Raw genomic sequence first — 57,671 nt, forward strand, 5'->3', positions numbered from 1 at the left:
CAACCCCAATGTGCACACCATGGCCGGCGCGCTCTACCCGCCCGCCCTGCTCTCCGCGCTCCGCACCCGGGCCCTCTTCACCGCGAGCACCCTCGACCAGATGCCCAAGCACGTCTCCAGCGGACTGCTTTTCGGCGACCCGAACGCCATCCCGGTGCCCGACCTCGACCGCACCGACCATCTGCTGCTCCTCGGTGCCAACCCGCTCGAATCCAACGGCAGCCTCTGCACCGCCCCCGACTTCCCGGGCAAGCTCAAGGCGCTCCGCAAACGCGGCGCCACCCTCACCGTCGTCGACCCGCGCCGCACCCGCACCGCCCGCCTCGCCGACCGGCATGTCGCCATCCGCCCCGGCGCCGACGCACTCCTCCTGGCCGCGCTCACCCATGTCCTCTTCGAGGAGAAGCTCACCGACCCCGGCACGCTCGCCGGCCATCTCGAGGGGCTCGACGAAGTATCCGAAGCCGTCAGGGAGTTCACGCCGGAGGCGGTCGCCGAGGCGTGCGACGTGGACGCGGTGACCATCCGTACGATCGCCCGGGAACTGGCCGCCGCCCCCACCGCCGCCGTCTACGGGCGCATCGGCAGCTGCACCGTCGAGCACGGCACCCTCGCCAGCTGGCTCGTCGACGTCCTCAACATCCTCACCGGCAACCTCGACCGCCCCGGCGGTGCCCTCTTCCCGCTCTCGGCCACCGCCCGTGCCCCGCGCCCCGCCGCCCCCGGCAAGGGCTTCACGCTCGGACGCTGGGCGAGCCGGGTCTCCGGACACCCCGAGGCCAAGGGCGAACTGCCCATCGCCGCCCTCGCCGAGGAGATCGAGACCCCGGGGGAGGGCCGGATCCGCGCCCTGATCGTCCTCGCCGCCAACCCCGTGCTCTCCGCCCCCGACGGCGACCGTCTGGACCGCGCCCTGAGCGGGCTCGACTTCATGATCAGCGTCGACCCGTACCTCAACGAGACCTCGCGCCACGCACATGTGGTGCTGCCCCCGCCCCCGCCCTCGCAGAGCGCCCACTTCGACTTCGCGTTCAACACCCTCGCCGTACGCAACCAGGTCCGCTACACCCGCCCCGCCGTCCCGCTCGCCGACGGTCTGCTCGGTGAGAGCGAGATCCTCGCCCGGCTCGTCCTCGCCGTCTCCGGGATGCACGGAGCCGACCCGTCCGCCGTGGATGCCATGATCATCGACCGGGTGCTGGCCAGGACCGTCGGCGACCCGCACTCGCCCGTCCACGGGCGCACCCCCGCCGAGCTCGCCGCCGCGCTCACCGGACGCACCGGACCGGAGCGGCGCCTCGATCTGATGCTCCGCCTCGGCCCCTACGGCGAAGGCTTCGGCGCCGACCCCGAGGGCCTCACCCTGGACCGGCTGCTCACCCACCCGCACGGCATCGACCTCGGCCCGCTCCGACCCCGCGTCCCGGAGGTCCTGGCCACCCGCAGCGGACGCATCGAACTCCTTCCCGCGCCGATCGCCGCCGATCTGCCCAGGCTCCGCAGCGCCCTGGCGACGAAACGCGGGGCCGACTCGCTCGTCCTCGTCGGCCGCCGCCATCTGCGCTCCAACAACAGCTGGATGCACAACGTCGCCGCGCTGCGCGGCGGCTCGAACGTCTGCACCCTGCAGATGCACCCCGAGGACGCGGCCCGGCTCGGACTGGCGGACGGCGCCTCCGCCACGGTCACGGCGGACGGTGGTGCGCTGACCGCGCCCGTGGAGATCACGGAGAGCGTGCGGACCGGAGTGGTGAGCCTCCCGCACGGCTGGGGGCACGACCGCCCCGGCACCCGGATGTCCGTCGCGGCAACCGCCCCCGGCGTCAACGTCAATCAGCTTCTCGACGGCACCCTGCTCGACCGGCTGTCCGGCACCGCCGTGCTCAACGGCATCCCCGTCTCGGTGGCACCAAGCCATTGACCTGGGGTTTTGCTCGTATTGCTCGCATGTCAACGTCTTGTTAAGGCTGCGAGTCGCGCCCTAACGTCATCCGCACCGCCGACTCCGGTGGGAGTTCAAGGGTGAACGATAGGTATCCCACATGCTGACAATCCTCGGCTTTGCCATGATTGCGACCTTCCTGGTCCTGATCATGATGAAGAAGATGTCGCCGATCGCGGCGCTCGTCCTGATCCCCGCACTTTTCTGTGTCGCCGTCGGACAGGGCGCCAAGCTCGGTGACTATGTGATCGACGGCGTGGGCAACCTCGCGCCGACCGCCGCGATGCTGATGTTCGCCATCGTCTACTTCGGTGTGATGATCGACGTCGGCCTCTTCGACCCGATCGTCCGCGGCATTCTCCGCTTCTGCAAGGCCGACCCGATGCGGATCGTCGTCGGTACGGCGCTGCTCGCCGCGATCGTCTCGCTGGACGGCGACGGCTCCACCACCTTCATGATCACCGTCTCGGCGCTGTATCCGCTCTACAAGCGCCTCAAGATGAGCCTGGTGGTGATGACCGGTGTCGCCGCCACGGCCAACGGCGTCATGAACACCCTGCCCTGGGGCGGCCCCACCGCCCGCGCCGCCACCGCCCTGAAGCTGGACGCGGGCGACATCTTCGTCCCGATGATTCCGGCCCTCGGCGTCGGACTGCTCGCGGTCATCCTCCTGGCCGTCGTCCTCGGCCGGCGCGAGCGCAAGCGGCTGGGCACCCTCACCCTCGACGAGGCCATCGTCCAGGAGCCCGAGACGGTTCTCGTCGGTGCAGGCACCGGCGCCGGTGCGGGCGGCGGCAGCGACCGTACCCGCAAGAACTCCGGCGGAGCCGGTACGGGCACGGACGCGGAGCACACGGCGGCAGTGGCGCACGACGGCGACGTGGACGACGAGGGCTTCAAGGGCCTCGACCCGAACCGCGCCACCCTGCGGCCCAAGCTCTACTGGTTCAACGCCGGTCTCACCGTCGCCCTCCTCACCGCGATGATCATGGAACTGATGCCGATCCCGGTGCTCTTCCTGCTCGGCGCGGCCCTCGCCCTCACCGTCAACTTCCCCCACATGCCCGACCAGCGGGCCCGCATCGCGGCCCACGCCGACAACGTCCTCAACGTCTCCGGCATGGTCTTCGCCGCCGCCGTCTTCACCGGTGTGCTCTCCGGCACCGGCATGGTCAAGCACATGGCGGACTGGCTCGTCGGCGCGATCCCGGACGGCATGGGCCCGCACATGGCGATCGTCACCGGCATCCTGAGCATCCCGCTCACGTACTTCATGTCCAACGACGGCTTCTACTTCGGCGTCCTCCCCGTGCTCGCCGAAGCCGGCGCCGCCCACGGCGTCTCCCCGCTGGAGATCGCCCGCGCCTCCCTGATCGGTCAGCCGCTCCACATGTCGTCCCCGCTGGTCCCCGCCGTCTACGTCCTCGTCGGCATGGCGAAGGTCGAGTTCGGCGACCACACCAGGTTCACCGTCAAGTGGGCCGCGCTCACCTCACTGGTGGTGCTCTGCGCCGGTCTCCTCTTCGGGATCATCTGACCCATGGACCATACGGAAGGGCCCGGCAGGAGCTGGCTGCTGCGCCTCGTCATCGCCTTCGGCTTCGCGCAGGGGGCGGTGTCGATGGCGCGGCCCGCCGTCTCCTACCGGGCTCTTTCGCTCGGTGCGGACGAACGCGCCATCGGCGTGATCACCGGGGTGTACGCGCTCCTCCCGCTCTTCGCCGCCGTCCCGCTGGGGCGACGGACGGACCACGGCCGGTGCGCACCCCTGTTGCCCCTGGGCGTCGTCCTGATCGCCGGCGGCTGCGCCCTCAGCGGTACGGCGGGCTCCCTCCCGGCGATGGCGGCCTGGAGCGGCGTCATGGGACTCGGCCATCTCTGCTTCGTGATCGGCGCCCAGTCGATCGTCGCGCGTCAGTCCGCGCCCGCCGAACAGGACCGCAATTTCGGCCACTTCACCATCGGCGCCTCCCTCGGTCAGCTCATCGGGCCGATCGCCGCCGGGTACGTGATCTCCGAGCGTGACGGCCTCCTGGGCCGTACGAGCGCACTCGCGCTGGTCGTCTCCGCGGCCGTCGCCACCGCGTCGTTCGTCTCGCTCTGGCGCATCGAACACCGCACCGCCCCGGGCGTCCGAGCCCAGGCGCCCGCCGCGAAGGTACCGGTCGGCCGCATCCTGCGCACCCGGGGCGTCCCGGCGGGCATCTTCATCAGCCTCGCCGTGCTCTCCGCCACGGACATCCTCACCGCGTATCTGCCGGTCATCGGCGAGCACCGCGCCATCGCCCCGGCCACCATCGGTCTGCTGCTCAGCCTGCGCGCCGCCGCCACCATCGCCTGCCGCCTGGTCATGACGCCGATGCTTCGCGTCCTCGGCCGCACGGCACTGCTCACCACGACCTGCCTGCTGGCCGGACTGCTCTGCGCGGGCATTGCCCTGCCGGTCCCCGTCTGGGCGTTGGCCACGATGCTCGCCGTGCTCGGCTTCTGCCTGGGAGTCGGCCAGCCGCTGTCGATGACCACCGTCGTCCGGGCCGCCCCGCCGGAGGCCCGCTCCACCGCCCTCGCCCTCAGGCTGACCGGCAACCGCCTCGGCCAGGTCGCCGCCCCCGCGTCCGCCGGTCTGATCGCCGGGGTGGCGGGCACCGCCGCGCCGTTCGTGATGCTGGGCGTGCTCCTGCTGGTGGCGGCGGGACTGGGGGTACGGGGCGGGCGCGCCCCCGGGCCCGCCGCCGACACGGCCCCTGCCCGGCCTGAACAGCCCTCGGTGAACCGGAACCTCACCTGACACTTCCGGCTCGCAGGCCCTCTTGCGCCTCACCTCCGCGCGAGTCATTCCCACCACCCGGGGCAGTGGGCCGATTCCAGCCCACTGCGGCGCTCGCGGACGCCGGATCTGCCCCCTGCCGAAGGAGATCCAGGGGCTCGACGTCTGAGCCGTACCGCTCCAGGGCCTTGCCATCGGGAAGGCCCTGGAGCGGTACGTTGACCTCAAGCCGGGTCGAGGTCGTACGTTCCTTCCATGAGCATGGAAGCCACCGCGTGGACGCAGCTCCACAACGTCATGAACGCGCAGCAGGACCGACGCCCCTTCGACCGAGCCACTCTGCGGCGCATCGCCGCGTTCGCCCGACCGCACCGGCGGCGGGTCGCCCTGTTCCTGCTGCTGAGTGTCGCCACGGCACTGCTCGCGGTCGCCACCCCCGTCCTCGCCGGCCGCGTCGTGAACGCGATCGTGACCGGCAAGGAGGAGGGGACCGTCACGCGGCTGGCCGTGCTCATCGCCGTGATCGCCGTCGCGGAGGCGGGACTCGGGCTGGTCGGCCGCTGGCTCTCGGCCACCCTCGGCGAAGGGCTGATCCTCGACCTGCGCACCGCGGTCTTCGACCACGTCCAGCGCATGCCGATCGCGTTCTTCACCCGCACCCGCACCGGCGCGCTCGTCAGCCGTCTCAACAACGACGTCATCGGCGCCCAGCGCGCCTTCAGCAACACCCTGTCCGGCGTCGTCAGCAATGTCGTCACGCTGCTGCTCACCCTCGGGGTCATGCTCAGCATTTCCTGGCAGATCACCGCACTCGCGCTGGTGCTGCTGCCCGTGTTCGTGCTGCCCGCACGCCGGATGGGCACACGGATGGCGAGACTCCAGCGCGAAGCCGCCGCCCACAATGCGGCGATGGGCACCCGGATGACCGAGCGCTTCTCCGCACCCGGCGCCACGCTCATCAAGCTCTTCGGGCGGCCCGCCGACGAGTCCGCCGAATTCGCCGCCAGGGCGGGCAGGGTGCGCGACATCGGTGTCCGTACGGCCATGGCCCAGTCCGCGTTCATCACGGCACTCACCCTCGTATCGGCGCTGGCACTCGCCCTGGTCTACGGGCTCGGCGGGTTCTACGCGCTGCGCGGGCAGCTGGACGCGGGCGCCGTCGTCGCCCTGGCCCTGCTGCTGACCCGGCTGTACGCGCCGCTCACCGCACTCGCCGGGGCGCGCGTCGAGGTGATGAGCGCGCTCGTCAGTTTCGAGCGGGTCTTCGAGGTCCTCGACCTCAAGCCGCTGATCGGGGAGAAGCCCGATGCGCGGACGGTCCCGGAGGGCCCGGTGTCCGTGGAGTTCGACGCCGTGCGCTTCGGCTACCCCTCCGCCGACAAGGTCTCCCTCGCCTCGCTGGAGGACGTCGCCACCCTGGACACCCGCGGCGGCGACGAGGTGCTGCGCGGGGTCTCGTTCCGCGCCGAACCGGGCCAGACGGTGGCCCTCGTCGGATCGTCCGGCGCGGGCAAGTCGACCATCGCACAGCTGCTGCCCCGGCTGTACGACACGGACGAGGGCGCCGTACGCATCGGTGGCATCGACGTACGCGACCTGTCGGCCGACACCCTGCGTGACACACTCGGCATGGTCACCCAGGACGGCCACCTCTTCCACGAGTCGGTCCGCGCCAACCTTCTCCTCGCCCGCCCCGAAGCCACCGAGGAGGACCTCTGGGACGCCCTGCGCCGCTCGCGACTGGACGGACTGGTCGCCTCGCTGCCCGACGGACTGGACACCGTCGTCGGTGAACGCGGCTACCGGCTCTCCGGCGGCGAGCGCCAACGGCTGACCATCGCCCGGCTGCTGCTGGCCCGCCAGCGCGTCGTCATCCTCGACGAGGCCACCGCCCACCTGGACAACACATCCGAAGCGGCCGTCCAGGAAGCCCTCGTGGAGGCGCTCGAAGGACGCACCGCGGTGGTGATCGCCCACCGGCTCTCCACCGTACGGGCGGCGGACCTCATCCTCGTCGTGGAGAGCGGCCGGATCGTGGAACGCGGCACCCACCAGGAGCTGCTGGCGGCCGGCGGCCGGTACGAGGAGCTGTACCGCACCCAGTTCGAGCGCCCCGGCGCCGAGCCCGCCGGTCTGGGCTGACCACCGCTGAGTCAGCCGGTCGTCCAGTCCGTCCCACGGGCCTGCTCCACCGCGAACGTCCCTGCCGGGTAGGGGAGTTCGGCTGCCAGTGCCGCTGCCCGGTCGAACTCCTCGCGCGCCTCCCGTTCGCGGCCCAGCGCCGCGAGCGCCGCCGCATGTACCGTACGCGCCTCGGTCAACGACAGCCGCTCGCCGACCTCCTCGGCGCGTACGGTCTCCGCGGCCGCCAGCCGCACCGCCCGCTCCGGCTGTCCCGCCAGCAGCTCCGCCCAGGACAGCAGCGCGGCCGAGCCGGGGCCGCTCCCGCCGGTCAGCAGAGCGAGGGCCTCCTGCGGGCGGCCCTCGCGGACCAGGAGCTCCGCCTGCGCCGCCCGTACCTCGTGCACCGCCTGCCGGTCGCCCTGCGCCTCGGCCACCTCCCCGGCACGGGTCAGCAGCTCCGCCGCGCCCGACTCGCCGGCGCCCATCCGGACCCGGGCCAGCGCGGCCAGGGCGTACGGGGTGCACCACGTGGCTTGCTCGCCGGTCTCCCGCACCGCCGCCTCCGCTTGTTCCCGCGCCTCGCCGAACTCCCGCAGCAACAGATGTAGTTCGGCGAGGTTCGCCCGCTCGAAGGCGACTGCCGTCGGATCCCCGGTGTGCTCGGCGAGCCGCAGCGCCCGCCGCCCGGAGGCGACCGCCTCGGCGAGCCGGCCCGACCGCCGGGCATGCTCGCGCAGTACGGAGAGGACGGTGGCCAGCAACTCCTGGTCGCCGTAGGCCTCGGCGTGCGGCAGTGCCAGATCGGCCGCCGGACGGGCCTGTGCGAACCGGCCCGCGAGCCCGAGCGAGGTCGCCTGCATCCCGAGGGCGCGGGCCAGCAGCCCCCGGCGTTCGCTGCCCGGTATGGCGTCCGCGGCTTCCTGCGCGGTACAGGCCGCGGCGTGTGCCGACTCGTACCGGCCGGTCACGAACCGCAGCACCGCCGCCGCCAGATGGTGGGTCGCGGCGGCCAGCGGCGGGGTGTGCGGACCGGGTGGATAGGCACGCAGCAGATCCTCGCCCTCGTCGGTCCCGCGGTACTTCACCAGCACCTCGGTCAGCCGTGCGGCGGCCAGCACCTGTCCGTCCTCGTCGCCGCGCCGCACCATGTCGTCGAGTGCCTCGCGCAGAACCGCCGCCGCCTCCTGGTAGCGGGCCATCCGGCGCAGCACGGCGCCGCGGTCGATCCTCGCCTGCGCCGCATCGGCGGCCAGCGCGTCGAGCCGGGCGGTCAGTTCGGCGTAGTAGCGGTCCGCGGTGTCGTTGGCGCACAGGGCTGCCGCCCGCTCGGCCGCCTGCCGCAGATAGTGGGTGGCCCGGGGGTCGTCGGCGCGGGTGAGATGTGAGGCGAGGGTGTCGACGGCGTCCGGCCTGCGCCGCAGCACCGCCTCCGCGTAGGCCGAGTGCAGCTGTCGGCGGCGGGCCGCGGACAGCCCGTCGTAGCAGGTGAGCCGGACCAGTGGGTGCCGGAAGGCGAGACCGGGCAGCGGCCGCCCGCCGACCACCACGGTCCGTTCCGTCATCACCGACGCCGCGACCGCCGCGTCCACGGCATCCGTCGCCTCGGCGGACGACAGCGGCGGATGCAGCCCGTGCTCGGCGACGTCGAGAACCTCGGACAGTGCGGCGCCGCCGCCCGCCACGGATACCGCCTCCACGACCCGCCGCACCGCGGGTCCCAGCCGTGCCAGCCGCGCCGCCACGAGCTGACGCACGCCCTCCGGGGCGCTGAGCGCGGCGGGGTCCGCCCCTTCGTGGGCGGTGCGGGCCAGTTCCAGGGCGAAGAGCGGATTGCCGAGTGACAGCTCCCAGACCCGGTCCACATCGGCCCTGGCCCCCGCGTCCCGGGCGACCGCCAGGCACGCGTCACGGCCCAGTCGCCCCAACTCCATGGAACGGGCCAGACCTTGGCGTACCAGGGTGTCCAGCACGGTGCGCCGGGGATCTGCCGCGGTCAGCTCCTCCGCCCGGTACGTCACGGCGAACCGCCAGTCGGTGCGCGTGGCCACCGCGCGCCGGGCCAGATGGCTGAGCAACTGGTACGTACCCGTGTCGGCGGCGTGCAGGTCGTCCAGCACGAGCAGCACGGGCGCGGTCGCCGCCAGATCGCCCAGCAGTCCGGCCGCCGCCCGGAACAACCGGTCGCGCTCCTCCTCCGGGCTGCGTTCCGTGCCCATCCCGATCTGGCCCAACGAGGGCAGCAGTGAAGCGAGTTCCGGGTACTCGCCACCGATTCTGGCCCGGTCGGCGGGTGGCCGGTCGGCGATCCAGGCATCCAGCGCCTCGACGAAGGCGCCGTAGGGCGTGTGGCCCTCCGCGTCGTGGCCCGCGCCCCACAGCACGGTGGTCCCGGCCTCGGCCGCCCGCCGGGCCGCCTCCGCCGTGAGATGGGTCTTGCCGACGCCCGCCTCGCCGCCGACCAGGTGTACCGGCGGGCCGTCCGTGGCGAGCAGCAGCTCCAGGTCGGCCTCCCGGCCACGCAACGGGGCCGCGGGCGGTGTGCGGAGAGCTGCGGGCAGGACCGGGGCCGCCGCCGCGCCCACCACCGTGGCTGCCGAGTCGAGGGCCAGGAGGTGGAGTTGCTCCGTCGCCGGGCTCGGGCGCACTCCCAGCTCGGCGTCGAGCGCCTCACGGCACAGGTGGTACTGGCGCACCGCCTGCCGGCGCAGCCCCTGCCGCAGATATGTGTCGATGAGGACCCGATGGGCCCGCTCCTGGGCGGGCGCCGACGCCAGGACCCGCTGCGCGGCATCCGTGGCCGGTTCCGTCTCGCCGTCCGCGAGATACGCCTCCGCAAGGGCCAGCTGCACCCGCTCGCACAGTTCGGAGAGACGCTCGCGCCGGGTCTCGGCCCAGGGTGCGTAGCGGTCCTCGGGCAGCAGCTCACCGGTGAATGCCGCGACTGCGGCGGCCAGTTCGGCCGTGCTGCCACTGACGAGCGCGCGCTCGGCCAGGGCCTCGGCGTGGTCCGCGTCGATCCACACCGTCCGGGGGTCCAGCGACAGGAGAGCGCCCTCGCCGGTCAGATACGAGGACGCGGCGCGCGGGACGAGCTCGGGCTCGATGGCGCGGCGCGCCGCGTGCAGTGCGACCCGAAGGCTGCCGAGCGCGGACTGAGGATCGGCGTCCGGCCAGCAGATCTCCATCGCCTGCTCGCGGTGGAGGCGGTGTCCCGGGGAAACGGCGAGGAGTTTCACGAGGGCGCGCGCGCTCGGCCGGGGCCAGCGCTCGGCAAGTGGCGCGCCTCCGTCGCGTTCTATCCGGAACCCGCCGAAAAGGTGTACACGCAGCAACGGGGGTATGTGCGGGGAGTGCTCGCCGTGGTCGGCGGTGCGCGCTGCGTTCATCAGGCAGTCACTGTAACCGCCGTTCCCGGGCAGCCCGAAGACCCCCGCGCCACCGTGCGCGGGGGTCTCCGAGGCCGGAATCTCCGGGGCCCCGGGTCAGGACCGGCTGATCGAGTCCACCGTCAGTCCGTGCAGCTGGTCGTTCTGCTGGAGATAGCGCCCGCCCGCGAGTTCGATCGTACGGTCGTACCCGGTCTGGTCCGCGCCGAGGCCGATGATCTCGTCGACGCCGTCACCGTCGAGGTCCGCCACCACGGTGTTCTGGACCGCGTACTTGTTGATCCTGGCCAGGTGGTCCGGGTAGTTGTGGCCCGCGGTGAGAACCGCCGGGTCCCAGAGGTAGATCGCGGCCTCCGTGCCGCCCACGATGAGCCGCCTGCCGCCGGGGCCCGTTCCGAACCCGGCCTGGTGCAGCGTCGGCAGGGTGTACATGCTGTACTCCTTGTCGCCGCCCGCGTAGGTGCGCAGCGCGGCCGTGCTGGCCAGGACCGCTCCCTCCTCGCCCGTGAACCAGTTGCCGGTGGTCCAGGCCCCGCCGCCGGTCGCGGTGTGCACGATCTTCCCGGTCCGCGCATCACGGAACTCGATCAGTGTGGTCCAGAAGCTGCCCTCCCTGACGATCCAGGAGTGCACGACCGCGTGCCCGTCCGCGTAGGGGATCCCGGGGTCGGCGAAGACGCCGTGGTGCAGTTCCGCGGCGTAGATCCTGGTGTCGGGGTCGCCGGTCCACTTCGGATCGGCGGTCCAGAGCACCTTGCCGGACTTCCCGTCCAGCGCCATGCCGTCGACGACCGACGTGGCGGCGTCGAGGGACCCGACCGTGCTGTACGAGGCGAAGACCCGGCCCTCGGCCACCGCCAGGTCGGAGAAGACCACTCCCGCGCCTTCGGGGGCGTACGACCAGAGCTGCTTCCCGTTGCCCCGGTACGCGCGGACCGCGTCCGTCGGCACGAGCACCTCGTCGGCGCCGTCGTGGTTCACATCGGCGACGGCCACCGACCGGACGAACTGCCCCTTGCCGTCAATGGTCCGCAGGATCCGGCCCGTGTGCGCGTCGACGATCACGGTCGCGGAGTCCGCCGCGACGACCAGCTCGTCCCGCTCGCCGTCGCCGTCCGTGTCGGCCGGCACGATCTCGCCGTGCACCGCCCCAGGCAGGGTGGTCTTCCACCGCACCTCGGGCTTGCCCGCCACCATCGACGGACCGTCGTACGCCCACAGGCCGTGCGACTGGCCGCCCGTCACGACGTCCTGCCTCCTGTCGCCGTTCACGTCCACGGCAACTGCGGAGGTCAGATCGCCCTGGAGCGGGGTGAGCGACGTCTGGCGGCCGCCGTTCAGCCGGTAGCTGCGGACGTTCTGCTCGTTGTCGACCGTCCGTACCCGCCACTCGTTGTCCACGCGGTACGGCTGGGCGTAGATCGGAGAGGCGACGGGGCCGCCCTGCTTCTCCCAGGCGACCTCACCGTCACGCCCGTCGATGGCCGCGAGCCTGCCGTAACGCGTACCACCCGGGTTGGCGGCCGCATCCTTGTCCTGCATCGTGATGTACGAGGCGAGCACCTGCCCGTCGACGATCTTCAGACCCAGTGCGGAGTCGCCGTCCTTGGAATTGGACTCGTCCCGCTTGACGGTCCGCGACCACAGCTCGGACGCGTCCCCGCCGTCCAGCGCGCGCACGGTCGAGGCGTTGACCCAGAGATACTCGTCGAGCGTGTCCTCGCTGACCGCGTACTCCGGCTTGGAGTCGCCCTTCAGGTTGCCCACCTGCAGGCCGAGCGCGAGGGCGTTGACCCGGGTGTCGAGGGTGGTGCGAGCCCCCGTCGCCGGGTCGTACGCGGCGAGCTGGTACTGCACACCGTCGCGGTAGTCCGCCTGCTCGACGGCGACGAGCCGCTTCCGCGCGGAGTCGTACGCCAGCTGTCGTGAGTAGAGCGCCCCGTCGCTCTGCCACTTCACCGTGCCGTCGGCGGTGTCCAGGACCAGGGTGTGGCCCTCGGCGGCCGTCGTCGCGGTCTTGCGCCTGTTCCAGGAGACGGCGAGCAGCCCGCCGTCGAGCGCTCCGGTCGAGCCCCAGCGCCCGTCGCGCTGCCCGGTCTCGTAGGTCCATGCGTCGGTCGGCGTCAGCTTTCCGTCGGCGTAGGAGAAGCGGAAGCCCTGCAGCGTCGCCCTGGCATCCTTGGGTGCGTTGAGGTTGGTGGACGGCTGGTCGCCGACGACGAGCGTGTCGCCGACCAGGGTGACCTGCTGCGCGTCCGCGAAGATCCTGGTCCAGACCGTCTTGCCGGTCTTTCCGTCGAGGACGGTCACGAACGTGCCCGTGGAGAGCGTCGATCCGGGCGCGGTGAACGGCCGGTACGGCGAATTGCCCACGTCCGCGGTGAAGACGACGTCCGCCACGCCGTCGCCGGTGAGGTCGCCCGTCGTGTAGCCGCGGTCGGAGAAGTCGGCGGCCGGGGCGACGGCGTTGTAGCCCATGGTGATCCGGGCCGGGTAGGGCTCCACCTGCCAGGGGCGTGCGGGCCGGACCTGCCAGTCGGCGTACAGCGAGGCGTTGTCCCGCTTCCACACCGTCGTGCCGTCGTCCGTCAGGCGGGTGACGGTGCCCGCGCTGTGCACGGCGAGGTAGTCCCCGTGACCGCCCGCCAGCTGTGTGGTGTCGGCCTGTCCCCGGTAGGTCTCCAGGTCCGAGCTCGCTTCGAGGGACAGGTTCCCGTCGGCCGATGTGTCGTCCGTGCCCTGCGGACTCTGCGACGACCGGGAGGAGTCGGGTGTGGACTGCGGCGTGATCTGCTGCTCGCCGGCGAACGAGTCGCCCTGGAGCCGCTTCTCCAGCCGGTCGGCCTGTGCGTCGGTGAGGACGCGCGGTCCGGCGCCGCCGTCGCTGTCGGCATGTGCGGCGGGCGTGGCGGTCAGCGCCAGCCCGGCCGCGATCAGGGCGGAGGCGAGCCGGACGGCGCGCCGTGAAGTGGAGGTCATGACGTCGCCTTCGAGGAGATTCGGACGGCGGACTTGTCGGTGAGGACCGACTCGTTGAAGGAGTACTGCAGGGCGTCCGTACCGGCCTGGTTCTCGATGCCGATCGTCGCCTTCGCTCCCGTCTCGAGGGAGGCGGTGCCGATGGACTGGTACTGCAGGGTGATCGCACCGGTCGCCTCGTCGAAGAGGGCCTCGAAGGTGACGCGCTGCGAGGTGTCGGAGGCGAACGCGACGTTCTCCCAGACGATGGCGAATGTGCGCGCGCCGGCCGTACCGTTGGTCGCCGTCTTCACGCTCGCCCTGGCGTCGACCGTCAGGTCGTCCCAGAAGGCGGCGACGATGCCGTTCGGCTTGGTGGCGCCGGGCAGCGCCGTGTTGGTGTAGTCGCCGAGGCGCGGCTCCAGGAAGTTGACCAGGCCGTTGGTGGTGATACCGGCGCTGGTGTACTTCACGCCGTAGAAGGTGACGGGGAAGGGCAGCGACACCGTCCTGGCGTTCTCGTCACCGGAAAGCGCGACCTTGGTCCTGCCGCTGACCCAGTTGTACGTCGCAGGTGCGCAGCTGTTGCCCGCCGCGTCCGTACGGTTGGGCAGTGCGGCCTTCACCGTCTCGTCGCCGTCCACGGCGACCGTCGTCGTCAGGACGCCGTTGCAGAGCACCGGAGCGGCGGGCGTCGCGGTCAGGGAGAACGAGCCCTCGGCGACCGACGGGAAGCGGAAGGCGCCGTCGGAGTCACTGGTGACGGCTGCGAGCGGTGCGTCCGTGAAGCGCACCGTGGCCCCCTTCAGCGGCTTGCCGGTGACATCCAGCACCGTGCCGGAGACGGCGTGCGCCGGTACGGCGTCCAGCGCGAGGTTCTTGGTGACCTTCTCGCCGGTGGTGACGACGAAGCCGTCCTCGGTGGCGGACGCGTATCCGTATCCGCTCACGGCCAGGGTGTACGTGCCGGCGGTGAGGTTCAGCTTGTACGTGCCGTCGGCCGCGGTCGTCACGGAGCGCTTGGCGGTGCCCGCCTGCGCCTTGACCGTGACACCGGAGACCGGCCTGCCGGTCGCCCGGTCGGTGACCGTTCCGGTCACGGTGGCCGCGCTGCGCGGGGCCGCGTCCACGGAGGCGAGGATGTCGAGCTTGCCCTCGCCCCAGACGTTGTTCATGTCGGCCGTGCCACCGCAGTGCGTGTCGTCGACATCGACCGCGCCGTCGTTCAGGATCGCCCGGGTCTCGTCGATCCTCCCGATCAGCGAGGGCGCGGCGGACCACAACAGGGCCGCGGCGCCCGCGACATGGGGTGTCGCCATCGACGTACCGTTGAGGGCCTTGTACGTGCTCCCCGGCCAGGTGGACCGGACGTTCACGCCGGGCGCCGAGATGTTCGGCTTGGCGGAGCCGTCGACCAGCGACGGGCCGAAGCCGGAGAAGTCCGCGATCCTCCCGTTCACGTCGTACGCGCCGACGCCGTAGGACGGGGCCTGCGACCCCGGGGCGTGGGCGGTCGAACAGGTCGTGCCGTCACCGTCGTTGCCCGCGGCGAACGCCTCGAAGATCCCGGCCGCGTTCCACGCCTCGACGATGTCCTGGTAGAAGGTCGTGTCACCGCCGCCCCAGGAATTGTTGACGATGTCCGGTGCCATTTCGGGCTTCGGGTTCTGCCCGTTGTGGTCGGTCGGCGCCAGGATCCACTGACCGGCGGCGAGCAGCGAGGAGTCCGAGCAGCTTCTGGACTCGCACCCCTTGGCGGCGATCCACGTGGCGCCGGGTGCGACGCCGACACCACCGGCGCCGACCATCGTGCCCATGGTGTGGGTGCCGTGACCGTTGTTGTCGCAGGGGACGCCGCCGGTGCACTGGCCGGTCGGGTCGTACCAGTTGTAGTCGTGGCTGAACGTGCCGTCGCCCAGGTTGCCCCGGTAGTTGCCGACCAGCGCCGGATGGTCGTACTGCACACCCGAGTCGACGTTGGCGATGACGATGCCCTCGCCCCGGTCGTCGTAGTGGGACCAGACCTGGTCCGCCTTGATGTCCTTGACGCCCCATTCGGCGGCGGCGGGGTCCGCGTCGGCCGCGGCGTCCGTCACCGAGTTCTGCTCGATCCTGTCGAGGTGGTAGGTGCGTTCCTTGCGGATGCTCTTCACATCGGAGCGCTCGGCCAGCGCCGTGACGAGCTTCTCGTCGCCGGTCACCTTGAGCGCGTTGGCGATCCAGTACGACTGGTACCCGACCCGCTTCCTGTCGAGGAACGTCCGCAGGGGCGCCTGGCTGGACTCGGCCTTCTCGCGCAGCGCGGTGAAGGCGGACCTGGCCTTGTCCGCGTGGGTGCGCCTGCCCTCGGCGGCCGACAGGTCGGCCCGGGGCTTCAGTACGACGAAGAAGGTCGACTCCTTGCCGTGCTCGACGGTGTCGAGGACGGCTGAGTCGACCTTCGCGGTGACCGGACCCGCGTCGGCGGGCGGTTGCGCGAACGCGGGAGCGGGGCCGGTCAGTACGGCTGCGGCCGTCAGCGCGGCCGCAGCCCACGCGGCGGTTCTGCGCCGCGGGGATCGGGGCAGATGCATCGGAGTGCTCCTCCATGGCTGGTACGGGGGAGCCCGCCGCGCCCCTGCTGTCAGGGGGAAGCACGGGAGGGGCGGGCTGATCCGGGACGCTAGGAGGAGGCCGTTACTGACGAATTACTGAACCGTGTGACGAGGGGGTGTCCGGTGGACCGGGGGCGGACGGGTCGCGGCCCCCGGCCCTGGTCCGCCGGACACCCCCCGACCCCGGGCGAATTGCCGGGCCGCACGTGACGGGCGTCTCTGGCGCCACAAAACTACCGCCGCTAGTTTGGGGTGCGGACGACATCGCCCGTACGCCTGCCCGGGAGGAAATGCCATGAAGGCCCACGACGGTATGTACATCGGCGGGGAGTGGCGCCCCGCAGCGGGCGCGGACACGATCGCGGTCGTGAACCCGGCGGACGAGCAGGTCATCGCCCATGTCCCGGCGGGAACGGCCGAGGACGTCGACGCCGCGGTACGGGCCGCCCGCGCCGCGTTCCCCGGCTGGGCCGCCACCCCACCGGCCCGGCGTGCCGCCCGGATCGCCGCCCTGCGTGACGTCCTGGTGGCCCGTCAGGACGAGATCGCGGCCACGGTCACCGCGGAACTGGGCGCGCCGCTCCAGCTGTCGCAGACGGTGCACGCGGGCGTGCCGATCCTGGTCGCCGGGTCCTACGCCGAACTGGCCGCCTCGTACGCCTTCGAGGAGCAGCACGGAAACTCCACCGTGCTGCTGGAGCCCGTCGGCGTCGTCGGGGCGATCACCCCGTGGAACTACCCGCTGCACCAGATCGTCGCCAAGGTGGCTCCCGCACTCGCCGCGGGCTGCACGATCGTCCTCAAGCCCGCCGAGGACACCCCGCTGACCGCGCAGCTCTTCGCCGAGGCCACCGAGGAGGCCGGCCTGCCCGCCGGTGTCTTCAACCTGGTCACCGGTCTCGGCCCGGTCGCCGGACAGGCCCTCGCCGAGCACGAGGACGTCGACCTGGTCTCCTTCACCGGCTCCACCGCCGTCGGGAAGCAGATCGGTGCCACCGCGGGCGGCGCGGTCAAGCGGGTCGCACTGGAGCTCGGTGGCAAGTCGGCCAATGTCATCCTGCCCTCCGCCGATCTTGCCAGGGCCGTCAACGTCGGCGTCGCCAACGTGATGTCCAACTCCGGCCAGACGTGCAGCGCCTGGACCCGGATGCTCGTCGACGGCGAGCGGTACGAGGAGGCCGTCGCCCTCGCCGTCGCGGCCGTCGCCAAGTACGTGCCGGGGGAACGGGTGGGTCCCGTCGTCAACGCGAAGCAGCAGGCCCGGGTGCGCGGTTACATCGAGAAGGGCATCGAGGAGGGCGCCCGCGTCGTCGCCGGCGGCCCGAAGGCGCCGCTCGCGACGGGGTACTACGTCAGTCCCACCGTGTTCGCCGATGTCACCCCGGAGATGACCATCGCCCAGGAGGAGATCTTCGGCCCGGTCATCTCGATCCTGAAGTACGAGGACGAGGACGACGCCCTCCGGATCGCCAACGGCACGGTGTACGGGCTCGCCGGCGCCGTCTGGGCCGCCGACGACGCGGAGGCCGTCGCCTTCGCCCGCCGGATGGACACCGGGCAGGTCGACATCAACGGCGGGCGGTTCAACCCGCTCGCGCCGTTCGGCGGCTACAAGCAGTCAGGCGTCGGCCGTGAGCTCGGTTCGCACGGCCTCGGCGAGTACCTCCAGACCAAGTCTCTCCAGTTCTGAACAACCCTCCGATGCACCCCCGATCAGCAAGGAGCCGGTCCGTGGTCCGCGCCGCCGTACTGCCCGCCGTCGGAGCCCCCCTGGAGGTCACCGACATCGAACTTCCGGAGCCCGGCCCCGGTCAGGTGAGGATCCGTCTCGCCGCGGCCGGGGTCTGCCACTCCGATCTGTCCCTCTCCAACGGCACCATGCGGGTGCCCGTCCCCGCCGTCCTCGGCCATGAGGGAGCGGGCACCGTCCTCTCCGTCGGCGAGGGCGTCACGCATGTCGCGCCCGGCGACGGGGTCGTGCTCAACTGGGCGCCGTCCTGCGGCAGCTGCCACCACTGCGCAATCGGTGAGGTCTGGCTCTGCGCCAACGCCCTGACGGGTGCGGGCAACATCCACGCCCGTACCGCCGACGGCACCGGACTCCACCCCGGCCTGAACGTCGCGGCGTTCGCCCAGGAGACGGTCGTCGCCGCGAACTGTGTGCTTCCCGCCCCGGACGGCGTCCCGCTGACCGACGCCGCCCTGCTCGGCTGCGCGGTCCTCACCGGATACGGCGCCGTGCACCACTGTGCCCGGGTCCGGGCCGGCGAGACGGTCGTCGTGTTCGGCATCGGCGGCGTCGGTCTCGCCGTGCTCCAGTCCGCCCGGATCGCGGGAGCCTCGAAGATCATCGCCGTGGATGTCTCCCCGGAGAAGGAGGAACTCGCCCGCGCGGCGGGCGCCACCGACTACGTCATCGCCTCCGACACCACACCGCGCGAGATCCGTAAGCTCACCGGCGGACAGGGCGCGGACGTCGCCGTCGAGTGCGTCGGCCGGCCCGCCACCATCCGCGGCGCCTGGGACTCCACCCGCCGCGGCGGCCGTACCACGGTCGTCGGCATCGGCGGCAAGGACCAGCAGGTGACCTTCAACGCGCTGGAGATCTTCCACTGGGGACGTTCCCTGACGGGCTGCGTGTACGGGAACAGCGACCCGGCCCGCGACCTGCCGGTCCTCGCCGAGCACATCCGGGCGGGCAGGTTCGACCTCTCCATGATGGTCACCGAACGGATCGCGCTGGACGGCATCCCGGCAGCCTTCGACAACATGATCGCCGGCAAGGGAGGCCGCGCGCTCGTGGTGTTCTGAGGGCCGTCCGTCACGGATTACGGGACAGCCCTCGGGCCTGCGCCGGTGTGGGCTCGGCCTGCGACCGGCTCGTGGTGAGGAGGCGGGCTTCCATCTCGCCCTCCTCGAAGAGGCGCGAGGCCGGGCCCACGATCAGCGGGTCCGCCTCACCGACCAGGTCCGCGTTCTTGTCCGGATAGTCGAAGCGGTGCAGCACATGCCGGATCGCCTCCAGACGGGCCCGCTTCTTGTCGTTGCTCTTCACCACGGTCCAGGGCGCGTCCGCCGTGTCCGTGTGGAAGAGCATCAGTTCCTTGGCCTCCGTGTACGCGTCCCACTTGTCGAGTGAGGCGAGGTCGACCGGGCTCAGCTTCCATTGCCGCACCGGATCGATCTGGCGGATCATGAACCGGTTGCGCTGCTCGTTGCGGGAGACGGAGAACCAGAACTTCACCAGGTGGATGCCGTCCCGGGCGAGCATCCGCTCGAAGCCCGGTGCCTGGTGCATGAATTCGAGGTACTCGCGGGTGGTGCAGAACCCCATGACCCGCTCCACACCCGCCCGGTTGTACCAGGACCGGTCGAAGAGCACGATCTCCCCGGCGCTCGGCAGATGCGCCGTGTACCGCTGGAAGTACCACTGGGTGCGCTCGCGCTCCGTGGGCTTCTCCAGGGCGACGACACGCGCACCACGGGGGTTGAGATGCTCGGTGAAGCGCTTGATCGTGCCGCCCTTGCCCGCCGCGTCCCGTCCCTCGAAGAGGATGACGATCCGCTCGTCGCGGTCCTTGACCCAGTGCTGCAGCTTGAGCAGTTCGATCTGCAGGGCGCGCTTGGTCTTCTCGTACGGCTTGCGGCCGAGCTTGCGGCCGTACGGGTAGTCCTCGCGCCAGGCGTCGCGGGCCCGGCCCTCCGGGGTCACCAGGACCGGGTCGTCGTCCCCGCTGTCGATCACGTCGAAGTCGTCGAGTTCGGCGCCGCCGTGGCGGGCCGCCCGGGCGAGGGCGGCCTGTTCCTCGTCAGCCCCGCCCGACTGCATCCTCCGCTTCTTCCCGGGGCCGGTCGGTTTCCTGGCGTTCCGCGTCATCTCGGCGTCCCTCCACCGGCTGTGCCGGACTGTTCCGCGTCCGTCCAGTCTGCGGACGCATGCGGGAGACCGCCACCCCGGCAAGACAGAGCAGGCCGCCGCCGACGGCCAGCAGCGCGGGCACCTCGTCCAGCAGCAGCCATGACATCAGCACCACCAGTGCGGGCACCGCATAGGTGGTGGCGCCCATCCTTCCGGCGGTGGTGCGCGCGAGGGCGTAGGCCCAGGTGGTGAAGGCGAGGGCGGTCGGGAAGATGCCCAGGTAGACCATGTTCAGGGTCGCGGAGAGCGGTGCGTCGGCGGCCTCGGAGATCAGCACACCGGAGAACGGCAGGCAGGCGACCGTACCGATCAGACAGCTGTACGTGGTGATCTGCAGGGCCGAGCCGTGCCGCAGCGCGGGCTTCTGGGTGACCACCCCGGCCGCGTACGCCACCGCCGCGAGCAGGCAGAGCGCCACTCCGAGCACCGACGAACCCCCGTGCCCCGACATGGAGAGACCGACCACGACGGCGCCCGCGAACGACACGGACATGCCCGTCACCAGCATGCGCGGCAGCCCCTCGCCCAGCAGCCGGGCGCCGAGCAGCGCGATCAGGATCGGGCCGATGTTCACGACCATGGCGGCTGTGCCCGCGTCGACCTGCTGCTCGCCCCAGTTGAGCACCACCATGTAGAGCCCGAACCAGAGCAGTCCGGACGCGAGGATGCCCGGCCAGGCGCCTCTGGACGGCAGCCCCTCGCGGCGGACGAGAAGGATCGTGCCGAGCGTCAGCGAGCCCGCGAGCAGCCGGCCGAGGGCGAGCGCCCCGGGGGAGTACGCGTCGCCCGCGCTGCGGATGGAGACGAAGGCGGAGGCCCACAGGACCACGCTCGTGCACGCCGCGGCAATCGCCCGCCAGTCACGGCTTGCGGGCATGGTGGCCGTCACCGAGGAGGCCGGTATGGGTGTCGTCATGGGTCCGACTGTAAGCGGGGAACGGTTCGGTCCTCACCGAATTGTTTTCGGCTCGATCCCGAGGAACTGGTGCAGCGCCCGCTCCCCGTCCGCGGTCGCCTTCACGGCCCGCCCGGAGCCGATCCGCACGCACCACCCGGTGTCCAGGGCGTGCCTGCACAGCGCGGCGCCCGCCGTCCCCGCCAGGTGCGGCCGCCGCTCCGTCCAGTCCAGGCAGCCGCGTACGAGGGGGCGCCCGGTCCGGGTGTCCAGCCGGATGCCCAGCTCCCCGAACCAGCCCAGGCCCGCGTCGGTGAGCGCGAAGCCGGTGTCCTGCCGCAGCAGTCCCCGTACGGTCATGGCGTCCGCGATGGCGATGCCGATCCGGCCCGCGAGATGGTCGTAGCAGGTGCGTCCGCGGGCCAGCGCGCTGCTGGTGCTCGCCGCCCGCAGGGTTCGCGGCCGTTCCCCGTCGCCGGGTGCGGCCTGGGCGGCGAGGTCCTCGACGAGGTGGGCGGTCCGTTCGTCGGCGAGCCGAAGATAGCGGTGGCGGCCCTGCCGCTCCTCGGTCAGCAGGCCGCCCGCGACGAGCTTCCCCAGGTGTTCGCTGGCGGTCGACGGCGCGACCGACGCGTACCCCGCGAGTTCACCCGCGGTCCAGGCACGCCCGTCGAGCAGGGCCAGACAGAACGAGGCGCGGGTCTCGTCGGCGAGGAGCGCGGCCAGGGCGGCGAGGCGGGGTGCGGCCGGGTCGTGGGGTGCCATCCACCCAGCATGCGTCAGGAACGTTTCGGCGAGGGCCGAACCGTGGCCGCGGGCGTCCGCTGTTCGTACTGCAGGGCGAGACCGTCGAGGATCGCCCGCAGTCCGGTCTCGAACGCGCCCTCGTCGACCTTCTGGCGGCGGTCGGCCAGCAGGTGGGCCTGGCCGAGGTGCGGGTAGTCGGCGGGGTCGTACGCCGTCTCGTCGTCCACGAAGCCGCGTGCGAACGAGCCCAGTGCCGAGCCCGTGACGAAGTACCGCATCAGTGCGCCGATGTAGGTGGCCTGGGCGGGCGGCCAACCCGCTCGGACCATGCCGCCGAAGGCCGCGTCGGCGACCCGCAGCCCGGCGGGACGGCGGCCGGGGCCCTGGGCCAGCACCGGGACGATGTGCGGGTGCTCGGCGAGCGCCGCACGGTAGGAGACCGCCCAGTCGTGCAGGGCGGCGCGCCAGTCGCGGCCGTCGTCCTCGTCGAACATCGACAGGTCGACCTGCGCGGAGACGGAGTCCGCGACCGCGTCCAGGATCTCGTCCTTGTTGCGGAAGTGGTTGTAGAGCGAGGGCCCGCTGACCCCGAGTTCGGCCGCGAGCCGACGGGTGGAGACGGCTTCGAGCCCCTCGGAGTCCACCAGGGCGCTTGCCGCCTCGACGATGCGGTCTCTGCTGAGGAGGGGCTTGCGCGGTCGGGCCATGCGGCACATAGTAGGGCCTGCCAACGTAAAACTAGCAGTGCTAATTAAAAGTGGGAGTACCGAAGGATGAACCTGGAGCTCAGCGAGGAGCAGGAAGCGGTCCGGCAGCTCGCCAAGGACTTCGTGGCCCGCGAGATCACCCCGCATGTCGTCGAGTGGGATCGCGCCGAGAATGTCGATAAGTCGATCGTGAAGAAGCTGGGTGCGCTCGGCTTCCTCGGACTGACCGTCGCTGAGGAGTACGGCGGCTCGGGCGGCGACCACCTGGCGTACTGCCTGGTCACCGAGGAGCTCGGGCGCGGCGACTCGTCGGTCCGCGGCATCGTCTCGGTCTCCCTGGGGCTGGTCACCAAGACCGTCGCCGCCTGGGGGAGCGAGGAGCAGAAGCAGCAGTGGCTGCCCCGTCTCACCGCGGGCGAGGCGATCGGCTGCTTCGGCCTCACCGAGCCGGGTACGGGCTCCGACGCGGGCAGTCTGACGACGAAGGCCGTCCGCGACGGCGACTCGTACGTCATCAACGGCACCAAGATGTTCATCACCAACGGCACCTGGGCCGATGTCGTGCTGCTCTTCGCCCGCACCGGCGACACACCCGGCCACAAGGGCATATCCGCCTTCCTGGTGCCCACCGACACCCCCGGCCTCAGCCGCCGCACCATCCACGGCAAGCTCGGTCTGCGCGGCCAGGCCACCGCCGAGGTGGTCCTTGATGACGTCCGCGTCCCCGCCACCGCGCTCCTGGGGCCCGAGGGCAAGGGCTTCTCGATCGCCATGTCCGCCCTGGCCAAGGGGAGGATGTCGGTCGCGGCCGGATGCGTCGGCATCGCGCAGGCCGCCCTCGACGCCGCCGTGGGCTACGCGGGCGAGCGCGAGCAGTTCGGCAAGTCCATCGCGAGCTACCAGCTCGTCCAGGAACTCATCAGCGACATCGCGGTGGATGTCGACGCCGCCCGGCTGCTGACCTGGCGCGTCGCCGACCTCATCGACCGCGGTGAGGAGTTCGCCACCGCCGCGTCCAAGGCGAAGCTCTTCGCCTCCGAGGCCGCCGTCCGCGCCGCGAACAACGCCCTCCAGGTCTTCGGCGGCTACGGGTACATCGACGAGTACCCCGTCGGCAAGCTGCTCCGCGACGCCCGTGTGATGACGCTCTACGAGGGCACCAGCCAGATCCAGAAGCTGATCATCGGCCGCGCGCTGACAGGGGTCTCCGCCTTCTGAGCCGTCCCATTCGAACGGGCGACTGAGTACGGGACTGAGTACGGGGGCGGATGTGGCGGGCGCCACAGTGGCCGATGCTTCCCCCATGAGTGAGACGACATCGGTCAAGCAGCAGAGCACCGCAGCCTTCTACGGTCAGGCCGTCGCATCTTTCGGGGTGGCGATGGGCGCGGTGACCCTCGGCATCTACTTCCTCGACGCGAACGCCTGGGTGCGGGGCTTCCTCGCCGTCGGCGTCCTGTACCTCGTCACGTCCTGCTTCACCCTCGCCAAGGTCATCCGCGACCGCCAGGAGGCGGGGCGGATCATCAGCCGGGTCGACCAGGCCCGGCTGGAGAAGATCCTCGCCGAGCACGACCCCTTCCAGAAGCTCTGACGATCTCATCCACCGGACCCTAAGCGCTTGCTCAGGTTCGGGGTATGGTGTTCGTCCTGCTGAAGGGAAGGGGTCGGTGACGATGAGCGCGGCGGAGGAGACCGGCGGCGAGAGCTCGCCGTGGGGCGAGGTGACGCCCGAGGCGGCCAGGCGGCTCCTCGTCGCGGCCGTCGACGCCTTCGCCGAGCGCGGGTACCACGCGACCACCACCCGTGACATCGCGGGCCGCGCCGGGATGAGTCCCGCCGCGCTCTACATCCACTACAAGACGAAGGAAGAGCTGCTCCACCGGATCAGCAGGATCGGTCACGACCGCGCCCTGCTGCTCCTGGAGACGGCCGCCGACAGCGACGGCACGGCGTCCGAGCGGCTCGCGGACGCCGTACGGTCCTTCGTCCGCTGGCATGCCGAGCGGCACACCACCGCCCGCGTGGTCCAGTACGAACTCGACGCCCTGGGTGAGGAGCACCGCACCGAGATCGTCGCCCTGCGCAGGAAGAGCGATGCGGTGATCCGGCGGATCATCAGTGAGGGCGTGCAGGCGGGGGAGTTCGATGTCCCCGACATCCCGGGTACCACGCTCGCCGTGCTCTCGCTCTGCATCGACGTGGCGCGCTGGTTCAGCGCGCAGGGGAGCCGTACGCCGGGCGAGGTCGGCGATCTCTACGCCGACCTCGTCCTGCGCATGGTCGCGGCCCAGCGCTGAGGGCTGCCCCGCCGGCCCTGGCGGATCGGCGCACGACGCGTCGGATGCGGTGCGCTGCTCGGCGGAGGGACATCCCCGTGCCCGGTGCATTCGGGCGTTCCGGCGGCGCAGAGAGGTGCCGCGGCCGTCCCCGTGCGCCCGCCGGGGATGACACCCCTCAGGGCATCTCAGAAGTAGTAGCGCGACACCGACTCGGCGACACAGACCGGCTTGTCGCCGCCCTCACGCTCGACCGTGACGAGGGCGGTGACCTGGACACCGCCGCCCGCCTCCTCGACGTCCTTGAGGACGGCGGTCGCGCGCAGCCGGGAGCCCACCGGCACGGTGGACGGGAAACGGACCTTGTTGGTCCCGTAGTTGATGCCCATCTTCATGCCCTCGACCCGCATGACCTGTGGGACCAGTGCCGGGAGCAGTGAGAGCGTCAGATAGCCGTGTGCGATGGTCGTGCCGAACGGGCCGGCCGCGGCCCGCTCCGGGTCCACATGGATCCACTGATGGTCCCCGGTCGCCTCGGCGAACAGATCGACCCTCTTCTGGTCGATCTCCAGCCACTCGCTGTGCCCCAGCTGCTCGCCCACCCCGTCGCGCAGCTCCTGCGCGGACGTGAAGATCCTCGGCTCCGCCATGTCTCTGGTCCTGCCTTCCCGCTCTCGACCGTCCGTCGTCATCCGTCGCCTACTGTCTAAGCGCTTGCTCAGCATGGTTGGGCGGGTGCGTTCCTGTCAACGACGGACCCGTGCGGAGGTGGGCACGTAGGGTTGGAGGGGTGCCCCAGATCCCACAGACACTCCATGAACTCACGGTCGGCCAGCTCTCCGCGCGCAGCGGCGCCGCCGTTTCGGCCCTGCACTTCTATGAGGCGAAGGGCCTGATCAGCAGCCGCCGCACCAGCGGCAACCAGCGGCGCTACAGCAGGGACGCACTGCGCAGGGTCGCCTTCGTCCGTGCGGCGCAGCGGGTCGGCATACCGCTGGCCACGATCCGGGACGCGCTGGCCGAACTTCCCGAGGAGCGCACCCCGAACCGCGACGACTGGGCGCGGCTGTCCGAGACGTGGCGGTCCGAACTGGACGAACGGATCAAGCAGCTGGGCCGGCTGCGCGACCATCTGACCGACTGCATCGGCTGCGGCTGCCTGTCGCTGGAGACGTGTGTGCTCTCCAACCCGAACGACATCTCCGGTGACACGATCAGCGGTTCGCGCCTGATGCCGGAGCGCCGCTCGGCGAGCTGCCCGTAGAAAGTCTCCGCAGGGCCGGGGGCGCGCCGTCGTTCCGTCGCCTCCGGGCCCCTCATGCCGCCGACGCCAGGTCCCTCGGCCGGATCCGCCGCGCTCTCGCCAGTGCCCCCGGTGTCAGTACGGGCCGCGGCACCACGATTCCGCAGCCCGTGCAGACCGGGCCCGCCCACGGCGCGCAGTCGAGGTCCTGACGCCAGACGATCCCGGTCTCCGCGCACACCGGGCACGCCGCGCCGGGCTGCGACTCCAGGGCCGAGATCAGCCGGCCCAGCACCTCGGCGAGCGGGGCGGACGGGTGGACCGCCGGATCCTCGCAGCGCGCCACCCCGTTCCCGCCCCAGATGCGCCGGTGCCAGTCGTCGAAGGCGCCCGGCCGGCGCAGCCCCTCGCGCTTCTCCCGCCTGCGGCGCTCGGCGAACGCGGCCTCGTACCGGAGCCAGACGGCCCGCGCCGCCTCCAGTTCCTCCAGTGCGTGCACCAGCCGCACGGGGTCGGGGGACCGGTCCTCGGGCTCCATCGTGTGCCGGGTGCACAAGTGGTCCCAGGTCGCCCGGTGACCGTAGGGGGCGAACCTCTCCAGGCATTTGCGCAGCGAGTACCGCCGCAGCGCCAGGTCGCCCCGCGGATCGCGGACCTGTCTCGCAAGACTCCGGAAACCGGCCATCGCACTGCCACCTCCGTCGCTCGTACTTCGGCGTCAAGGTATGGACGTACGACTGCCCGTTTCGGCTCCATCGAAAGGCAATTCGTGTCCACGGGGTGAGACGCCCCACGTCGGACGGTGTTCGGGCACGGTGTTGACGCGGTGTCATGTGGTGATTCCGAAAAAGTGACCGTTGTTCATCTTACCGACGGGTCATACCGCCAGTAACCTCCGGCGCATCGGCCTCTCGGAGGAGCACGTATGCCCCCACGCACCGTCATGTTCAGAGCCGCCACCGTGGCGGCGGTTCTCGCACTCGGTACCACCCTGCTCGCGGCCTCGCCGCAGTCCGGCGCCGCGGCGGCGGAACCCGTACCCGTACCCGTCCCCGACCACTGCCACGGACAGTGCGACGACATCCTGCCGCCCGGTGAGAACGGCAACGCCACGCTCGTCGAGATCCTCGGCAACAAGGCGTTCGGTACGCACCCTTCCCACAGCGACGACCAACTCGACCGCTACAACGGCCTGGTGGCCGGGCACACGGGTCTCACCGACCAGAAGCTGACCGACTTCTTCAACGACGCCTCGTTCGGCGTCCCCAAGGACCAGGTCGAGTCCGTCACCTCGCCGCGCGACGACGTCACCATCACCCGCGACCGGGCGTCCGGGGTCCCGCACATCAAGGGCACCACCCGCTACGGCACCGAGTTCGGCGCCGGGTTCGCGGCGGGGCAGGACCGGCTCTGGCTGATGGACCTCTTCCGGCACATCGGGCGCGGTGAACTGACCTCGTTCGCCGGCGGCGCACTCGCCAACCAGGGCCTGGAGCAGCAGTTCTGGCCGCAGGCCCCGTACACCGAGGACGATCTCGAAGCGCAGGTCGCGTACATCAGGAGCCATGAGGGCGCCCGCGGCGAGCAGGCGATGGCCGATGCGCAGGCGTATGTCGACGGCATCAACGCGTACCGCGAGAAGTCCAAGAAGGGCCGCTACTTCCCCGGCGAGTACGTCCTCACCGGAAAGATCGACGCCATCACCAACATCGGCGAGATACAGCCGTTCAAGCTGACCGACCTGATCTCCATCGCCTCGGTCGTCGGCGGGCAGTTCGGCGGCGGCGGTGGCGGCGAGGTGCAGGCAGCGCTCTCGCTGCTGTCCGCCCAGCAGAAGTACGGGGTCGCCGAGGGCACCAAGGTCTGGGAATCGTTCCGGCAGCGCAACGACCCCGAGGCCGTGCTGACAATTCACGACGGCACCTCGTTCCCGTACGCCGGCAAGCCGGCCAGGGCGCGCGGCACCGCCCTTCCCGACGCCGGCTCCGTCACCGCCGAGCCGCTGATCCACGACCGCACCGGCTCCGCGGGCACCGACGCGAAGGCCCCGGTCAAGGCCCCGGCCGCGCTCAGGAAGGCCCAGGGGATCCACGACGACGGTGTCATCCCCGCGGGGTCGCTGCCCGGCTCCGGCTCAGGAGCCCAGAAGCGCGGCATGTCCAACGCCCTGCTGGTCTCCGGCAAGCACACCGCGAGCGGAAACCCGATCGCCGTCTTCGGCCCGCAGACCGGCTACTTCGCCCCACAGCTGATGATGCTTCAGGAGCTCCAGGGGCCCGGCATCAGCGCTCGCGGTGTCTCGTTCGCCGGTGTCGGCATGTACGTCCAGATGGGCCGTGGCCAGGACTACGCGTGGAGCGCCACGTCGGCCGGCCAGGACATCACCGACACGTACGCCATCGAGCTGTGCGAGCCCGGAGGCGGGACACCCGCCAAGGACTCCACGCACTACCTCCACCACGGCACCTGCACCGCCATGGAGAAGCTGGAGCGCACCAACTCCTGGAAGCCGACCGTCGCCGACTCCACGGCGAAGGGCTCCTACCGGATGCAGGTGTGGCGGACCGCGTACGGCATCGTCACCCACCGGGCCACCGTGGGCGGCAAGCCCGTCGCGTACACCTCGCTGCGCTCCACCTACCGGCACGAGGCCGACTCGATCATCGGCTTCCAGATGCTCAACGACCCGGCGTACGTCACGGACGCCGCCTCCTTCCAGCAGGCGGCGAGCAACATCGACTACGCCTTCAACTGGTTCTACGCCGACTCCCGCACCGCCGCCTACTACAACAGCGGAATGAACCCGGTGCGCGCGGCGGGCGTCGACCCGGCGCTGCCGGTGAGGGCCGAGAAGGCGTACGAGTGGCAGGGGTACGATCCGGCGGCCAACACCGCCGACTACACCTCGTTCGCCGCGCACCCGCACTCCAGCGGCCAGGACTACTACGTCTCCTGGAACAACAAGCAGGCCGCGGGGTACGCCTCCGCGGGCTTCGGACTCGGTGCGGTGCACCGGGCCGACCTGCTCGACGACCGGGTGGCGAAGCTGGTGGAGGAGGGCGGCGTCACCCGCGCCTCGCTCACCCGGGCCATGGCGGATGCGGCACTCACCGATCTGCGCGGCGAGCAGCTGCTGCCCGAACTGCTGAAGGTGCTCCGCTCCCGGCCGGTCACCGACCCGGAACTGAACGCGACCGTGCAGCAGTTGGAGTCCTGGCGCGCCTCGGGATCCCAGCGCAAGGAGACCGGCCCCGGCTCGCACGCCTACACCCACGCCGACGCGGTACGGCTCATGGACGCGTGGTGGCCGAAGCTGGTCGAGGCCGAGTTCAGGCCGGGCCTCGGCGACGGTCTGTACGCGGCACTGACCGCCAATCTCGCCATCGACGAGTCCCCCGCGGCCGGCCACGGGCCGAGCGGTGCGCACAGCGGTTCGGCTTTCCAGTACGGCTGGTGGGGCTTCGTGGACAAGGACCTGCGCCAGGTCCTCGGCCGTCCGGTCGAGGGCCCGCTGGCGAAGACGTACTGCGGCAACGGCGACCTGAGCAGCTGCCGGGACGCGCTGCTCACCACCCTGAAGCAGGCGGCGGCCGAACCGGCGACCGAGGTCTACCCCGGTGACGACAGCTGCAGCGCGGGCGAGCAGTGGTGCACGGACTCGATCGTCCACCGTGCGCTGGGCGGGATCAGCCAGAAGGCGATCCACTGGCAGAACCGCCCGACGTACCAGCAGGTGGTGGAGTTCCCGGCCCACCGGTAGGGCGCACATTCCGGCCCGTCCGGCGGTCGAGGACGGAACCGGTTCGCCGGGCGGGCCCGAACCCCGGGCCCGCCCGGCTCACCTCACCGGTACTGCAGGTACTTCTTCCGTACCGCCCGGAACGCGGCGAGATCCGCCTCCCACGCCCCGACCACCTCATCCGTGTCCGCCCCCGCATCGATCATCGTGCGGACCCGCGTATTGCCGGTGAGCTTGTCGATCCAGTTGTCCGGGCGCCAGGCGAACCCGCTCCACGTCCGTTTCGCCGTCACCAGCAGCGCGATCCCCGTGCGCACCGGATCGAACACCTCCCGGTCCTGGACATGCAGCTGCACCCCGCCGACCGTCTTCCCCTGGAACTTGGAGAACGTCGGGGCGAAGTACGCCTCGCGGAAAGCGACTCCGGGCAGGTCGAGGGCGTTCGCGGCCGCCGCCCACCGGTGGTCGATCCCCTCCGCTCCGAGGAGTTCGAACGGCCGGGTCGTCCCCCGCCCCTCGGAGAGGTTCGTACCCTCGAACAGACACGTGCCCGAGTACACCAGCGCCGTGTCGGGCGTCGGCATGTTGGGGCTCGGCGGCACCCACGGCAGACCGGTTCCGTCGAAGAAGTCCGCGCGCCGCCATCCCGACATCGTCACGATGTCCAGCTCGACCGGCCGCGCGGCCAGGAACTCCGCGTTGAAGAGCAGCGCCAGCTCGGTGACCGTCATGCCGTGGGCCTGCGCGATCTCCCGGCGCCCCACGAACGTCGAGAACGCCGGGTCGAGGACCGGCCCCAGAGCGGCCCGCCCGGTCACCGGGTTCGGCCGGTCCAGGACGACGAACCGCTTGCCCGCGAGCGCCGCCGCCTCCATGCAGTCGTAGAGCGTCCAGATGTACGTGTAGAAGCGTGCGCCCGCGTCCTGGATGTCGAAGACGACGGTGTCGACGCCGGAGGCGGTGAAGACATCGGCGAGCGGCTGTCCGCTCTTCAGATACGTGTCGTAGACGGGGAGTCCGGTCGCCGGGTCGTCGTACCGCCCCTCCGAGCCGCCCGCCTGCGCGGTGCCGCGGAAGCCGTGCTCGGGGCCGAAGACCGCGACCAGGTTCACGCGTTCGTCCGGGTGCATCACATCGACGACGTGGCGCACGTCGGACGTGATCCCGGTCGGGTTGGTGACGATCCCGACCTTCTGTCCCTTCAGCAGCGCGTAGCCGTCCGCCGCCAGCCGGTCGAAGCCGGTGCGGACCCGATTGCGCCCGGAGCCCTGCCCCGTGCCGGGGAGGGGGCCCGCGGCCGCGCTTCCGGTTCCGGCAACCGTCGCCGCGAGGGCTCCCACCGCACCGCCGGCGGCCAGCAAACCACGTCTGGACAGGCTCATTCGGCTACCTCCATGATCGCTCCGACTGTCATGGTCACGCACGCTAGCGCGCACAAGGGCCGCATGGAACGCGGCGGACGAGAGCGGTGTGACAGGAGTGGCGACAAGCCCCCCGGTCGAACCCTTCCCCGATGACATACCGACTGGTTAGTCTGCTGGAGAAGTCGGCTGAGAGAGGCGGAATCCGATGAGTACGGTGCAGGGCGCGGGCGTAGTGGTCACGGGGGCCGGGGGCGGCATCGGTGCCGCTCTGGCCCGCAGATTCGCCGCGGAGGGCGCCCGGGTCGTCGTCAACGACCTCGCCGAGAGCCGCATCAAGGCGCTCGCCGAGGAGATCGGCGGCGCCGCCGTCGCCGGAGACGCCTCGCAGATCGTGGAAGCCGCGCGGGATGCCCTGGACGGCACCGTCGACATCTACTGCGCCAACGCCGGTCTCGCCTCGCCCGGTGACGTCTTCGCCGACGAGGAGGTCTGGGCCGCCGCCTGGGACGTCAATGTGATGGCCCATGTCCGCGCGGCCAGGGCGCTGCTCCCGGACTGGCTGGAGCGCGGCAGCGGCCGGTTCGTCACCACCGCGTCCGCCGCAGGACTGCTGACGATGATCGGTGCCGCGCCGTACAGCGTCACCAAGCACGGCGCCGTCGCCTTCGCCGAATGGCTCTCGCTGACCTACCGCCACCGGGGCGTCAAGGTCCATGCGATCTGCCCGCAGGGCGTACGTACGGACATGCTCACCGCCGCCGGTTCGGCCGGCGAGCTGGTCCTCGCCCCCAGCGCCATCGAGCCGGAGGATGTCGCCGACGCCCTCTTCGACGCGATGGCCGAGGACCGCTTCCTCGTCCTGCCGCATCCCGAGGTCGCCGGTTACTACCGGGCCCGCACCAAGGACACCGACCACTGGCTCAGCAATATGAACCACCTTCAGCAGAAGTGGGAGGAGACCGGCGCATGACCGAGTCCGACACCGACGCCCTCACCGGGTCCATCTACGCGGCGAAGCCCTGGATCTCCCTGCTCAGTGACGCCCAGCGCGCCCCGGTGAGCCCCGCGGAGACCCTGGTGCACGGCTTCCGTGCCTCCGTCGCCCGCGCCCCCGAGCACCCGGCGCTCGCCTACTTCGACGGGCGTCTCAGCTACCGGGAGACCGACGCGCTCTCCGACTCCGTGGCCGGACATCTGGCGGCGCAGGGTCTGGAGCGCGGCGACCGGGTCGCGATCATGCTGCAGAACTCCCCGCAGTTCGTACTCGCGCTGCTCGGCGCCTGGAAGGCCGGGGCGACCGTCGTCCCGCTCAACCCGATGTACAAGTCCGGCGAGGTCGGCCATGTGCTGAAGGATGCCGAGGTCACCGCGCTGATCTGTGCGGACCGGGCGTGGGAGTCGTATCTGCGGGACACCGCGGCCGCCGCCCCGAGCGTACGGATCGCCGTCACCGCCTGCGAACTCGACCTCCAGAGCCTGAACGACGAGCGGGTCCTGAACGTCGAGCGGCTGCCGGCCCCCGAGGACGCCGACGACCTGGTGGCCGTCGCCCGCCGTGGGCTCGCCGCCCCCGAAGGCCGCGAGCTCACCGCCGCCGACGTGGCGCTGATCAGTTACACCTCCGGGACCAGCGGCACCCCCAAGGGCGCCATGAACTCCCACGGCAACATCATGGTCAACGCCGAGCGCCAGCGGGCCGGACATCCGATCCCCGAAGGCTCCGCGTACTTCGCGCTCGCCCCGCTCTTCCACATCACCGGCATGGTCTGCCAGCTGGCCGCCTGTCTCACCAACGCGGGCACGCTCGTGCTCGCGTACCGGTTCCACCCCGGTGTCGTCCTCGACGCGTTCGCGGAGCACCGCCCCGCGTACACCGTCGGCCCGTCGACCGCCTTCATGGCCCTCGCCGCCACGCCGGGTGTGACACCCGAGCACTTCGCCTCGTTCCAGGTGATCTCCTCGGGCGGCGCCCCGCTGCCGCCCGCGCTCGTGGAGAAGTTCCGGGCGGGCTTCGGCCCGTACATCCGCAACGGCTACGGCCTCACCGAGTGCACCGCGCCCTGCGCCTCCGTACCGCCCGAGCGCGAAGCGCCCGTCGACCCGGTCTCCGGGACCCTCTCGGTGGGCGTCCCCGGACCCGACACGGTCGTCCGGATCCTCGACGAGAACGGCGAGGAGGTGCCGTTCGGCGAGCAGGGCGAGATCGCCGTCCGCGGCCCGCAGGTCGTCTCCGGCTACTGGCGGCTGCCCGACGCGACCGCCGCCGCCTTCCCGGACGGCGAACTGCGCACGGGCGACATCGGCTTCATGGACCCGGACGGCTGGCTCTACGTCGTCGACCGCAAGAAGGACATGATCAACGCCTCCGGTTTCAAGGTGTGGCCGCGCGAGGTGGAAGATGTCCTGTACACCCACCCGGCGGTCCGGGAGGCGGCCGTCGTCGGCGTCCCCGACGCCTACCGCGGCGAGACCGTCCGGGCATACGTCAGCCTGCGACCCGGCTCCTCGGCCGAACCCGACGAACTGGGTGCGTACTGCAAGGAGCGGCTCGCCGCGTACAAGTACCCGCGCGAGGTCCTGATCCTGACCGAACTTCCCAAGACGGCAAGTGGGAAGATCCTCAGGCGGGAACTGCGTTCCCAGCAGTAGAACGTGTGCGACTTCACTACGGAAAGGCAGGTGGCGGCCATGGCCAGAACGACGGACGGGAACGACGCCCCCGTCCCTCAGCGGCTGCTGGCCGCCGCCACCCGGCTCTTCGCCGAGCAGGGCTACGACCGCACGTCGGTCCAGGAGATCGTCGAGGCGGCAGGCGTCACGAAGGGCGCGCTCTACCACTACTTCGGCTCCAAGGAGGATCTCCTCCAGGAGGTCTATTCCCGGGTGCTGCGGCTCCAGCAGGAACGCCTCGACGCATTCGCGGACGCCCAGGCGCCGGTCGAGCAGCGGCTGCGGGACGCGGCGGCGGACGTGGTCGTCACGACGATCGAGAACCTCGACGACGCGGCAATCTTCTTCCGCTCGATGCACCATCTGAGCCCGGAGAAGAACAAACAGGTACGGATGGAGCGACGCCGCTACCACGAGCGGTTCCGGGCGCTGGTGGAGGAGGGGCAGCGGAGCGGGGTGTTCTCCACGGCGACGCCGGCGGATCTGGTGGTGGACTACCACTTCGGATCGGTGCACCACCTGTCGACGTGGTACCGCCCGGACGGTCCGCTGAGCCAGCAGGAGGTCGCGGACCATTTGGCGGATCTGCTGCTCCGCGCGCTGCGCCCCTGACGTCGGACCAGAAGCGGAGGCATCCGTACAGCTGCCGCCGGCTGATCGGGCGCCACCACGTACGGCATCGCGGCGCCGATGCCTGCGCTGCGCCGGGACTGAACGGCTTCGTCCACGGGCCGGACGGGCAGATTCGCAGCCCGTCCGGCTTCGGAGGACATGGTGCGGCCGCAGCCGCCGCCCCGCTACACGTACCGCTTGATCTCGCGCCGCGCCAGCGAGCGCTGATGCACCTCGTCCGGCCCGTCCGCCAGCCTCAGCGTCCGCGCCGCCGCCCACAGTTCCGCCAGTGGGAAGTCCTGGCTCACGCCGCCCGCGCCGTGCAGCTGCACCGCCTTGTCGAGGATGTCGACCACCGCGCGCGGGGTGGCGATCTTGATGGCCTGGATCTCCGTGTGCGCCCCCCGGTTGCCCACCGTGTCCATCAGCCATGCCGTCTTCAGCACGAGCAGCCGCAGCTGCTCCACCGTGACCCGCGCGTCCGCGATCCAGTTCTGCACGACGCCCTGCTGCGCGAGCGGCTTGCCGAAGGCCGTGCGGGACACCGCCCGCATGCACATCAGCTCGATGGCCCGCTCCGCCATCCCGATCAGCCGCATGCAGTGGTGGATCCGGCCGGGACCCAGGCGCGCCTGCGCGATGCCGAAGCCGCCGCCCTCCTCGCCGATCAGGTTCGTCGCGGGCACCCGCACATCGGTGAACACGACCTCCGCGTGACCGCCGTGGTAGTGGTCCTCGTACCCGTACACCTGCATGGCGCGCCGCACTTCGAGGCCCGGCGTGTCGCGCGGGACGAGGATCATCGACTGCTGGCGGCGGATGTCGGTGCCGTCCGGGTCGGTCTTGCCCATCACGATGAAGATCCGGCAGTCCGGGTTCATCGCCCCGGAGATGTACCACTTGCGGCCGTTGACGACGTACTCGTCGCCCTCCCGCGTGATCCGGGTCTCGATGTTGGTCGCGTCCGACGAGGCCACCTCGGGCTCCGTCATGGCGAACGCCGACCGGATCTCCCCGGCGAGCAGCGGCTCCAGCCACTGCTTCTTCTGCTCGTCCGTGGCGAACTGGAAGAGCACCTCCATGTTGCCCGTGTCAGGCGCCGCGCAGTTGAGTGCGGTCGGCGCCAACTGCGGTGAACGGCCGGTGATTTCGGCGAGCGGTGCGTACTGGAGGTTGGTCAGCCCGGCACCGAGATCCGCGTCGGGCAGGAAGAGGTTCCACAGTCCCTGCCTGCGCGCCTCGGCCTTGAGGTCCTCGACGATCTGCGGGGTGTCCCACGGGGAGGCGAGCTGTGCCCGCTGCTCGTGCGCGATCGTCTCGGCCGGGTACACGTGCTCGTCCATGAAGGTGAGCAGCTTGGTGCGCAGCTCTTCCGTACGGGCGTCGAATGCGAAGTCCATGGGGGTGATCAGCCTTCCTGGAGGGTCGTGAGGCCGTGCTCGATGAAGACGGGGACGAGATCGCCGATGCGGTCGAAGCCGGAGCCGACGGTCCGGCCGAGGGTGTAGCGGTAGTGGATGCCCTCGAGGATCACGGCGAGCTTGAACCACGCGAACGCCGTGTACCAGGAGATGGCGGAGGTGTCCCGGCCGGAGCGGGTCGCGTAGCGTTCGATCAGTTCGGCGGGTGCGGGGTGGCCGGCCGCTCCGCTGGTGGTCGAGACCGGGGACCGGGGCAGACCCAGGTCGGAGCTGTACATGACCAGCAGGCCGAGGTCGGTCAGCGGGTCGCCGAGCGTCGACATCTCCCAGTCGAGGACGGCCTTGATCCGGTCGTCGGGGCCGATCAGCACATTGTCCAGGCGGTAGTCGCCGTGGACGACAGTGGGCGCGGGGGAGACGGGCAGTTCGCGCCCGAGCGCGGCGTGCAGCTCGTCGATACCGGGCAGTTCGCGGTTGCGGGAGGCGTCCAGCTGTTTGCCCCAGCGGCGCAGCTGCCGGTCGAGGAACCCCTCGGGGCGCCCGAAGTCGCCGAGCCCCACCGACTCCGGTTCCACGGCGTGCAGTTCCACCAGCGTGTCGACCAGGCCCAGGACTACTTCGCGGGTGCGCTCGGCACCGAGCGGCGCGAGCTGCTCGGCGGTGCGGTACGGGGTCCCCTCGACGTACTCCATGACGTAGAAGGGCGATCCGATGACGGAGTCGTCCTCGCAGAGCAGCAGCGGCTCGGGCACCGGCACGGCCGTCGGGTGCAGCGCGCTGATGACCCGGTGCTCACGCTTCATGTCGTGCGCGGTGGCGAGGACATGGCCGAGCGGAGGCCGGCGGACGACCCAGTGGCCGGTGCCGTCCGTGACGATGTACGTCAGGTTGGAGCGGCCGCCCTCGATGAGCCGGGCTTCGAGCGGTCCGCTCACCAGACCCGGCCGCTCGCGGTCGACATGTCCGCGGAGCCGGTCCAGGTCGAGACCTGGCGGATGGACTGAGCTCATCGTGCGCACCTCCGGGGTGAAAAGACGTCGGTGCTCATGATGCCGACCAGTCGGTATGTCGTCCAGTGAACTCCAGGAATCCGGTGCGTGGACTCCCTGTCGAGTGAGTCGGGGTCCTGCTGTTCAGTCGTATCCCTGAATGGGGAGGTGTGCGGTGATTCACGTGCCGCGGACGAGCATGTCGAGTACGCCACCCGGGGCGGCGCCTCGGAGTGCACCTGTCACGACCGTGCTCCGGACCGGGCGACGGATGTCCGGCCACGCCCGCGCACGCTCCTGCCGCTCCGCGCGGCGGCCACCGTCTGAGTTGCGGGCGGTCTGAGCAGCCCGGATGGTCGGATGATGAAGGCGATCAGCTACAGCAGGTACGGCGGGGCCGATGTCCTGGAGTACGGCGAGCGGCCCGACCCCAAGGTCGGCCCGGACACCGTTCTGGTGAAGGTGCGGGCCGCTGCCGTCAACCCGGTCGACTGGAAGGCGAGGGAGGGCCACCTCCAGTCCGGGCTGGAGGCCGTCTTTCCGGTGATCCCCGGATGGGATGTCTCCGGAGTCGTCGTGCAGCCCGGAATCGCCGTCGACGAGTTCGCCGTCGGCGACGAGGTCATCGGCTATGTGCGGGAGGACTTCCTGTCCCGCGGCACCTTCGCCGAGTACGTCGCCGCCCCCGTGCGCACGCTCGCCCGCAAGCCGCTGAGCCTGAGCTTCGAGGCCGCGGCGGGGCTGCCGCTGGTCGGCCTCACCGCGTACCAGGTGCTGCACCGCACACTGAGGATCCAGGACGGCGACACCGTGCTGGTCCACGCGGCCGCCGGCGGCGTGGGCTCACTGGCCGTCCAGCTCGCCCGGCATGCGGGCGCCCGCGTCATCGGCACCGCGAGCGAACGCAACCACGAGCACATCCGGCAGCTCGGCGGCGAACCGGTGGAGTACGGCGAAGGGCTCGCCGACCGGATCCGGGCCCTGGCCCCCGACGGGGTCGACGCCGCCTTCGACACCGTGGGCGGCGAGGCTCTCCGCGTCTCCGCGGACGTACTGAAACCTGAGGGCAGGCTGGCGTCCATCGCGGACGGCGAGGTCTTCTCGTACGGCGGGCGTTACGCCTTCGTACGGCCCGACGCGACGGATCTGACCCAGCTCGCGGGACTGGCCGAGCAAGGCATCGTCTCCGTCCATGTCGACCGGGTCTTCCCGCTGGAGCAGGCCGCCGACGCCCAGCGGCTCAACGAGGAGGGACGCACCCGCGGAAAGATCGTCGTCACTGTCCCCTGGGACAACTGAGCTGCGCGGAACGCCTCAGAAGATCATCGCCGCGGCGAACACCGCGAGCGCGATCGTGCACGCCGCCGCCGTCAGGGCGCCGCGCGGTGCCAGTGGCTGCGGCCGCGCGGTCCCCATCCCGAGCACCCGCCGGTGGGCCACCCGCAGAAACACAAGCCACGCCAGCACGCTCAGCGACACGGCGACGATCCCGGCCGGGGTCGCGCCGCCGTGCAGCGCCGCCTTCCCCGCCAGCACTGCCACCACCGTGCAGGACAGGGTGGTGCGCCGCCACGCCAGCCGGGTCCGCTCGGGTTGCAGTCCGGGGTCCCGCTCCCCGTCGGTCACCTGCCCTCCCAGCCGAAGAGGACCACCACCACCATCGCGACGGCGACGACGGCGACAGCGACACTGAGCAGCGTCGGGAACCGGGAGACCGGCAGGTCCTCGCCGCGCCGCATCGCCCGCTCGCACCGCACCCAGTGATTGACCGCCCGCAGGGAACAGAGCACACCGGCGGCGAGGAGTGCGAGCGCCAGCCCCGCCCTGACCCCCCAGGCCAGTTCCGGCAGGAACTGGTCGACGGCGAAACCGCCGCCGATGAGCGCAAGAGCCGTCCGGATCCAGGCGAGGAACGTGCGCTCGTTGGCGAGCGAGAAGCGGTAGTCGGGGGTGTCGCCCTCTTCACGGATCCGCTGCGGTGCAAACCACAGCTTCACGCTCTGTACGAACTCGTTCACGCCCGAACCCTATCGATCGTTTGGTCGCCGGCTGCCCGTCGGGGCCCGGCCTGCCCGGTACTCCTGCAACCGGTGGTACGTCTCCAGGCCGTCCGGCACCCACTCCCAGTCGTCGAGCCGCTCCGCCAGTTCGCCCTCGGTGAGGAACGTGTGCCAGGCGACCTCCTCCACCTGCGGATTCACCGGAAGCTCGCACTGCACCTGGTAGACGTACGACCACCAGGTGTGCTTTCCACCCGTGTAGAGGAACTTGAAGAGCGGTTCGGGGCGGGGGAGTCCGAAGACCCCGAGCTCCTCCTCGGCCTCCCGCAGCGCCGCCTCGTCGTAGGACTCGCCCGCGCCGACCACCCCGCCGACGAACATGTCGTAGCGCGAGGGGAAGACCAGCTTGGTCGCGGTCCTGCGGTGCACGAAGAGACGGCCCTCGGCGTCCCGGGCCTCGATGAAGACGCAGCGATGGCGCAGGCCCCGCGCGGTCGCCTCACCGCGCGGGGCCTGCCCCACGACCTCGTCGTTCTCGTCGACGATGTCCAGGATCTCGTCAGCAGCAGTCATGCCGCCCATACAACCTCAGACCGGAGTCCGGGACCCGGCCGGGGATCACTGACCCATGACGTACTTCACGGTCGGACCGGTGGTCCAGCCGCCGTCCACGGCGAGCTCGGCGCCGGTGATGTAGGAGGCGGCGTCCGAGAGCAGGAAGGTCACTGCCTGGGCGATCTCCGACGGCTCGCCGACCCGGCCCATCGGGGTGTTCGGGTAGTTGCCCTCACCCTGCTGGATGCCGACCGACGCGGTCATCGGCGTGTGGACCATGCCCGGGTGGACGGAGTTCACCCGCACCTTCGCCGTGCCCAGCTCCACCGCGCCGACCTTCGTGAGGCCGCGGACGCCCCACTTGGACGCGCCGTAACTGGAGGTCAGCGCGAGGCCCATCAGGCCGGCGGCCGAGGATATGTTGACGATCGAACCGCCACCGTTCTCCTTCATCACCGGGATGACGGTCTTCATGCCGATGAAGACGGCGGTCAGGTTGATGTCGATGACCTTGCGGAAGTGTTCGACCGTCTCGGTCTCCAGCGGCTGACCGGTCGACACGCCGGCGTTGTTGACCAGCCCGTCGATCCGGCCGAACTCGGCGAGGGCGAACTCGGCGACCCGCTGCCAGTCCTTCTCGGAGGTCACGTCGTGGTGCAGGAAGCGGGCGTCGGTGCCCAGCTCGGCGGCGGTCGCCGCGCCTTCTTCGTCGAGTACGTCGGTGATCACGACGCGGGCGCCGCCGGCGACGGCCCGACGGGCGGTCTCGGCGCCGAGGCCGCGGGCGCCGCCGGTGATGATGACGGTCTTGTCGCTGAGTCGGTGGAGGTCGGTCATGGTGATGTCCTTCATGCGGTACGGGGCACGGGTGCGTGCAGAAAAGCGGTCGTCGTCGCGACAAGATCGGCGCGGAACAGCTCCTCGCCGGTCAGCGGTTCGACGCCGTCGAGGTACTGGCGGGCGCGGTCGGCGAACGCCGCACCGATCAGGGTGAGCGCCAGATCGAGCCGCTCGAGCCGCAGGGGCCCGGGCAGCTCGGTCAGGCAGTCCGCCATGAGGCCGATGGCCCGCCCGTAGGCGGTGCCGTCCAGCGCGGGGTGCGGGGTGCCGGTGCGCAGCCCGGTCTCACGGCTGAGCTGGGCCGAGATCCGCAGGCAGCGACGGCCGCGGTCGTCGGCCAGCAGGCTCGACTCGGCGGTCACGAGAGCGGTGAGCAGCTCCCGTACGCCCGGTCCTTCGTCGCCTGTGCCGTCCGTGTTGTCGAGCGCGTCGAGGAGCGGTGCGATCACGCGTTCGGTACGGGCCTGCCGTCCGGCCATCACGGCGTCCAGAAGTCCCGCCCGGGAGCCGAAGTGGTACTGCACCGCGGAGGGGTTGCTCTGCCCGGCCAGCCGGACGATGTCCCGCAGCTGGGCGCCGTCGGTGCCCTGGGCGGCGAAGATCTCCTCGGCCGCGCGAATCAGTCGTTCCCGGGTCTCGGGCCCTGATGTTCTCGCCATGCCGAACACTGTAATGCTGGCCATTATTAATAACCAGGCGCACCGCCCCGACTGTGAGGGAACAGACGCGGAGCCGGTCGCCCGGCCGCCCGTCAGCGCGGCTGGAGGCTGCGCCTGCGGTGATGGTGGCCGCGCCCCTCCGGCATCGCCGGATGCAGCCCCAGCAGCAAGATCCCGACGACGATCGCCGTCAGACCCGCCGCCTGCCAGGCCAGCGCGGCCGCGTCGGTGCGCAGCTGGTCGCCGAGGAACCCGACCCCGCAGGCGATCCCGGCCAGCGGCTGGGCGGCGGTCAGCGCGGGCAGCGACGTCCGCAGCGGCCCCGTCTCGAAGGCGCTCTGCACCAGGATCAGGCCCGTCACACCCAGCACCACCACCGCGTACGGCTGCCAGCCCGTCACCAGGGCCGTCCATCCCCCGTCCGACAGTCGTTGTCCGCTCACTCGGGTCAGCGCGTCCTGGAGGCCGTACAGCAGTCCGGCCGCCACCGCGAGCAGAGCGGGGGCCGCTCCGTGCTGCGAGCGCTTCGCGAACGTGGTCAGCACCAGGGCGATGCCCACGACCACGCCGATCACCAGCCAGTGCCGCAGCTCGTTCGTGACCACCTGTCCACCCTGGGGCCGGCCTCCCAGCAGGAAGGCGGTGACCCCGCCGGCCAGCAGCCAGAGCCCCGCCCAGCCCTGTCGGCCCAGCCGCTGCCCGGTGCGATGGCGCGACAGAGCCATCGCGAAGAGCAGATTGGTCGCCAGCAGCGGCTCGACGACGGACACCTCGCCCTTGCCCAGGGCCAGCGCCCCCAGCACCATCCCACAGACCATCAGTCCGATCCCGGCCAGCCAGCTCGGCACCCGCATCAGGTCGAGCAGCAGCCGGGGGGAGAGGAAGTCGCTCCTCGGGGCGTGCTCGGCGGCGGCCTGCTGCAGGACAAAGCCGAATCCCAGGCAGCAGGCGGCGCTCACGGCGAGCACGAGGACCAGCACCGACACCGTTCTCTTCCTCAAGTCCGGCCAGGGGAGGGTGATTTGTTTCGACGATAGCGCCTCGGCGGCAGGGGTGCGGCCGGAGCGCCGCCGACCGGGCGGTTGACGCCGCACCGGCCGGTGCCCAAGATCTGACGCACGAGTAACTTCCGGCTCGCTCCGGCCCGCCCCGACAAGGATGGAACCCATGGCGTACGACGCTGATGTGATCGTGATCGGGGCAGGGCTCGCGGGTCTCGTGGCCACTGCCGAGCTCGTCGACGCGGGCCGCACGGTGATCCTGCTCGACCAGGAGCCCGAGCAGTCGATCGGTGGTCAGGCGCACTGGTCCTTCGGCGGTCTCTTCCTCGTCGACTCGCCCGAGCAGCGCCGCATGCGGATCAAGGACAGCCAGGAGCTGGCCCTTCAGGACTGGCTCGGCACGGCGGGGTTCGACCGCAAGGAGGACCACTGGCCACGGAAGTGGGCCGAGGCGTACGTCGATTTCGCTGCCGGGGAGAAGCGGTCCTGGCTGCATGCCCAGGGGCTGCGGATCTTCCCCGTCGTCGGCTGGGCCGAACGCGGCGGTTACGACGCGACCGGCCACGGCAACTCCGTACCCCGTTTCCACATCACGTGGGGCACCGGCCCCGGCGTCGTCGCTCCGTTCGAACGCCGGGTCCGCGAGGGCGTCGCCAAGGGGCTCGTCCGGCTGAGGTTCCGCCACCGGGTCACCGGTCTCGGCCGCACCGCGGGCGCCGTCGACACCGTGACCGGCGAAGTCCTCGAATCGAGCGGCGCCGAGCGCGGCACCGCGAGCAGCCGCGTGGCGACCGGCACCTTCGAGCTGAAGGCGCAGGCGGTGATCGTCACCTCCGGTGGCATCGGCGGCAACCACGACCTCGTCCGCGCCCAGTGGCCCGAGCGGCTCGGCACCCCGCCCGCGAAGATGCTCTCCGGGGTGCCCGCCCATGTCGACGGGCTGATGCTCGGGATCACCGAGGAGGCGGGTGCCCACCACATCAACCGTGACCGGATGTGGCACTACACGGAAGGCATCGAGAACTGGAACCCGATCTGGGCCGAGCACGGCATCCGGATCCTGCCGGGCCCCTCCTCGCTGTGGCTGGACGCCCGCGGCAGGCGTCTGCCGGTCCCGCTCTTCCCGGGCTTCGACACGCTCGGCACCCTCGAACACATCATGAAGTCCGGCCACGACTACACCTGGTTCGTTCTCGACCAGAAGATCATCGGGAAGGAGTTCGCGCTCTCCGGCTCCGAGCAGAACCCCGACCTGACCGGGAAATCGGTCCGTGACGTGATCGGCCGGGCGCGCGCCGACGTGCCGGGCCCGGTCAAGGCGTTCATGGACAACGGCGTGGACTTCGTCGTCGAGAAGGACCTCGACGCGCTGGTCCGCGGCATGAACGCCCTCACCGGCGAGCAGTTGATCGACGCGGACGCGCTGCGCCGCGAGATCGCCGCCCGGGACCGCGAGATCGCCAACCCGTTCACCAAGGATCTCCAGATCACGGCGGTCCGCGGGGCGCGCGCCTATCTGGGCGACAGGTTGATCCGTACGGCGGCGCCGCACCGCATCCTCGACCCGAAGGCCGGCCCGCTGATCGCCGTGCGGCTGAACATCCTCACCCGCAAGTCGCTCGGCGGACTGGAGACGGACCTCTCGTCGCGGGTGCTGACCGAGGACGGCACGCCGCTCGCCGGTGTGTACGCGGCGGGGGAGGCGGCCGGATTCGGCGGCGGAGGAGTGCACGGCTACCGCTCGCTCGAAGGGACGTTCCTCGGCGGCTGCATCTTCTCCGGGCGGGTGGCGGGCCGCGCCGCGGCCGAGGCGGTCGGCGTCTGAGGGCTGTCCCGTCATCCCCGGTGGTTCGGCGCGCGGCGTCGGATGCGGTGCATCGCAAGGCGGCGGAAGGGGCCCGAGCGAAGGGGGCCCCATGTCCTGACGGCGGTGGGGGAGTCGATGACCGACGCCGCCGCAGATGCGCGTGCCCGACCCCGCGAGCCCGGCACGATCCGAACGAGAGGCGGCCGCAGTCGCGTCACCCCCCGACGACGGGGTCGAGCAGCTCGACGACCCGGAACCGTTCGGCGACGATCAGTGTGTCGTCGTCGACCGTGAACTCCGGGTCGCCGAGCGCCTCCCGCATCTCCTCCCCGTGCCAGAACCGCTCATGGCCCGCGCGCCACTGCGCCACCGATGTGTCGCCCTCGCCCTCGTCGAGCACATGCTGGAGACCGACGTCACCGAGCCGCACGACCCGTACCTCCGTCACCTCGACGACCGCGATCTCCCGGCCGTCCGAATCGATCAGCGCCGACCGTTCGCCCACCGCGGGCAGTTCCTCCTGCTCCGCCGCGTACTCCGCGAGCAGTCCCGTCGTCGACACCTTCACGCCGGCGAGCACCGCGCCCACCAGCTGATCGCGCAGCGGCCCGGGAAAGGCGAGAAGGAACGGTTTGAGAGCTTCACGGTTCGACATGGCGCAAGTCTCACATGTCACGGCACCTCCCGAAGGAAAGGAGGGGAAAGTCCGGGGTCCGGCCAACCCATCTGGAAATGAGCGCAGTTGATCGCGATTCAGCTCTTGACGTGGAGCCCTGCCTGCCGCTTTGCTGTGGCGCGTTCGACATGTCTGTACCTGCCTCGTACATGTTTGCGCCAGGGCTCGTGCTGTGCTCGTACCCGCGCCGTAAAGGAAGCCAGCGGTGTCACCGCCCCCGCCTCCCCCGGGCCGCTCCCGAAGACGGGGCGGGCGCTCCGGCCGCCCCTTCGACACCGCACTCGACGACACCGAACTCATCGATGTACGAGGACAGATCACCCGGGGCCGGTGGACCAGGGCCCGCTCCCCGCTGGTCGCCACCGGCCACGACCGGGACCGCCGCGGCCACCCCTCCCGGTCGTGGCGCACGCCGAGCGTTACCGCGTCCCGGTGGCCGCCGGCGGCGAGTCCGACGACCCGGTGGGCTCCGGGCACTGCTCGGGGCGGCGGGCCCGGCAGGTGATGAAGGCCGCCTTCGACCGGTGGCTGGAGCGGGAGCGCGAGGGCCATCGTGCCGACCTCGACTTCCCGGCCCACGCGAAGGTGTGCGAGGGCCGGTCCGCGGAGGCCGCCGCCCTCTTCCGGCGCATCGGCCACCATGCCACGCCCGCCCGCGCCCCGGTCGTCATCCGGCCGGGACCCGTACCGGACCTTTCCGCACGGCACGCGGCGCCGCACCCGGAACCCCGTGACCACCCATCGCCGCCGCGCCACCCCCCGTTGTGCACCTCACCGCATTTCTTCTCAACGAAGGGACCACCCCCGCCATGTCGACGGGCAGTTCAAGAACGAGCGAGACCGGCACCACCGGCGGCATCAGCACCTGCACGGGTGAGGAACGGGCCCTGCGCGCGGACCGGCTCGGCACCCCGGGACTGCTTCTCTCGGTCCTCGCCGCCAGCGCACCCCTGATGGTCGTCGCCGGGGTGATGCCCACCGTCTTCGGCGTGATGGGCATCGTCGGCCAGCCGCTGCTGTACGTCATCCTCGGCATCGTCCTCATGCTGTTCAGCGTCGGTTACGCGGAGATGAGCCGGCACGTCCACAACGCCGGTGCCTTCTACGCGTACATCGCCCGAGGACTCGGCCCGACCGCGGGCGCCGGTGCGTCACTCGTCGCGCTCGTCGCGTACAGCGCCATGCAGGTCGGCATCTACGGCATCCTCGGTTTCGAGGTCTCCGGCCTGTTCTCCACCTACCTGGAGATCGACCTCGCCTGGTGGATCCCGGCAGTCGTCGCCGTCGTGATCGTCGGTGTGCTCGGCTGGCTGAAGATCGACCTCAACGCCAAGGTGCTCGGTGTGCTGCTGGTCGTCGAGTGCGCCCTCGTCGTGATCTTCGACATCGCCGCCGTCTCCAAGCCGGGACCGGAGGGCCTGTCGCTGCACGCCTTCAACCCCGACACCCTCGCCGGTGCCGGACTCGGCACCGCGCTCTGCTTCTGCATCGCCGCGTTCGTCGGGTTCGAGCAGGCGCCGGTGTACGCAGAGGAGACCAGCCGCCCGCAGATCGTCGTCTCCCGGGTGATGTTCCTCGCCGTCGGCTACGCCGCCCTGTTCCTCGCGATCAGCTCCTGGGCACTGACCGTCGCCGCGGGCCCCGGCTTCATCGCCGACACCTCGCTGAAGGAGGGCCCCGGGATGCTGTTCGGTCTCACCGAGGACCGGCTCGGCACCACCTTCACCGACGTGCTGCACGTCCTCTTCGTCACCGGCATGTTCGCGGCGCTGCTCAGCTTCCACAACGTTGTCGCCCGGTACGCGTTCGCGATGGGCCGTGAGAACCTGCTGCCCGCCGCGTTCGGCCGGACCAACAGGTCCAGCGGTGCCCCGGCCACCGGCTCGCTGCTCCAGTCCGGCGTCTCCCTGGCCATCGTGCTGGCCTTCGCGTTCACGGACGACAAGCCGGCCGGCGACCCGACCGCCCCGGTGCTGCACCTGTTCACCTGGATGGGCAACGTCGGCGCGCTCGGCGTCATCGTGCTGATGGCCGCCGCCTCCTTCGCCGTGATCGCCTTCTTCGTCAAGCGCGGCGCAGGCCGGGCGCAGTTGTGGCGGCTGATCGCCTCCGGCCTGGCCGGTGTGGCGCTGGTGGCCATCGCGGTCTTCACGGTCCGGGACTTCGACGTTCTCGTCGGATCCGGTCCCGGCTCGGTGCTCAACTGGCTGTTGCCCGGAGTCGTCGTCGCCTCGCTCGTCATCGGCCTGGTGTACGGGGCGGTGCTGCGCTCGACGAAGCCGGCGGTGCACGCCAGGATCGGCCTGGGCAACGAGGCGTTCCAGCCGGAGAAGGCGGCGGGGAGCGGTGCGGCCCACCGCTGAGGCCCGTCGCCTTACCGAAGTGTGACGGACACCCGCGGCCCCTGGTGACATGCGGCCGCGGGTGCTCGAATGGGCTGGTGAACAGTCGACCTCCCGATGCCGCAGGCACACCCGTGGGCCGTCGCCTGGTCCTGACCATGCTGGGGCTCGGCGCCGCCGGAGTCGTGGCGGCGCCCGCCCTGCAGCGTGTCCTGGAGTCCGGGCTCGGCGCGGTCGCCGACAAGGACCCCACCGGCCTGAGCGGACTGCTGCCCAACGGCGGCGGATTCCGCTACTACTCCGTCGCCTCCTCGGTACCGAGGAAGAGCGCCACGGACTACCGGCTGACGGTCGACGGCCTGATCGACCGGCCCGCCACGTACACCCTCGACCGGCTCCGTGCCCTGCCGCAGACGCGGCTGGTCCGCGACGTCCAGTGCGTCACCGGCTGGCGCGTCCCCGAGACCCCGTTCGAGGGCGTACGGCTCTCCACGCTGCTGGACGCGGCCGGGGTCCGGCCCGGGGCGAAGGCGGTCCGTTTCACCTGCTTCGACGGCACGTACAGCGAGAGTCTCACCCTCGACCAGGCCCGGCGCCCCGACGTGCTGGTCGCCCTGCGCATGCAGGACAGGCCGGTGGCCCACTCCCACGGCGGCCCGGTCCGCCTCTACGTGGCCCCGATGTACTTCTACAAGTCGGCGAAATGGCTCTCCGGGATCACCGTCACCGACTCCGTGAAACCCGGTTACTGGGAGGAGCTCGGCTATGACGTCGACGCCTGGGTCGGGCGGTCCAACGGCCGCGACGATGCCCCCACCGGCTGACCCCACCGGGCGGGTGCACCGCTTCAGCAGGGCGGAGCGCCGGGTGCACCGCACCACGGCCTGGCTGATGCTGCCGTGCGTGGCTACCGCCGCCTGCCTGTACCTGCCCCAGCTCGCCGAGCTCGTCGGCCGCCGCCGTCTCGTAGTCACCGTGCACCAGTGGTCCGGGCTGCTGATCCCCGTACCGCTGCTCGCCGGTCTCGTCTCCCGGGCGCTGCGCGCCGACCTGTCCCGGCTCAACCGGTTCGGGCCGCACGACCGCCAGTGGCTGCGGGCGGTGCGCCGCCGTGACCGGAGGCCCGGGTCCCGGCCCGCCGGTAAGTTCAACGCGGGGCAGAAGCTGTACGCCGCCTGGATCGCGGGCGCCGTGCTCGTCATGACCGGCACCGGACTGCTGATGTGGTTCACCGGCCTGGCCCCGCTGGTGTGGCGGACCGGCGCCACGTTCGTCCACGACTGGCTCGCGCTGGCCATCGGGATCGTGCTGGCCGGGCACATGGCGATGGCGCTCGCCGACCCGGAGGCACGCCGAGGCATGCGCACCGGGTCGGTCGAGCGCCATTGGGCGCGGGCCGAACACCCGCTGTGGGGGGAGTTCGCCGAGAGGCCGGAAGGGCGGTCCGGCGAGTCGCGGGACGACTCGCCGGACCTGCGTTAGAGGACCAGCGACAGCAGCAGGATGAAGGCGAGCGAGACCACGGAGATGATGGTCTCCATCACCGACCAGGTCTTCACCGTCTGGCCGACGCTCATCCCGAAGTACTCCTTCACCAGCCAGAAACCGGCGTCGTTGACGTGGCTGAAGAAGAGCGAGCCCGCACCGACGGCGAGGACCAGCAGCGCGGCGTGCGACGTCGACATGTCGGCGGCGAGCGGGGCGACCAGACCGGCCGCCGAGATCGTGGCCACGGTCGCCGAGCCGGTCGCGAGCCGGATCGCGACGGCGATCAGCCAGCCCAGCAGCAGCGCCGGGATCGACCAGTCCTTGGAGAAGTCCAGGATCATCTGGCCCACACCGGCATCGATGAGGGTCTGCTTGAAGCCACCGCCCGCACCGACGATCAGCAGCACGCCCGCGATCGGGGCGAGGGACTTCTCGACGGTGGTGGAGAGCCGGCCCTTGCTGAAACCGGCTGCCCGGCCCAGCGTGAACATCCCGACGATGACGGCCGCGAGGAGCGCGATCAGCGGCGAGCCGATGACATCGGTGACCTGCTGGACGTGGTTCTCCGGGTCGTCCACGACGATGTCGACGAGGGCCTTGGCCAGCATCAGCACGACGGGCAGCAGGATGGTCGCCAGCGTGGCGCCGAAGCTGGGGCGACGCTCCAGGTCCTCCGACGGACGCTGCGGGATCATCTTCTCGGGCGCCTTGATGTCCACCCAGCGGGCGGCGTAGCGGGAGAAGACGGGGCCCGCGATGATCACGGTCGGTATGGCGACCAGGACACCGAGCGCCAGCGTGACACCGAGGTTGGCGCCGAGGGCGTCGATCGCCACCAGCGGGCCGGGGTGCGGCGGGATCAGCCCGTGCATCACGGAGAGACCGGCCAGCGCCGGGATACCGATCCGCATCAGGGAGTAGTTGCCGCGCTTGGCGACGAGCAGCACGACCGGGATCAGCAGCACGATGCCGACCTCGAAGAACAGCGGCAGACCGATGATCGAGGCGATGAGGACCATCGCCCACGGCATGGCGCGCCCACTCGCCTTCGCGAGAATCGTGTCGACGATCTGGTCCGCGCCGCCGGAGTCGGCGAGCAGCTTGCCCAGGATGGCGCCGAGCGCGATCAGGACACCTACGCCTGCGACGGTCGAGCCGAGACCGGTGGTGAAGCTGGCGATCGTCTTGGCGGGCGCGGCACCGGCGAAGGAGCCGAGGGCCAGCGAGCCGATGGTCAGCGCGAGGAACGCGTGCAACTTGAACTTGGTGATCAGCAGCACGATGACGGCGATGCCGGCCAGGACGGCAATGCCCAACTGCGCGTTGCCTGCCGAAGTGATCGGTTCGACGGCGTCCGCTGCCAACATCTCGACGTTGAGACTGGTCACGGTGGGGATCCTTAGTCTTCGAGCCGACGCAGCGCGGCGACGGCTCGCTGGGTGATTTCTTCGGGGGTGCCGGACACATCGACGGAGACGCCGGCCTCGTCCTCCTGCAGCGGCTGCAGGGTGGCGAACTGCGAGTCGAGCAGCGCGGTCGGCATGAAGTGGCCCTTGCGGTCCGCCATGCGCTCCTCGATGAGGGCCCGGTCGCCGGTCAGGTGGAGGAAGACGGCACCGGGGGCCTCGGCGCGCAGCCGGTCGCGGTAGACCCGCTTGAGCGCCGAGCTGCTGACGACCCCGCCGAGTCCGTCCCGGCTGTGCGCCCACTGCCCGATCGCATCGAGCCAGGGCCACCGGTCGGCGTCGTCCAGCGGCGTGCCGGCCGACATCTTGGCGATGTTCGCCGCGGGATGGAAGTCGTCGCCCTCGGCGTAGGGAACGCCGAGTTCGGCGGCGAGCAGGGGACCGATCGTCGTCTTGCCGGTCCCTGCTACGCCCATCACCACGACTACGTGGGGGGTGCTCATTGGTGGTGCCTCGCTGTCTCCGTCGATGTCGTCCTCGACACCGGTCCGTCGCGCTACTGAAACCCATACGTAGGACTTATTCAAGATGTTGTGATTTAAAAGTCATACTTTTTGTTCGCGGTACGCGCCCCGTAGGCTTTGCCCATGACCACACAGGGCCCTGGGCTCCATACACACGTGCTGGACACCCTGGGTCTGGAGATCGCCGCGGGGGACTGCCCGCCGGGCCGGGTGCTGCGCACCGACGAGCTGGCCCAGCGCTTCGACGTCTCGCGCACGGTCGTGCGCGAAGTGGTCCGCGTCCTCGAATCCATGCACCTGGTCGAGTCCCGGCGCCGGGTCGGCGTGACCGTACAGCCGACCGAGGCATGGAACGTCTACGATCCGCAGGTCATCCGGTGGCGACTGGCCGGCGCCGACCGGCCGCGCCAGCTGCGTTCCCTGACCGTCCTGCGCTCGGCGATCGAACCGGTCGCGGCCGGACTCGCCGCCCGGCACGCCACGCCGGAACAGTGCGCCGCCCTCACCGAATGCGCCCTCGGCATGGTCGCGACCTCACGCGGCCAGCAGCTGGAGGGATACCTGGAGCACGACATCGCGTTCCACCGGATCGTGCTCAACGCCTCCGGCAACGAGATGTTCGCGCGGCTCGGGGACGTCGTCGCCGAGGTACTGGCGGGACGCACCCACCACCAGGTGATGTTCGAGGACCCGGACCCGGCGGCGGTCACGCTCCACGTACGTCTCGCGGAAGCGGTGCGGGAGGGCGACGTGGCGGATGCGGAGCGGCTGACGAAGGAGATCGCGGTGGGCGCCCTGCACGAACTGGACGTGCTCGCCCCCTGAGACCGCGGGGCGCGCGCCGCACGGGGACCCGCCCCGGGACCCGAGTGCCGGGGCCGGATGCGGAGGGCAGGGCCCGCCCGCGACGGCTCGCTCACCGCCCGAGTCGTCGGCGCCCTCCGGTGGGACCGCGAGCGCGGGGCCCAGCCCCGAACTCGTCGCCGCCCGGAAGCAGTTGACCTTCCAGTGGTTCCGGGCCGGCTCGGTGATCGTCCACCCCGACGACATCGCCCGGTTCCGGGGGTCCGGCACCACGACACGGAGGCCTGACCCGACGGCAGGCGGCCCCGCGGAACCTTTGGTGGGGCCGCCCTCCCGTGCGCCACCGTGCCGCCGCTGCCGGGACACCCAGGCACCGCGTACGGTTGTTCGTGTTCGATCTTCGGATGTCGGTCGAACGTCACAGGGACCGTCACGAAAAGGGAGCCCACGGTATGGCGCAGCAGGTGCAAGGGGTCATCGCACCGGGAAAGAACGAGCCGGTACGGGTCGAGACGATCGTGATCCCGGACCCCGGTCCCGGTGAGGCCGTGGTGAAGATCCAGACGTGCGGCGTCTGCCACACCGACCTGCACTACAAGCAGGGCGGCATCAACGACGACTTCCCGTTCCTGCTCGGCCACGAGGCCGCGGGAATCGTGGAGTCCGTCGGTGAGGGGGTCACGGACGTCGAGCCCGGCGACTTCGTCGTCCTCAACTGGCGTGCGGTCTGCGGGCAGTGCCGGGCGTGTCGGCGCGGCCGCCCCTGGTACTGCTTCGACACGCACAACGCCAAGCAGAAGATGACGCTGCTGGACGGCACCGAACTGTCGCCCGCGCTCGGTATCGGAGCGTTCGCGGAGAAGACCCTGGTCGCCGCGGGCCAGTGCACCAAGGTCGACCCCGAGGTCTCCCCGGCCGCCGCCGGGCTGCTCGGCTGCGGCGTCATGGCGGGCATCGGGGCCGCGATCAACACCGGCGAGGTCGGCCGTGGCGACTCGGTCGCCGTCATCGGCTGCGGCGGTGTCGGCGACGCGGCCGTCATGGGCGCCCGGCTGGCCGGCGCCGCGAGGATCATCGCGGTGGACATCGACGACCGCAAGCTGGAGACGGCGAAGAAGATGGGTGCCACGCACACCGTCAACTCCCGCACCACCGACCCGGTCGAGGCGATCCGCGCCCTGACCGGCGGCAACGGCGCCGATGTCGTCATCGAGGCGGTCGGCCGCCCGGAGACGTACAAGCAGGCGTTCTACGCCCGCGACCTCGCCGGCACGGTCGTCCTGGTCGGCGTCCCCACCCCGGAGATGCAGCTCGAACTGCCGCTGATCGACGTGTTCGGCCGCGGCGGCTCGCTCAAGTCGTCCTGGTACGGCGACTGCCTGCCCTCGCGCGACTTCCCGATGCTCATCGACCTTCACCAGCAGGGCCGGATCGACCTCGGTGCGTTCGTCACGGAGACCATCGGGCTCGGCGACGTCGAGCAGGCCTTCACCCGGATGCACGAAGGCGACGTGCTGCGCTCGGTGGTGGTGTTCTGATGACGGCCCGCATCGACCACCTCGTCACCTCCGGCACCTTCGCCCTCGACGGCGGCGAGTGGGACGTCGACAACAACGTCTGGATCATCGGCGACGACACCGAGGCGATCGTCATCGACGCCGCCCATGATCCGGTCGCCATCGAGGACGCGCTCGGCGGCCGCACGCTGCGCGCCATCGTCTGCACGCACGCCCACAACGATCACATCGACGCGGCCCCGGCCCTCGCCGACGCCACGGGTGCGCCGATCCTGCTGCACCCCGACGACCTGCCGCTGTGGAAGCAGACCCACCCGGACCGCACGCCGGACGCCGAACTGGCGGAGGGCCAGGAGCTGCAGATCGCCGGGACCACGCTCCAGGTCCTGCACACACCCGGTCATGCCCCGGGCGCGGTGTGCCTGTACGCCCCCGAGCTGTCCACCGTCTTCACCGGGGACACGCTCTTCCAGGGCGGGCCCGGCGCCACCGGACGGTCGTTCTCGCACTTCCCGACGATCGTCGCGTCGATCAGGGACCGGCTGCTCGCACTGCCGGCGGACACCACCGTCCGTACCGGACACGGCGACTCCACCACGATCGGCGCCGAGGCGCCGCACCTCGACGAGTGGATCGCCCGCGGGCACTGACGTCAGGGGATCACCGGTCCGGCCACGCGGAGAGCCGCAGACCGCTCTCGAAGCGGCGCGGCCCGCCCGTGACCGGATCGGTGAACTCCAGCACCCGGGCAAGGAGCTGCAGCGGACGCGTCCAGTCGTCCGCCGCCCCTTCCGGTTCGACCACCGGATAGACCGGATCATGGACGAGCGGCAGACCCAGACTGTTCATATGAACCCGGAGCTGGTGGGTGCGCCCGGTGGCCGGCAGCAACCGGTAGCGGCCCAGCCCGGCCCGGTGCTCCAGCAGCTCGATCCGGCTCTCGCTGTTCGCCTCGCCCGGTTCCTCCCGGGCCGCGATCACCCCGCGCTCCTTGACGATCCGGCTGCGTACGGTGCGCGGGAAGGCAAGTCCCGGGTCGTAGGGTGCCACCGCCTCGTACTCCTTGCGCACCCGCTTGTCGCGGAACAGCGTCTGGTACGCGCCCCGTTCCTCGGGCCGTACGACGAAGAGCACCAGGCCCGCCGTCAGCCGGTCCAGCCGGTGCGCGGGCTGCAACGTCGGCAGAGCGAGCTCGCGGCGGAGCCGGGCCACCGCTGTTTCGGTGATGTGCCGGCCGCGCGGTGTCGTGGCGAGGAAGTGCGGCTTGTCGGCGACGACGAGATGCGCGTCGCGGTACACGACACCGACGGGGAACGGCACCGGCTCCTCCGGCGCGAAGTCCCGGTGGAACCAGAGATACCGGCCCGCCGTGTACGGCTCGTCGGGCGCCACGGGCCCCTGCACCGAGACGAACCTGCCCTCGGCGAGCATGGTGTCCACCCGGTCCGCTCCGATCGCGCCTCCGAACCGCGCCAGCAGATGGTCACGGACCGTTGCCCACTCCCCGCCCGGATCCTCGGGGAGCCGCACCCGCACCGGATCGATCCCGTCCCGCTGCGGCAGGGGCGCCGACGGAGGCTTCGCCCGGCCCCTCATCGGGAGGTCCCGCCCGGTGCGTCGGCGCCCGGGGCGCGGCAGTTGCTGACGGTGCTGGTGGTCATGGTGCCGGTCATCCTGTCACAGCGTCGGCGCAGCTCACCGGCGGTGTCGGACCGATGACGGCGTCACCTTCCCGGGGCCGCACCCGATGCGTTCGGCCCCCGCGGCGAGATGGCCGGGCAGCAGCGGACGGGTGATCCCGGCGCTTCGGATCGGTACGCAGCGAGAGCTCGACGACGAAGACCACCCGACCGGTCCGGCACATCGTCCGGCGGCCACCGGACCGGGAACCAGCCGTACCTCACCCCACGGGCGAGAACACGAACGAGAACTCCGTAGCCGCTGCGTCGAGGCGGTACTCCGGCAGCACGCCCGGCCCGCACGACTGCGACCCGATGCCCTGCAGCGCGTGATCCAGGTGGACCCAGACGGTCTCCCCGGCCACCAGATCCGGCCCGTGCCCCGCAGTGTCCAGCTGCTCGCTCGTCCACCGTCGTGCGGAGAACCAGAACGGCGCGCCGCCCTCGGCCCGCACCCCGGCACCGTCGCCGTCCGTCAGCTCCGCCCAGCGGACGTCGGCCCGGGCGCCGTTCTCCTGCGGCCGGACGTACGGGGTCTGCATCGCGTCGACGGACATCTCCCACCGCCCGAGCATCGAGGCGGCCCGGGTGTCCGGGTACGCCTCACCGGGCCCGCCGCCGAACCATCGAGCCCCGCCGTACGCGGCAGGGAGCCCGAACCGGATCCCCAGCCGGGGCAGCGGCACCCGCCACTCGCCCTCGGGCGCCACGGACACGGTGAGCCCGAGCCGTTCCCCGTCGGCGGTCCACCGGTACTCCGTACGCAGCCCCGTATCCACCCCGGCGGGCGCCACCCATGTCCGTACGGTCAGCGAGTCCTCGCCCACCTCCACGGCGTCGATCCGGTGGCGCATCCGGTGCAGCCCCAACTCCCGCCACCGCAGCCCGTACCGTTCGTCCGGCTGCCAGGCCGCACCGTTGTCGTTGTCGGTGGGCGCCCGCCACACATCGAGCCGCAGCGCCTGAACCGGCACGTCCCCGAGCCGGACCAACGCCCCGGTCGCCGCATCGAAGACGCCGCCCCCGAGGACGATCCCCCCGTCGGCCGCCGCCGGTCGCGATCCCACCGCGGCCGCAGCCGGAACCACCGCCCCGACGGCCGGCTGCCCCCAAGCCACCACATGCCCGCGCCCGGCCCACGCGGCGTCCTCGGCGAGCACCGCCCGCACGGTCCACACGCCCTCGCCGCCCCCGGGGAGTGCCACCTCCGCCTGGGCTCCGGGCGCCAGGCCGGGCACGGTGAGCGGGCCCGATGCGCGGAGTTCCCCGTCCACCTCGTGCGACCAGACGAACTCCAGGTGGCCGAGGTCCGCGAAGTCGTACCCGTTGACGATCCGGACGGTTCCCGTCGATGTCCCGGCCTCGATCCGTACCGGTTCGACGACCTTCTTGTACTCGATCAGCCCGGGGGAGGGCGTGCGGTCGGGGAAGAGCAGTCCGTCGCAGACGAAGTTGCCGTCGTGCAGCTCCTCGCCGAAGTCCCCGCCGTAGGCGAAGCCGTGCTCGGGGTGGGCGATTCCGTGGTCGATCCACTCCCAGACGAACCCGCCCTGGCAGCGCTCGTACTGCTCGAAGAGCCGCTGGTACTCGCTCAGTCCGCCGGGACCGTTGCCCATCGCGTGCCCGTACTCGCACATGATGAACGGCATCGCGCGCCGCCGGGCGTCCAGCGCCGGGTCGCTCCACGGGTCCTCGGCCCGCTTCCCGATCAGCTCGACCTCGGCGTGCGTCGGATACATCCGCGAGTACAGGTCGACGTCCTTGCAGGAGAGATCGCCCTCGTAGTGCACCAGGCGCTCCGGATCCCGGTCCTTGACCCACTCGGCCATCGCCGTGAGCCCGCGCCCCGACCCGCACTCGTTGCCGAGAGACCAGATGATCACCGAGGCGTGGTTCTTGTCGCGCTCCACCATGCGCGCGGCCCGGTCGAGCAGTGCCGGGGTCCACCGTTCGTCGTCGACCGGGTTGCTGCGCCACTCCAGGTCGACAAAGCCATGTGTCTCCAGATCGCACTCGTCGATCACCCAGAGCCCGAGCTCGTCGCAGAGATCCAGGAACGCCGGGTGGGGCGGGTAGTGGCTCGTCCGTACGGCATTGATGTTGTGCCGCTTCATCAGGACCAGATCGCGCCGCATCGTGTGCGCGTCCACGGTCCGCCCGGTCTCCGGGTGGAACTCGTGCCGGTTCACGCCGCGGAAGAGCACCCGCCGGCCGTTGACCTTGACGACCCCGTCCTCGACGGCGACGGTACGGAATCCGATCCGCAGCGGTATCCGCTCACCGGCCGTCACCAGCTCACCGTCGTAGAGCCGGGGCGTCTCGGCGGTCCACGGTTCGACCGGCACGGTCACCGCCTCGTCCGTTGCGACATCGACCCCCAGTCCGGGCACGAGGACCCGCCCGTCGGCGCCGTCGCACTCCACCCGCAGCGTCCCGGTCCCGGCGCGGTGGTCGTAGCCGGCGTGCACGAAGAAGTCCCGGGGCGCGCCGTCCGGCCGGTGCAGCAGCGTGACGTCCCGGAAGATCCCCGGCAGCCACCACTGGTCCTGGTCCTCCAGATAGCTTCCGGAGGACCACTGGTGCACCCGTACGGCCAGTACGTTGCCCTCGGCCCGCACGAGCCCGCCGACCGCGAACTCGTGCGGCAGTCGGGACCCCTTGAAATCCCCCAGCTCCTCGCCGTTGAGCCAGACCCGGGCGGCGGACTCCACCCCGTCGAACCGCAGCACGCACTCGCCGCCCTCCGGCCACCCGGCCGGCAGATCGAAGGTCAGCAGGTGGTCCCCGGTCGGATTCTCGGTCGGCACCAGCGGCGGATCGACCGGGAAGGGGTAGACGACATTCGTGTACGCGGGAGCTCCGCCGGCTCCCTGCAGCACCCAGTGTCCGGGCACCGCGACGGTTCCCCAACCGGACGCGTCGAACCCGGACTGCGCGAACGAGGCGTCCTCGGCGGAAGCGGTCGGCGAGAGCCGGAACCGCCAATCCCCGTTCAACGACATCCGCCCGGCGTCCGACCTCGCGTACCAGGACCGGGGCGGCAGCCCGCCCGATCCGGGGGACACGTCCGTGTACCAGGGAAGGGGGTGCGTATGCGTACGGCTCATGATTCTCCCTGCTCGGCGACGCCCGGCTCGCTGAAGGACGTTAGTCAGGGATGAACCGTTTCAACAAGGGGGCGGAGGAGTCGGCGCCGGATGACTTCGGCGACCGAGTCCCTGCGGGGGCACAGGGGCTCCTGCGCGGCGTACCGGCGCCGGTCCCCGGTCCCGGTGGACCTGCGCCGGCAGCCGTGCGGAACCCGCCGAAACACATTCGGCCCATCGGCGCCGTGGCCGGCTTGACGCGGTGACGACCGGCCAACACAGTCGAGATGCGATCCGATCGACGTCCCCACCACGACCCGTGCCCGCGCGGTCCGGCCGCCGGCCGTCGGCAGACACTACGGGAAGGCAGCGATGGCCGAGAACCGGAGCGAGACGCGGTCTGTGCCGCCCGGCGGGCCCGAGCCCCCTGGCCTCGGAAAGCCGTACGGACACGGGCCCCAGGGCGGGACCGGCCATGCGGTCGGCAGCGATGGTCGTTGACCTCGTCCTCATCGGCACGGCCATCACGCTCGGGCCCATTCACAACAGCGCCTTCATCCTGCTGCTCTCCGCCGACGGAGGCGTACGCAAGGGGCTGGCGTTCATCCTGTCGTGGCTCGGCAGCCTCGTGCTGGTGATCGCTGCTGTGATCCTTCTGACGGGCGGCACGCCCCCGGCGCGCCAGAGTGTTCCGTCGACGGCGGCGCTCGCGGCCAAGCTGGCCCTGGGCGTGGGGCTCGTCGCGTACGGCGAACACAAGCGGCGCAGTCCGCCTCGCCCCCGTCGCTCACCCAAGTGGATGGCGGGACTGGACCGCGCGTCCGGATGGGCGGCGGCCGGACTGGCTGTCCTGCTGCAGCCCTGGGCCATGGTCGGTGCCGGAGCCGCCACGGCGGTGAGAGCGGATCTCTCCTCGGTGGCGTCCACGCTG

General features: G+C 71.2%; 46 protein-coding genes (2 of these 46 only partly in view). 23 read left to right on the forward strand and 23 right to left on the reverse strand.

The genetic code is table 11. From position 1 onward, the window contains the following. From ACFU6I_RS03215 to ACFU6I_RS03230, 4 genes are all read left to right on the forward strand, one after another. A protein-coding gene (locus ACFU6I_RS03215) for a molybdopterin-dependent oxidoreductase (protein ID WP_384360776.1) crosses the window boundary here: on the forward strand, window positions 1–1,921 show its 3' portion. It extends 329 nt beyond the left edge of the window; 1,921 of the gene's 2,250 nt are visible here — the last part of the coding sequence; its start codon lies beyond the left edge, outside the window; its stop codon occupies window positions 1,919–1,921. 121 nt (window positions 1,922–2,042) lie between these two features. Further along, on the forward strand, window positions 2,043–3,479 hold the full coding sequence (locus ACFU6I_RS03220; RefSeq protein ID WP_384360778.1) for a CitMHS family transporter: 1,437 nt from the start codon (window positions 2,043–2,045) through the stop codon (window positions 3,477–3,479). A 3-nt stretch (window positions 3,480–3,482) separates the two neighbouring features. Beyond that, window positions 3,483–4,730, forward strand: a complete 1,248-nt coding sequence (locus ACFU6I_RS03225; protein ID WP_384360780.1) for an MFS transporter — start codon at window positions 3,483–3,485, stop codon at window positions 4,728–4,730. Between the two features lie 234 nt (window positions 4,731–4,964). Continuing rightward, on the forward strand, window positions 4,965–6,851 hold the full coding sequence (locus tag ACFU6I_RS03230; RefSeq protein WP_384360782.1) for an ABC transporter ATP-binding protein: 1,887 nt from the start codon (window positions 4,965–4,967) through the stop codon (window positions 6,849–6,851). Between the two features lie 11 nt (window positions 6,852–6,862). Here ACFU6I_RS03230 and ACFU6I_RS03235 read toward each other — a convergent pair whose 3' ends face one another. The 3 genes from ACFU6I_RS03235 to ACFU6I_RS03245 form a co-directional block, all read right to left on the reverse strand. Continuing rightward, window positions 6,863–10,219 (reverse strand): ATP-binding protein, encoded by a 3,357-nt coding sequence (locus ACFU6I_RS03235; protein WP_384360784.1) that lies wholly within the window; start codon window positions 10,217–10,219, stop codon window positions 6,863–6,865. A 96-nt stretch (window positions 10,220–10,315) separates the two neighbouring features. After that, complete coding sequence (locus tag ACFU6I_RS03240) at window positions 10,316–13,198, reverse strand: hypothetical protein (RefSeq protein WP_384360787.1); 2,883 nt, start codon at window positions 13,196–13,198, stop codon at window positions 10,316–10,318. Beyond that, on the reverse strand, window positions 13,195–15,750 hold the full coding sequence (locus tag ACFU6I_RS03245) for a S8 family serine peptidase (protein ID WP_384360789.1): 2,556 nt from the start codon (window positions 15,748–15,750) through the stop codon (window positions 13,195–13,197). Before ACFU6I_RS03245 ends, ACFU6I_RS03240 begins: the two co-directional genes overlap by 4 nt. Before the next feature lie 316 nt (window positions 15,751–16,066). On the opposite strand from ACFU6I_RS03245, the gene ACFU6I_RS03250 reads away from it, so the two are divergent. After that, entirely contained in the window at window positions 16,067–17,461 is a 1,395-nt protein-coding gene (locus ACFU6I_RS03250) for an aldehyde dehydrogenase family protein (RefSeq protein ID WP_384360791.1), read from the forward strand. Between the two features lie 41 nt (window positions 17,462–17,502). Continuing rightward, on the forward strand, window positions 17,503–18,582 hold the full coding sequence (locus tag ACFU6I_RS03255; protein WP_384360793.1) for a Zn-dependent alcohol dehydrogenase: 1,080 nt from the start codon (window positions 17,503–17,505) through the stop codon (window positions 18,580–18,582). Between the two features lie 10 nt (window positions 18,583–18,592). Here the strand turns inward: ACFU6I_RS03255 and ppk2 are convergent, their stop codons facing one another. From ppk2 to ACFU6I_RS03275, 4 genes are all read right to left on the reverse strand, one after another. After that, window positions 18,593–19,516 carry a polyphosphate kinase 2 gene (gene ppk2 / locus ACFU6I_RS03260; RefSeq protein WP_384360913.1) on the reverse strand — a complete coding sequence of 308 codons (924 nt, stop codon included), beginning with the start codon at window positions 19,514–19,516 and terminating at the stop codon, window positions 18,593–18,595. A gap of 64 nt (window positions 19,517–19,580) precedes the next feature. After that, entirely contained in the window at window positions 19,581–20,606 is a 1,026-nt protein-coding gene (locus ACFU6I_RS03265) for a DMT family transporter (RefSeq protein WP_384360795.1), read from the reverse strand. 33 nt (window positions 20,607–20,639) lie between these two features. Continuing rightward, a complete protein-coding gene (locus tag ACFU6I_RS03270; protein WP_384360797.1) occupies window positions 20,640–21,350 on the reverse strand; it encodes an ArsR/SmtB family transcription factor in 711 nt (236 codons plus the stop codon). 14 nt (window positions 21,351–21,364) lie between these two features. Continuing rightward, a complete protein-coding gene (locus tag ACFU6I_RS03275) occupies window positions 21,365–22,039 on the reverse strand; it encodes a TetR/AcrR family transcriptional regulator (RefSeq protein WP_384360800.1) in 675 nt (224 codons plus the stop codon). 66 nt (window positions 22,040–22,105) lie between these two features. Here ACFU6I_RS03275 and ACFU6I_RS03280 point away from each other — a divergent pair, with 66 nt between their 5' ends. The 3 genes from ACFU6I_RS03280 to ACFU6I_RS03290 all read left to right on the forward strand — a co-directional run bounded on the left by ACFU6I_RS03280 (window position 22,106) and on the right by ACFU6I_RS03290 (window position 24,339). Next, a complete protein-coding gene (locus ACFU6I_RS03280; RefSeq protein WP_384360802.1) occupies window positions 22,106–23,257 on the forward strand; it encodes an acyl-CoA dehydrogenase family protein in 1,152 nt (383 codons plus the stop codon). A gap of 85 nt (window positions 23,258–23,342) precedes the next feature. Then, entirely contained in the window at window positions 23,343–23,633 is a 291-nt protein-coding gene (locus ACFU6I_RS03285) for a YiaA/YiaB family inner membrane protein (protein ID WP_384360805.1), read from the forward strand. A gap of 82 nt (window positions 23,634–23,715) precedes the next feature. After that, window positions 23,716–24,339: a TetR/AcrR family transcriptional regulator gene (locus ACFU6I_RS03290; RefSeq protein WP_384360808.1), complete on the forward strand. Its 624-nt coding sequence runs from the start codon at window positions 23,716–23,718 to the stop codon at window positions 24,337–24,339. A 167-nt stretch (window positions 24,340–24,506) separates the two neighbouring features. Here ACFU6I_RS03290 and ACFU6I_RS03295 read toward each other — a convergent pair whose 3' ends face one another. Beyond that, complete coding sequence (locus tag ACFU6I_RS03295) at window positions 24,507–24,968, reverse strand: MaoC family dehydratase (RefSeq protein ID WP_266987489.1); 462 nt, start codon at window positions 24,966–24,968, stop codon at window positions 24,507–24,509. A gap of 140 nt (window positions 24,969–25,108) precedes the next feature. Here ACFU6I_RS03295 and soxR point away from each other — a divergent pair, with 140 nt between their 5' ends. Next, entirely contained in the window at window positions 25,109–25,582 is a 474-nt protein-coding gene (gene soxR / locus ACFU6I_RS03300) for a redox-sensitive transcriptional activator SoxR (protein WP_384360810.1), read from the forward strand. A gap of 52 nt (window positions 25,583–25,634) precedes the next feature. On the opposite strand, the gene ACFU6I_RS03305 is transcribed toward soxR, so the two are convergent. Further along, window positions 25,635–26,246, reverse strand: a complete 612-nt coding sequence (locus ACFU6I_RS03305) for a hypothetical protein (RefSeq protein ID WP_384360813.1) — start codon at window positions 26,244–26,246, stop codon at window positions 25,635–25,637. Window positions 26,247–26,486: 240 nt separating this feature from the next. Between ACFU6I_RS03305 and ACFU6I_RS03310 the strand changes: the two genes are divergently transcribed. Continuing rightward, window positions 26,487–29,321, forward strand: coding sequence for a penicillin acylase family protein (locus tag ACFU6I_RS03310; protein ID WP_384360815.1), 2,835 nt, complete (start codon window positions 26,487–26,489; stop codon window positions 29,319–29,321). 83 nt (window positions 29,322–29,404) lie between these two features. Here the strand turns inward: ACFU6I_RS03310 and ACFU6I_RS03315 are convergent, their stop codons facing one another. Beyond that, window positions 29,405–30,682, reverse strand: a complete 1,278-nt coding sequence (locus ACFU6I_RS03315; protein WP_384360817.1) for an exo-beta-N-acetylmuramidase NamZ domain-containing protein — start codon at window positions 30,680–30,682, stop codon at window positions 29,405–29,407. Window positions 30,683–30,869: 187 nt separating this feature from the next. Between ACFU6I_RS03315 and ACFU6I_RS03320 the strand changes: the two genes are divergently transcribed. The 3 genes from ACFU6I_RS03320 to ACFU6I_RS03330 are packed head-to-tail and all read left to right on the forward strand — an operon-like array spanning window position 30,870 to window position 33,946. Beyond that, a complete protein-coding gene (locus ACFU6I_RS03320) occupies window positions 30,870–31,634 on the forward strand; it encodes an SDR family oxidoreductase (protein WP_384360819.1) in 765 nt (254 codons plus the stop codon). Then, window positions 31,631–33,313: a class I adenylate-forming enzyme family protein gene (locus tag ACFU6I_RS03325; protein WP_384360821.1), complete on the forward strand. Its 1,683-nt coding sequence runs from the start codon at window positions 31,631–31,633 to the stop codon at window positions 33,311–33,313. Before ACFU6I_RS03320 ends, ACFU6I_RS03325 begins: the two co-directional genes overlap by 4 nt. A gap of 39 nt (window positions 33,314–33,352) precedes the next feature. Then, window positions 33,353–33,946, forward strand: coding sequence for a TetR/AcrR family transcriptional regulator (locus ACFU6I_RS03330; protein ID WP_345513539.1), 594 nt, complete (start codon window positions 33,353–33,355; stop codon window positions 33,944–33,946). Window positions 33,947–34,131: 185 nt separating this feature from the next. On the opposite strand, the gene ACFU6I_RS03335 is transcribed toward ACFU6I_RS03330, so the two are convergent. Together ACFU6I_RS03335 and ACFU6I_RS03340 are read right to left on the reverse strand one after the other, a co-directional pair. Then, a complete protein-coding gene (locus ACFU6I_RS03335; protein WP_384360824.1) occupies window positions 34,132–35,346 on the reverse strand; it encodes an acyl-CoA dehydrogenase family protein in 1,215 nt (404 codons plus the stop codon). 8 nt (window positions 35,347–35,354) lie between these two features. After that, the gene (locus ACFU6I_RS03340; protein WP_384360827.1) at window positions 35,355–36,377 is read right to left on the reverse strand and encodes a phosphotransferase family protein; all 1,023 of its coding nucleotides are present in this window, start codon (window positions 36,375–36,377) and stop codon (window positions 35,355–35,357) included. Between the two features lie 342 nt (window positions 36,378–36,719). Here ACFU6I_RS03340 and ACFU6I_RS03345 point away from each other — a divergent pair, with 342 nt between their 5' ends. Beyond that, entirely contained in the window at window positions 36,720–37,655 is a 936-nt protein-coding gene (locus ACFU6I_RS03345; RefSeq protein WP_384360916.1) for an NADP-dependent oxidoreductase, read from the forward strand. Window positions 37,656–37,670: 15 nt separating this feature from the next. Here the strand turns inward: ACFU6I_RS03345 and ACFU6I_RS03350 are convergent, their stop codons facing one another. The 6 genes from ACFU6I_RS03350 to ACFU6I_RS03375 form a co-directional block, all read right to left on the reverse strand. Further along, the gene (locus tag ACFU6I_RS03350; RefSeq protein ID WP_384360829.1) at window positions 37,671–37,982 is read right to left on the reverse strand and encodes a DUF202 domain-containing protein; all 312 of its coding nucleotides are present in this window, start codon (window positions 37,980–37,982) and stop codon (window positions 37,671–37,673) included. Continuing rightward, entirely contained in the window at window positions 37,979–38,374 is a 396-nt protein-coding gene (locus ACFU6I_RS03355) for a DUF202 domain-containing protein (RefSeq protein ID WP_327247249.1), read from the reverse strand. Before ACFU6I_RS03355 ends, ACFU6I_RS03350 begins: the two co-directional genes overlap by 4 nt. A 9-nt stretch (window positions 38,375–38,383) precedes the next feature. Beyond that, a complete protein-coding gene (locus tag ACFU6I_RS03360; protein WP_384360832.1) occupies window positions 38,384–38,929 on the reverse strand; it encodes an NUDIX domain-containing protein in 546 nt (181 codons plus the stop codon). 45 nt (window positions 38,930–38,974) lie between these two features. Continuing rightward, complete coding sequence (locus tag ACFU6I_RS03365) at window positions 38,975–39,748, reverse strand: SDR family oxidoreductase (protein ID WP_384360835.1); 774 nt, start codon at window positions 39,746–39,748, stop codon at window positions 38,975–38,977. Between the two features lie 11 nt (window positions 39,749–39,759). Then, window positions 39,760–40,410, reverse strand: coding sequence for a TetR/AcrR family transcriptional regulator (locus ACFU6I_RS03370; protein WP_384360837.1), 651 nt, complete (start codon window positions 40,408–40,410; stop codon window positions 39,760–39,762). Between the two features lie 92 nt (window positions 40,411–40,502). Next, window positions 40,503–41,396, reverse strand: coding sequence for a DMT family transporter (locus ACFU6I_RS03375; protein WP_384360839.1), 894 nt, complete (start codon window positions 41,394–41,396; stop codon window positions 40,503–40,505). A gap of 181 nt (window positions 41,397–41,577) precedes the next feature. On the opposite strand from ACFU6I_RS03375, the gene ACFU6I_RS03380 reads away from it, so the two are divergent. After that, on the forward strand, window positions 41,578–43,236 hold the full coding sequence (locus ACFU6I_RS03380) for an FAD-binding dehydrogenase (protein ID WP_384360842.1): 1,659 nt from the start codon (window positions 41,578–41,580) through the stop codon (window positions 43,234–43,236). A gap of 196 nt (window positions 43,237–43,432) precedes the next feature. Here ACFU6I_RS03380 and ACFU6I_RS03385 read toward each other — a convergent pair whose 3' ends face one another. Further along, window positions 43,433–43,873 carry an ASCH domain-containing protein gene (locus ACFU6I_RS03385; RefSeq protein WP_384360844.1) on the reverse strand — a complete coding sequence of 147 codons (441 nt, stop codon included), beginning with the start codon at window positions 43,871–43,873 and terminating at the stop codon, window positions 43,433–43,435. 830 nt (window positions 43,874–44,703) lie between these two features. Between ACFU6I_RS03385 and ACFU6I_RS03390 the strand changes: the two genes are divergently transcribed. The 3 genes from ACFU6I_RS03390 to ACFU6I_RS03400 all read left to right on the forward strand — a co-directional run bounded on the left by ACFU6I_RS03390 (window position 44,704) and on the right by ACFU6I_RS03400 (window position 47,718). Beyond that, on the forward strand, window positions 44,704–46,257 hold the full coding sequence (locus tag ACFU6I_RS03390; protein ID WP_384360847.1) for an APC family permease: 1,554 nt from the start codon (window positions 44,704–44,706) through the stop codon (window positions 46,255–46,257). Window positions 46,258–46,394: 137 nt separating this feature from the next. Next, window positions 46,395–47,060: a molybdopterin-dependent oxidoreductase gene (locus ACFU6I_RS03395; RefSeq protein ID WP_384360918.1), complete on the forward strand. Its 666-nt coding sequence runs from the start codon at window positions 46,395–46,397 to the stop codon at window positions 47,058–47,060. Beyond that, window positions 47,044–47,718, forward strand: coding sequence for a cytochrome b/b6 domain-containing protein (locus ACFU6I_RS03400; protein WP_384360850.1), 675 nt, complete (start codon window positions 47,044–47,046; stop codon window positions 47,716–47,718). The genes ACFU6I_RS03395 and ACFU6I_RS03400 overlap by 17 nt, the downstream gene beginning before the upstream one ends. Here the strand turns inward: ACFU6I_RS03400 and ACFU6I_RS03405 are convergent. Together ACFU6I_RS03405 and ACFU6I_RS03410 are read right to left on the reverse strand one after the other, a co-directional pair. Further along, the gene (locus ACFU6I_RS03405; protein ID WP_384360852.1) at window positions 47,715–49,112 is read right to left on the reverse strand and encodes a GntP family permease; all 1,398 of its coding nucleotides are present in this window, start codon (window positions 49,110–49,112) and stop codon (window positions 47,715–47,717) included. The genes ACFU6I_RS03400 and ACFU6I_RS03405 overlap by 4 nt on opposite strands. Before the next feature lie 11 nt (window positions 49,113–49,123). After that, window positions 49,124–49,633 carry a gluconokinase gene (locus ACFU6I_RS03410; protein WP_384360855.1) on the reverse strand — a complete coding sequence of 170 codons (510 nt, stop codon included), beginning with the start codon at window positions 49,631–49,633 and terminating at the stop codon, window positions 49,124–49,126. 144 nt (window positions 49,634–49,777) lie between these two features. Here ACFU6I_RS03410 and ACFU6I_RS03415 point away from each other — a divergent pair, with 144 nt between their 5' ends. From ACFU6I_RS03415 to ACFU6I_RS03425, 3 genes are all read left to right on the forward strand, one after another. Next, window positions 49,778–50,479, forward strand: coding sequence for a FadR/GntR family transcriptional regulator (locus ACFU6I_RS03415; protein WP_266987535.1), 702 nt, complete (start codon window positions 49,778–49,780; stop codon window positions 50,477–50,479). Window positions 50,480–50,910: 431 nt separating this feature from the next. After that, complete coding sequence (locus ACFU6I_RS03420) at window positions 50,911–51,996, forward strand: S-(hydroxymethyl)mycothiol dehydrogenase (protein WP_345513516.1); 1,086 nt, start codon at window positions 50,911–50,913, stop codon at window positions 51,994–51,996. Continuing rightward, window positions 51,996–52,625, forward strand: a complete 630-nt coding sequence (locus tag ACFU6I_RS03425; RefSeq protein WP_266987539.1) for an MBL fold metallo-hydrolase — start codon at window positions 51,996–51,998, stop codon at window positions 52,623–52,625. Before ACFU6I_RS03420 ends, ACFU6I_RS03425 begins: the two co-directional genes overlap by 1 nt. 10 nt (window positions 52,626–52,635) lie before the next feature. Here the strand turns inward: ACFU6I_RS03425 and ACFU6I_RS03430 are convergent, their stop codons facing one another. Then, window positions 52,636–53,571, reverse strand: coding sequence for a pseudouridine synthase (locus ACFU6I_RS03430; RefSeq protein ID WP_384360857.1), 936 nt, complete (start codon window positions 53,569–53,571; stop codon window positions 52,636–52,638). Between the two features lie 304 nt (window positions 53,572–53,875). Continuing rightward, the gene (locus ACFU6I_RS03435; protein ID WP_384360859.1) at window positions 53,876–56,761 is read right to left on the reverse strand and encodes a glycoside hydrolase family 2 TIM barrel-domain containing protein; all 2,886 of its coding nucleotides are present in this window, start codon (window positions 56,759–56,761) and stop codon (window positions 53,876–53,878) included. A gap of 469 nt (window positions 56,762–57,230) precedes the next feature. Between ACFU6I_RS03435 and ACFU6I_RS03440 the strand changes: the two genes are divergently transcribed. After that, a protein-coding gene (locus ACFU6I_RS03440) for a GAP family protein (RefSeq protein ID WP_384360861.1) crosses the window boundary here: on the forward strand, window positions 57,231–57,671 show its 5' portion. It continues 204 nt past the right edge of the window; the window shows 441 of its 645 coding nt (coding positions 1–441); its start codon is at window positions 57,231–57,233; the stop codon falls past the right edge of the window.

The organism is Streptomyces sp. NPDC057486 (genome assembly GCF_042802415.1).
GTDB lineage: Bacteria > Actinomycetota > Actinomycetes > Streptomycetales > Streptomycetaceae > Streptomyces > Streptomyces yanii.

Coding starts and splice junctions, on each gene's coding strand:
- ACFU6I_RS03220 (WP_384360778.1), top strand. CDS start 2,043: ATGCTGACAATCCTCGGCTTTGCCATGATTGCGACCTTCCTGGTCCTG.
- ACFU6I_RS03225 (WP_384360780.1), top strand. CDS start 3,483: ATGGACCATACGGAAGGGCCCGGCAGGAGCTGGCTGCTGCGCCTCGTC.
- ACFU6I_RS03230 (WP_384360782.1), top strand. CDS start 4,965: ATGAGCATGGAAGCCACCGCGTGGACGCAGCTCCACAACGTCATGAAC.
- ACFU6I_RS03235 (WP_384360784.1), bottom strand. CDS start 10,219: ATGAACGCAGCGCGCACCGCCGACCACGGCGAGCACTCCCCGCACATA.
- ACFU6I_RS03240 (WP_384360787.1), bottom strand. CDS start 13,198: ATGACCTCCACTTCACGGCGCGCCGTCCGGCTCGCCTCCGCCCTGATC.
- ACFU6I_RS03245 (WP_384360789.1), bottom strand. CDS start 15,750: ATGCATCTGCCCCGATCCCCGCGGCGCAGAACCGCCGCGTGGGCTGCG.
- ACFU6I_RS03250 (WP_384360791.1), top strand. CDS start 16,067: ATGAAGGCCCACGACGGTATGTACATCGGCGGGGAGTGGCGCCCCGCA.
- ACFU6I_RS03265 (WP_384360795.1), bottom strand. CDS start 20,606: ATGACGACACCCATACCGGCCTCCTCGGTGACGGCCACCATGCCCGCA.
- ACFU6I_RS03270 (WP_384360797.1), bottom strand. CDS start 21,350: ATGGCACCCCACGACCCGGCCGCACCCCGCCTCGCCGCCCTGGCCGCG.
- ACFU6I_RS03275 (WP_384360800.1), bottom strand. CDS start 22,039: ATGGCCCGACCGCGCAAGCCCCTCCTCAGCAGAGACCGCATCGTCGAG.
- ACFU6I_RS03280 (WP_384360802.1), top strand. CDS start 22,106: ATGAACCTGGAGCTCAGCGAGGAGCAGGAAGCGGTCCGGCAGCTCGCC.
- ACFU6I_RS03285 (WP_384360805.1), top strand. CDS start 23,343: ATGAGTGAGACGACATCGGTCAAGCAGCAGAGCACCGCAGCCTTCTAC.
- ACFU6I_RS03290 (WP_384360808.1), top strand. CDS start 23,716: ATGAGCGCGGCGGAGGAGACCGGCGGCGAGAGCTCGCCGTGGGGCGAG.
- ACFU6I_RS03295 (WP_266987489.1), bottom strand. CDS start 24,968: ATGGCGGAGCCGAGGATCTTCACGTCCGCGCAGGAGCTGCGCGACGGG.
- ACFU6I_RS03305 (WP_384360813.1), bottom strand. CDS start 26,246: ATGGCCGGTTTCCGGAGTCTTGCGAGACAGGTCCGCGATCCGCGGGGC.
- ACFU6I_RS03310 (WP_384360815.1), top strand. CDS start 26,487: ATGCCCCCACGCACCGTCATGTTCAGAGCCGCCACCGTGGCGGCGGTT.
- ACFU6I_RS03315 (WP_384360817.1), bottom strand. CDS start 30,682: ATGAGCCTGTCCAGACGTGGTTTGCTGGCCGCCGGCGGTGCGGTGGGA.
- ACFU6I_RS03320 (WP_384360819.1), top strand. CDS start 30,870: ATGAGTACGGTGCAGGGCGCGGGCGTAGTGGTCACGGGGGCCGGGGGC.
- ACFU6I_RS03325 (WP_384360821.1), top strand. CDS start 31,631: ATGACCGAGTCCGACACCGACGCCCTCACCGGGTCCATCTACGCGGCG.
- ACFU6I_RS03330 (WP_345513539.1), top strand. CDS start 33,353: ATGGCCAGAACGACGGACGGGAACGACGCCCCCGTCCCTCAGCGGCTG.
- ACFU6I_RS03335 (WP_384360824.1), bottom strand. CDS start 35,346: ATGGACTTCGCATTCGACGCCCGTACGGAAGAGCTGCGCACCAAGCTG.
- ACFU6I_RS03340 (WP_384360827.1), bottom strand. CDS start 36,377: ATGAGCTCAGTCCATCCGCCAGGTCTCGACCTGGACCGGCTCCGCGGA.
- ACFU6I_RS03345 (WP_384360916.1), top strand. CDS start 36,720: ATGAAGGCGATCAGCTACAGCAGGTACGGCGGGGCCGATGTCCTGGAG.
- ACFU6I_RS03360 (WP_384360832.1), bottom strand. CDS start 38,929: ATGACTGCTGCTGACGAGATCCTGGACATCGTCGACGAGAACGACGAG.
- ACFU6I_RS03365 (WP_384360835.1), bottom strand. CDS start 39,748: ATGACCGACCTCCACCGACTCAGCGACAAGACCGTCATCATCACCGGC.
- ACFU6I_RS03370 (WP_384360837.1), bottom strand. CDS start 40,410: ATGGCGAGAACATCAGGGCCCGAGACCCGGGAACGACTGATTCGCGCG.
- ACFU6I_RS03380 (WP_384360842.1), top strand. CDS start 41,578: ATGGCGTACGACGCTGATGTGATCGTGATCGGGGCAGGGCTCGCGGGT.
- ACFU6I_RS03385 (WP_384360844.1), bottom strand. CDS start 43,873: ATGTCGAACCGTGAAGCTCTCAAACCGTTCCTTCTCGCCTTTCCCGGG.
- ACFU6I_RS03390 (WP_384360847.1), top strand. CDS start 44,704: ATGTCGACGGGCAGTTCAAGAACGAGCGAGACCGGCACCACCGGCGGC.
- ACFU6I_RS03395 (WP_384360918.1), top strand. CDS start 46,395: ATGCTGGGGCTCGGCGCCGCCGGAGTCGTGGCGGCGCCCGCCCTGCAG.
- ACFU6I_RS03400 (WP_384360850.1), top strand. CDS start 47,044: ATGCCCCCACCGGCTGACCCCACCGGGCGGGTGCACCGCTTCAGCAGG.
- ACFU6I_RS03410 (WP_384360855.1), bottom strand. CDS start 49,633: ATGAGCACCCCCCACGTAGTCGTGGTGATGGGCGTAGCAGGGACCGGC.
- ACFU6I_RS03415 (WP_266987535.1), top strand. CDS start 49,778: ATGACCACACAGGGCCCTGGGCTCCATACACACGTGCTGGACACCCTG.
- ACFU6I_RS03420 (WP_345513516.1), top strand. CDS start 50,911: ATGGCGCAGCAGGTGCAAGGGGTCATCGCACCGGGAAAGAACGAGCCG.
- ACFU6I_RS03425 (WP_266987539.1), top strand. CDS start 51,996: ATGACGGCCCGCATCGACCACCTCGTCACCTCCGGCACCTTCGCCCTC.
- ACFU6I_RS03430 (WP_384360857.1), bottom strand. CDS start 53,571: ATGAGGGGCCGGGCGAAGCCTCCGTCGGCGCCCCTGCCGCAGCGGGAC.
- ACFU6I_RS03435 (WP_384360859.1), bottom strand. CDS start 56,761: ATGAGCCGTACGCATACGCACCCCCTTCCCTGGTACACGGACGTGTCC.